This is a genomic window from Pseudomonas sp. DWRC2-2, assembly GCF_049897885.1.
Classification (GTDB): Bacteria; Pseudomonadota; Gammaproteobacteria; order Pseudomonadales; family Pseudomonadaceae; genus Aquipseudomonas; species Aquipseudomonas azotoformans_A.
Map to the genome: position 1 here is coordinate 223,850 of NZ_JAFCXD010000007.1, position 57,671 is coordinate 281,520.

The window sequence follows — 57,671 nt, forward strand, 5'->3', positions numbered from 1 at the left end:
CACTCCAAGTAATACTGATGTCAACTCACGTAGCTCAACTACGAGCAGAATTTCGAGATATCCGCCCTATTCTTAAAGCGTCTAGCTCTAGGATGCGGATCATGGGCAAGCCCATGAGTGATGATGATTTGATCCACTGGAAGACTGCACTATATCAGCTAGCATCCGATAGACCATTCATCTCCGCAGTCGAAAATTTTGTTAGCGAAACCTCTAAGGGGTTAGAGCTTGCAGCCCTAGACCAAGCGAAAAAACTATGGGAACTAGACTTGCAAGCAATGGACATACTCCACGAAACAGCAACTTTGGATAACGACGATTTTTGTCGATATGTGGAGGAGTGTCTTAGTCGGCACTTACTCACCGCACTAGAATCGTATACCGGAATTCGTAACTCACTTCGCACGCTTGGCGATTCTTTGATGGAGCACCGTAACACTAATGTCATTGCGCCGGTGGCCGAAATAGGAGATTCACGAGCAGCTATTCGAGGATTAATGAGAAGTATGGAGTGGCGCGGTGGACCAAGCCTGGATCATTCGACGTACCCCGTCCAATCCTCCGTCCTCAACAAGGCACAATGGCTTAAGAACAATCTTCGCTTTGGTATGGTATTGCGTTCAAACGACGGTAGAGAGTGGCTAAATCTCACTCAGGCATGTGATCTCGCTCAGGCCAAGGATGATTCATTCGACAAGGTGTCGTTACTCCTTGTCAGCGGAGTTCGCTCGCGACCTTTAAATCAAGAAAAGAACCAAGCGATGGTCTATCTCAGCTCGACAGCGACCGATACGGAAACTGACACATTGGGCTGGAACCTAAGAAGTATCCGGACACCATCTATACAGGAGTTTGCTGTAGACTTTGTAAACGGCTGGACGTCAGTAGGCGAACTGCGCCTCGATCAGGCTCAAAGCATCGCAGCCACATATAGCTCGCGAGCTTCTAGGGTTGGCCTTCAGCGCACTTTAAGTAGTTGGCACTTACAAGGCACTGCTTTACTAGCAAGCACACTATCGGAAGCTGATCCAGCGACTCTGCTTGCAGGCACACCTTTATCAGGGCACGCCATGAGTCGAGGAAATTCGGATGAACTTCATATTGACCAGGAAAGCCTAAGCTCGATAATCGCAGCCTTCCCGGACTCTATTAACGATGAGCTTCTCCGTGCTTATATGGGCGTACAGCTCAAGGCAGGCTGCAAGCTCACTAGCGAAACCTTGCTAATTTACTGCAAGGAAAAACCAGCTACCACGGGAGATCTAAAGAGCTCAATCAATCACGAAAAATGGCTAGCTCACGGGGCAAATAAAGCGAAGATCATATTGGCAGTTTGGCACGCTTAAACCTTCGGCCAACGTGAGGGGCGGCATTAGGCAGCCATAAGCCGCAAATAATCCGCCCATCATTGTGTAATTGGCTTAACTAGGCTTTTTGGTGAGTTGAGGTGCACGCTATTACGAAACTCGCAATTGTGCAGTGGCTGGCCGAGATCATTTATGGCAGATCGCGCAACCTCCATCTGCCTCATCGACTCCGTACACGTCATCGATATCTAAGTTTTCTTCCCATGGGCGAAGCGGATTACGCGGTCTACGAGCTTTATTTCTTAAGAGACGAGCCTCATATTCCTTTCGAATCGCTCCCACGCGCTCAGGCTTCTCCAGCTCAGTCAGCGGCTCTCCCTTCGTCCAGGTAAAAGGAGAACCCTGCTCCAAAGCCGTCTTTTCAAGTGCCTTTGCCTCTTCAAATGCGTCGGGATGTCGCTCCCGCAGACGAACCCATTCAATTTTCTGCTGAAAAAAACAGAATGTGCATCCACTTCTGCTGCGCCATTCATAATATCGGGGTAGTCCCACACCAGAAGACTCGAGCATCTCGAGGACTCCCGCTTTGTCTATACCGTCCAGTCGAAAGGGCAGCACGACCTTGAGGTTTTCGTGCTTGGAAGAGTAGCCCTCACGGTAATCTTCATCCGAGCGGATTGCGACGTATGAAAAGACCTTCTCACCTTTGGCCAGCATTGGACGTATCCATTCCTCGAAAGGGGCCAACTTCAACTGGCGGGTGCACCAACGTGTCTGTGGAGAGGGTAGAAAGTTATTGTACTCTTTGAGCCAGAATTCGAAGTCACGTCTAGGATTGAGCCGCAGTATAGGTTGGCCCAAAAAACCTTCCAAACGTCCAAGAAACTCCTGAACTTCAGGAAGCTCCTCCCCTGTATCTGTAAAAAAGTATTCAATATCAAGTTCGGGCCGTGTTTGACGGACGTAGAGTGCGAGGGCGGCGCTATCGCGTCCGCCAGACAGCCCCAAGAGATGCCGCTCACGCATGCTCCGTCTCCTCTTCGTTCACGAGTACAGTGCTTGCCTGAGCCAACGCTGCGAGCAACAAATTCCCCTCCAGCCCCGAAGCTTTCAGGAGTTCGATAACCCTGTCCGCTGCGCCGCGAACAGCCTGTCGATCTCGGCCAGCGACCTCAAAGTCTTTAGCTACTACCGATGAAGATCCACCGGCACCAATGACAATGGCAAAAGACTCGCGCCCGGGCTGTCTCCCCTTCACGGAAACTAGAGCTTCCGCTTTGCGGAATGCGAGTGATAGATCGGCAACAGCCACGAGGGCGGCATCGACATCAAGATCGGTCCAATCCCTAGGTGGCTTATTTACCGCAAGACTCAAAATGCCCTCTATAGACTTGGTAGAACCATCGCGTTTGCGGAGCCTTGCGGCGAATCCTTCTAAACGAAGATCCCCGGTGACCTTAGCAATGTACTCGGCACGATCCCTCAGCTCAGGATCATCACCCGATTTGCCATCAACAGCATCGGCAAGTCGACTATCAACTTTCCTCAACATTTCGGGATATGCCGCTAGCATCTCCTTCAAGGGAGCCTCAAGCCGATCGCAAATATCTGTAGGGACAGCGGCTAATGCTTCGGGTAAATCTATGAAAAGCAACCTGTGCGGGTCAGATGCTTTCAGCAGTATGTCGCGAACGGCTCGAGCTTCTGGAGATATGCGTTGGGTGCGTCTAGCCCACATAGGAAGAGAAAAGGCCAGTGCAACAAGGGCCCTGGCTACTTCAAGAGGCGTATCACTTGCGGTACTGAAGCCACAGCCCCCTAACATTACTGACAGCGACCCGAGGGCAAGCCTTCTATCGGCATCTTCGTCAACCCAACGTAGCGAAAAGCGACCAGCATCCTGCAACATTTCGTCGACGTCTACATCCGTGAGCCTTGGCTCAAACACGCCATCGCGGTAGACCGCTACCTTATCGGCATGGGCGAGCATAAAAGCCACTGTTAGAACCGGCATCAGTCCATTTTTTACACCATAGGGAGGCGAGGCCCAGAGAGCGTGCAACTCCTTTATCGCTACCGTACCCGCGATCCGTGCGGAAACCATCTTTAGCGCAGCACTCCACAACGGGTGAAGGCTCCTCTCATCGGACTTCTTGGGCGGACAGAAGCGCCAATTACCATCCGGGTCTCGATGGTGTAACCCAGTGGACGATAGAAGCGTCTCGTACAATCCTCGTTCGGCAGGGAAGCCTTCAATCCCGAGATTCTCCTCGAACCCGCTGCCAACCATCCTGTGAAGCAAGTCGCGGCGAGCTTTTACGCTGTTGGCGGATAATGCATCCCGGTTAACGAGCTCGCTCCATACCTTGGGCGCCTCCCCAAATATCTCAGCAGCCATCTCAGAAGCCAGTGAGGACAGCGTATCGGAGCTTTTTTGTGTCCCTTTCAATCTCCAATCTGCGCTGCTAATAGCATCCCTTAGTGCCTCCTCGAGTGCCCCCTTGACCGAGGAAAGTCGAGCACTGACCTCGCGTCGTGCCACCGAGTCTCCCTCTAACTCAGGGCGGCCTTCGAAAACGATTCGAAGAGACAGCAGCTCAGAACCAAGATCGGCGATCAACTCATGATTAGGTGGTATACCAAAAAAAATTGGACATTTAGGGTCAATCGGTAACCCAGATAACGCCTTGGCGGCGTCCTCTGTAGTGGAATGGCGCTCAGGCAAAACTAGGGCGAGACGACCGAACTCTCCTCCCTCGGGGTGATACGTTTTTGCGAGACGCTCCGCCTCTTGGACGGTATGCATAGAAACGCCGAGCCATCGGAACGTTCCCGTCTGGTTGTAGTGACGCTTAGCGATAACCGGATGAAGATTCGTTACCGCAGTTAACATTTTCATGTCAGCTGATACGAACGTCGCCCTTGCTTTAGAAACTGCCTCATCAATATCAAAGTCGCTGCCCTCGAAAATTGTCCAGGCACCAACGTGCTTTCTATAGAGCGCAACACGCCAAGTAGAAAGCTGCTCAAGCATTGCAGCAACTTCAAGGGGAGAATGTTGAGGCAGCACTGTGCGGAGCACGCTATCGTCTGCAGCAAGACCCGAAACGCTTCGAAACATATCAATAAGTGCGAGAGATTTCGCCAAAGCCACCTCGGCGTCGGCACCTCCTTTGGATACGGTTCTTTCTACCGCCTCGACAGCCTGAGCCCACCTGTGTCCGTCAGGCGATGCCAAAATAGCCTGTTCCAGGTTCGCTCTCAGGTAATCCCAAAATCTTTCAGGGCCGTAAGCTATCTGTCCATCCCATTGAGCAAGAAAGTCCTGAAAGCCGTAAGGCTCAAGCGACGTCAAAAATCCAAATACACTGCGCTCGTTTTGCCCAAACTGACGGCGCGAGGCAGGTCCTAGAAGCGCTGCTGTCACTGGGTGAAGGGGCCAGCAGTGATCCAAAAGCTCACCCATGCCAGAGCCAACAGCTGGCCGACGCCCGGAGATAGCCAAACCAACGGTGTTACTTGCCTCCAAAGTGCTCGGGTGAGGCGTCTCGCATTCAATAGCCCTACCGATAAGTTCAACGACCTCATCGCCGGTCGCGACGAATGAAACGTCAGAGAAACGCCCTTGGACTTTTGCCCACTCTTCTCGAGCCTCGATACCCAAACGAGACGCGTATTGCCGAAATGCTTGATGAAGTATACCCACCACGACTAATTTGCCTTGGCAGCGGGCAGCAGTCTCGGCTAAGTCCTGGAAGAAGTGGACATCGTCACCGCCGGTAGCCGAGGCTTCGAGGAACTTGCCCATTTCATCGACAATTAACAAGACACCCGCACATCCTTCACGTCCTGCTTCGGCAGCCAAGTCCGTGACAAGGCTCTCAGGTGCTGAGTTGCTCTCATCTTTTCCAAGAGCCTTTTCAAAGGCTTTAGCGATTTCAGTAGTCACGCTGCCGCGCTTTCCCACCACCGGTATGACGAGCCATCCGGCATCGTCTACCGCAAATGCCTCTTGGAAATGCGGGATCTCACCCACAACAGCGGCTACTTCCTGCCGAAGCATCTTGTCATTAGAGACCGCTGCTGCAAGTACGAGGGCGAGCGACGACTTGCCTCCGCCATAGGGGCCCGTCCATGTAAAGGCGCGTTGATTGGTACCTGCGATCTGCCTTGTCATCACGGAAAGCGCTTCCCGTGCGGTATCGGTTAGGAGATAACCTTCTAAGGCATCGGGTCGTCCAAGGTCTGCGTCGATCCGGACAGAGCGTCGATAGTGTCTTGTGATTCTCACGCGAGATTGATCAGGAGCAGCCATTAGCTCATTGGTCATAGGATTTTCTCAAAAGCTTAGACATCAGCAACTCATGATCGAAATCGCCACGATGAATTTGGCGGAGTCCTGAGGTGTCGGACCACCGGAGTTTCCCTTCCGTAAGGTCGGCAAGGGCAAACAAGCGTTCAGCAACCGACTCTTCGTCAAGCTTGAAGACCCGTCCCGGAGAACCTTGCGCGTAAGCAGCCGCTTCAATAGTCAAAGAGGACTCGGCTCTGCGCTGATTGTTCCAATAGTCGAGAAGCGCCCATGCAAAGAAAGCATCTGGCAACGTCGACTTGGGACCTCTACGAAACGAGAAAACCCCCTTGCGCTCCTCTTGAAGCAAGCCTAGCTCTGCGAGCATGGACTCAGCGGCTTCCTCGACGGAGGCCGATGCAGCTCTGGGAGCATAGCCACGCAAGCATGTATCCAAATCCCTGCTCAGCGTAGCTTGGGACAACTTTTTCCCTTTAGCCGCTGAAAGCGCATATTTAGTGAGAGTGGGGAGGGCTTCTTCTCGACTAAACGACTGCGCTGAAAACACGTTAAATAGCCAGTACCATGTTGTGGCTCGTGTACCACGACCGGCAAGGCACCAATGCGCGTGCCATGCCGTGACCGGACTCTCAGAATAAGGATCGAAACCGTCATCTCCAAAAATTGCCCGTCCAACAGACGTGAGAAAAAAATGGCGACGCGAATCATCCTCAGCTATCACATCGCATGCGAGAGCCCAATGCTTAATAGAGGCAACCATATTTCTACCGACACCAAAGTCGGCGATAGCCTTCTCGTCGGAAAAGGTGCTCTTGGTCAAGAGGCCATCAGCATCAGCCTTATCCACGGCCTTTTTTAGCCACATCTGGCGGAGCGGAAAGGTTTCATGCCCGGAGAAATGGGCATCTGTTTTGCCAATCGGAATAGACGTCATTGATCCTTTTTCCACGCTGGTGACCCTCTCCAGCTGAAAAGTACCACGCTGGTGGACTCATCCAGTCGTCCCGGGTCGAATGAGGCGCATTGTATCCCTGAGAGATCTCAATGTCTGCCAAGGAGCGTTTCAAAAAAGTAATATGGATGCTCAGATGCCGAGGTAATCGCCGCCCATGCTTGGTAGATACTACTCACGGACGATGCGTTGAATCGATCTTGGTTTCGTAGAGATACCCGAAGGTCAGATACCACCAAAAATCACTGCCGCATACCGGTAGGCTTCATGCACTTAGGAAGTCAGTCGCAAAAAGCAGCAATAGACCGATTCTGTTGACAAGGTAGTTTCCGCATCGCAGTACTTCAACTGCGAAAAAACGGACTTCCTAGAATCAATTAACTGCGCAGGAAGTTGCGCACTCCTCTGTGGATAACCCTACGGGTAAATCGCTACAGGCCACGTAACTCGTGCCCTACAGCCAAGTGCGCAAGAAATTGCGCAGTACTGCGCAACTTCTTGCGCACTTTTTTCGGTTTCTCACCATGAAAGTCGAAAAAGTCACCACTGAGGCCACCTAACCCCTTGATGTGTAATAGCTAGATGATGGCTGGCACGACTTTTGACCTCTCCGCTGACACCTGGGCAGGTAATCACGCCGTCCGGTCCCGTCTTTTGAGCAAAGAGAGCATCCCATGGCAATGAGTTCGGCCCGATGATTGAGGACAGCGTTCGTTGTGCGCAGGCGTGGCTTGACGGCTCATCACTACCGCTATGGTGGGCACTGGCGCAAAACCGAAAGCGTCTTCGCCCAGGTGATTCCCGGGAAGCGTTCGAGGCCGGTTTTCTGCTGCGCTTGCAGCAGACGCTCATCATGCGGCGTGAAGCCGCCACTTCCCAATCAACCAGCTTTGATGCTTGAGGCTGTACTTGACGTCTGAGATTTGCTTTTCCCGCCAAACCCTCCGATCCAGCGATCTTTGATCGCGCCGGTCGGAGGGTTCACTCGCTCTTTCTCGGAGCCACCTCGTTCCTCCCTCCCATTTCAAATTTGATTAGTGCCACGTCTTCTTTTTTCCGAGTAATTGCCCACGATCTCTATCGAGCGCAACGCAGTTTCAGCGTCAGAGCCGAGCTTGTCGTAGGTCTATGGCTAGAGATGTGGCGACATCGGCGACAGCGGCGACAACCCAAGCAGCACGGGGCCTGGAGCGTGGCGACAGAAGTGGCGACAGTCGCCACTTCTTGCCCGCGTTGCCCGGAATGCTTGACCGTATTTTCGAGCGGGTATAAAAATTGGCGCACGGACCGCTGTCGTTGACAGCACCTGCCCAGGTAGCCAGAACCTTTAAGGCTACGCCACTTGCGTGGTGGTTCTCCCAAAGTGCGATACAGCGTCCGGCGGCTCGCACGGTCACTCCCCAAGAGTGATGGATGCCTACTCGACTGATCTGCCCACTGTGGCAGACGATGGAACTTCCTCCCTGCGTTGCAGCAACTTAACCTCTCAGCACACTTCGCTACGCCAGACTGCGCCCGTCTCTTTCTTGCGGAAAGAGACGGGCGCTCGTAGCACTGCTGCAAGCCACGCCGTACAGGGCATTGCCGCAATTCTCCTTGTGACAATCGGCCTGACAACTCCGATTCGTCGCCATCCGCAACGACACAGGCACCGGTGCCGCAGCCCATGGAAGGGCTGCACCTGACTGACAGTCAGGCATGCCCCAGGTGTCCAGGTCGTTGCCTTCTCCCACCCTGGATTTCTAGGTGCCGAACTCGTCAGTCGGCACAGCCTCCGCCCGCCCGCATCTTCGGATGCGCCAAGGAGGCCAGGTTCATGGGTTTATGCCCTCGCTCCCGGTTCGTAAGGAGCCGTTCGTTCCGCGTCAGTGAACACCTCACAGGCCGCAGGGGCCTTGATCCCTGATAACACTCAACAGCCGTGGCGGGACTACGTGAGGACAACCAGCAATGAAGGAGGAGAGGGCCCATGCAGCAGTTAGATCCGAAGCTTGAACTACCACGACCGCCTCGACCGCTGATTGAGTCGAATCCCGTGGCCCAGCCTTATCCGGTGCAGGCACTGGGTGGGGTTCTTGGGCCTGCGGTTGAGCGCATGGCCGAGGTCATCGGCGTGCCCCAGGCACTGGCCGCGCAATCGGTGTTGGCCGCCTCGGCGCTGGCGACCCAAGGTCATGCGGGCTTACAGCTCGACGGGAGAAATTATCCCCTGTCGCTGTACTTGATCACTGTGGCCGCGTCAGGAGATCGCAAGACGGCGGCAGATCGATTTGCATTGCTGCCCGCGCGGCAATGGGAGCGTGAGCAGTGGCAGCGCTACCGCGAACAGCTCGCCCGATAAAGTGTCGCGCAGCGACAGGCACTGCGTATCAACCCTGTCGAACCCGACTCCACAGTAAGCATGGCGCTTGAAGCGGAGCCCTCTGCACCCCGGCTGATCACCACAGATCCAACCATTGAAGCCCTGATCAAGGGGCTCTGTCATGACTTGCCCAGCATGGGGCTGTTCTGTGATGAGGGCGGACAATTTCTCGGCAGCAGCACCATGAGTCGGGATAACCGTTTGAAAGCGGTTACGGTCTTGTCGTCACTCTGGGACGGTAGCCCTATTGATCGTGCTCGCTCGATGGCAGGCGAAAGCCTGCGAGCCTATGACCGGCGTGTGAGCCTGCACTTGATGCTGCAACCATACCTGGCCATGCAGTTACTCAGTGACCCGTTGCTGCAGGGGCAAGGCATCCTCGGTCGCTGCCTGATGACCTGGCCTACCAGTCTGGCCGGACAGCGCAGTTACCAGGCCGTCGACTTGTCCAAAGACGCCGCACTAAAGCGCTATCACCGCCGCCTTTCGGGCCTCTTTCATCAACCTTGGTCACTTTCCGCTGACGGTGCTCTGCAACTATCAACGCTGAGTCTCAGTCCGTTGGGCCGTCGTCGCTGGATTGATCTGCATGATGCTATCGAAGCCCAGTTGGGTGAGTTTGGGGAACTGGCCAGCGTACGGCCTAGCGGATCGAAGGCCGCCGATAACCTGCTCCGAATCGCCGCCATCCTGGCAGTTGTGGAGGAGAGCAGCACGGTGGAGGCCGACCATATCCAACGGGCCTCCGCTTTAGTCGGCTACTACCTCACCGAGATCCAGCGCCTGACCGAACAGGAACCAGTATGCCGGGTAAAGGAGGAGGCGGACCGCCTGCTGCGCTGGCTGCAGATCAAGGATTGGAAGCGCTTCAGTATTCGAGACCTGAACCGCAACGGTCCCCGTTTTGCCCGTAAGAGCAGTCGTCATGCCGCCAAGCTGTTGGTCGAGTTGATTGATCATCAGTGGCTCATCACCGACGGCCACACCTTCGAGGTGCGCCATGTTCAATCTTGATGAAGCGCTGCGCAACCATCTGGCTCAGCTCCAAAAGGAGCCGAAAGCGCGATTTGTCGCCGCTACTGTCGCCACTTTGTCGCCACGCTCAAAGCCAGGCAGGACAAGGGGTGTCGCCGCTGTCGCCGGTGTCGCCACCACCCGTAAAACTATCACCTCGACGACAGCCATCATTCAGTGGTTGAAAGAGGAGGGCGCGCATCTCTATGTCACCGACAACACGCTGTGTTTTCGCCCGACTGATTGGTCCCAGTTCGCCATCGTGAGTGCGAACTGGAGAGCCCTTTTGCATGATCTCGCTGCAGTCGATCAGGGGCAGAAAAATGGTCCGGATCGGTAAGCGATCTGGGCGCAATTTTGGCTTCGGTCGCCAACTCAGCTATGCCGGACCGCAAGCCCTGAAAGATCTGTTCGGCGATGGCCATTTTGCTACCGTCAAAGCCCATGGCGATCGCTGGCAGGCCTTCGTGCGTTGGTGTCGGTCCGAGGAAGGGCCGAAGCTCAATGACGCGCGACAGATCGACCGTGAGATCCTCATGCGGTACGCCGCCCACATGCGGGAGCAGGTTGATCAGGGCAACGTTGGCATCGCTACCGCGCAGAACCGCCTGTCCAGCGTCAACCGAACGATGGCCGCGCTGCGCGGTGATCAGTACGTCAAAATCCCCAGTCCGAGCAAGGCGCTCGGCTTGCAGCGATCGAGTGTGCGCAGTGAGGAACCGCAAGGCCAAGACCGTGTGCAGATCAGGTTGATTGCGCAAGCGCTGTCAGAGCGACAGCAATCGAGGGTGAGTGCCATTGTGCTTTTAGCCCGGGAGACTGGCATGCGCTTGCGTGAAGCAATCTTGGCGGACCTGCCTCGGCTGCAACGAGAGGCCCAACGCCTGGGCAAGATCAACATCCAGGAAGGCACCAAAGGTGGTCGGTCAGGGGCATCGGCGCCGCGTTGGATTACGGTCACGGATCAAGTCCGTGGTGCCCTGGATAGAGCCAGCGAGGCATCACCCTGTGGCAGTCGGAATTTGTTGGCGCCGGACGAAAGCTATAAAGACTTCATACAGACAGTCGTGCGGCCGGCGCGGGACCTCCTGCATGAGCAGGGTTTGAAAGGCTTTCATGAACTGCGGGCGGCTTACGCCTGCGAGCGCTATGAGCAACTGACCGGCCTCTCTGCGCCGGTAAATGGCGGGTTAGGTCACCGAGAAGATCGAGAGCTTGATCAGCGTGCACGACAGCAGATCAGCCACGAATTGGGACATAACCGCGTTGATGTGGTGAGTGCCTACATCGGAGGCCGGCGATGAAGTCTGAGTTCGACATGGCGTTGTTCCTGAGCCCTGTGCTCAAAGGTGCGCATGCCACGCGACAGCGGCACATCAGGCAAGCAGAAAGGATGCACGAAGTAATTCGTGAGCGCTGGGGGTGCGCGACTCCTTGGTCTTGGAGCGAAAAACATGTGAGATGGTTTGTGGAGCACTACCTGCGTTGCTCTGCTCCAGCGACCGTCTACTACTACGAATTAACAGCAGGGTTGATCCGTCGCAGAAAGGCGCAACTCGTAGTTGTTTGATAGGCCTTTTGAGCGTGAGCCCCTGAGTATGGGAATGCGGAGCCTTCCCATACTCAGGGGCTTGGCCGAAGAAGCGCAGACATGCGAAAAGTTTGGCGACAGTCGTCATTTCTGTCGCCATGCTCCACTACACGGATGGCATGGATTGTCGCCGGTGATGCTCAGCGTATCGGCACCACGTTGCGGTCCCTGGTTTGATTGATGGCCGATGCCGACAGGCTGCCGGTGGCCGCTTTCTGGATATGTTCACTCCACCAGGCCATCATCGGACGCCGGCGTTCGATGTAATCCGCACGGTTATAGGCGCTCCGAACCTCATCTTTATCGACATGCGCCAGCGCGACTTCGATTAGCTCGGGATCCCACCCATGCTCGTTCAGGATTGTGCTGGCCATGGAGCGCATGCCGTGGCTGACCAAGCGGTCCTGAAAGCCCATGCGTTTCAACGCCATGTTGGCTGTCTGGCTATTCGCGTGGGTGCGCGGGTTTCTATCTGACGGGAACACATATTCCCTGTGGCCGCTATGGGGCTTAAGCGTCTCCAATAACGAGAGTGCATGTTCGGTCAGCGGGATTGTGTGCGGACGACGCTTTTTCATTCGCTCCGGAGGGATGGTCCAGATGCGCTTGTCGAAGTCGATGTCTGCCCATCGGGTAGTCGCCGCTTCGACAGGGCGGGTCATCGTGTGTAGCTGCCATTCGATCAGGCAGCGGGTCGTCCGCTTGATGCTGGCATTCGCGATTTCCATCATGAGCTCCGGAAGCTCATCAGGTGGTAGCGCTGCCATGTTCTCTTTCTTAGGTTTCTTGAACACCGCTCGAATGCCGCTGAGAGGGTTGGCAAAGATCATTCTGGAATTGACCCCGTAGGTCATGATCTCGTTAAGGCGCTGGCTCACTCGCTTAACTGTCTCGAGGCTGCCTTTGGCCTCAATCGGACGAAGGAGCTTGATGACCATTGGGGCGCTGACTTCCGAGAGAGGCGTTGATTTCATGCTTGGAAAAACATGCAGTGTGAGGGAGCGCCAAATGTCTTCGGCATACGCTGGCGTGACGGAATCCTTCTTCAACTCGAACCAGGCGGTGGCCACGTTCTCGAAGGTGTGTTCCGTTTCTGCTCGTTTGGCTTCCTGCAGCTCATTGCGCTGAGCTTTTGGGTCGATGCCCTGTGCAAGCAGCTCTCTAGCCTCAACGGTTTTCTTCCTCGCTTGCGCAAGAGAAACCTCGGGATAAGAGCCGAGTGCCATGTTGATTCGATTCTTGGTGACGGGATGCCGGTAGTTGAAATTCCACTGCATCGAGCGATTGACCCTGACTCGCAGCTGGAGCCCGTCGCCATCCGTGAGGACGTAATCCTTGTCTTTCGGTTTGATCGCCTTGAGCTGGCGGTCGGAGAGGCGGGTGGTTTGAGCGCACATGAGAAGTACTCCATGACACCTTTTGGTATTCCCAAGATTAGCGCCGGGGAGTCGGGAATACCATTGGGAATACCAAACCGCCTGGAACTCAAAAAATCTGGAAAGCCCCCACTAGCCCTGGAGCCCCCGTATTTACTGGATTTCAGACACAAAAAAAGACGTCCGTGGACGTCTTTAGATGTTGAAGTGGTGGAGCCGGGGGGATTTGAACCCCCGTCCGCCAGTACTCCGCTGTCGGTACTACATGCGTAGCCGTTTCTATTAAGTTAACCCTCAGCGACCCGAAGGGCAGGGTGCTTTGGGCGAGTTGTGTAAGTTTTAGCCGCTTCGTCCACAACGTACTGCACGGCGATTCTGTTCTATATGACAATCACTTTGGGTTTACAGACATCCCCTGGTGATTGCTGGACCCGAAGGTACCAGAAGCTCAGGGCTAAGGCTGCTTACGCAGCGAGAGCGAATTCCTGGCCGTAGTTTTCGTCATTGGCAACTATAAGAAGTTGCAACAGTGGATTTACGAGTTCTGTTACCAACTCGGCATGCACCTAAAGTTTCGCGACCGGCGTCGAATCCTAAACGGCCCCGTGCTTGTAACTCGTTGTTTCATAGTGAGTGACAAGCCTTTGCAGTGTACGCCAAACCGTCGCGGAAGGCCAACCCGAAGGTTTGCCTTCCGCGACTGATCGGGCTACTGGCCGCCTTTTTCGCTGTTCTGCAGGTCTTGCAGTGCCTTTGAGGTGATCTCGATGCACTTCTTGTCATCCCCAGCGGCGTGGGCAGCCTTGGCCGAGGACACGGCAGTGTCTATCTCGCCGCTTTTGCCGCTGGTGTCAGTGGCAAGCAGCGCTTTACCGTTGTTGATTTTGTCCAGATTGATCTGGCACAGGTCTTTATCGCCCGCCGCAAAAGCAGGGGAGGCCAGCATCGCAGCGGTAATGAACAAGCCAGCAAGAGCGGAACGCTTCATAGGGTATCTCCTTGCGCAAAAGGGCTCGACGCTGCTGGCGTTCAACGGCTGCCAGCGACATCACTGATGAGCCTCGTTTGTCGAGGCCTATGCAGATGACTACGCCGGTGCGCAGGGGTTCTGTTTTTTTACAGCTTTAATGAGCGCGGGCTTGGGTGACGCGGTCAACCAGGTAGACCAACCCGTGATAATCAATACCGCCGTGCTGGCTCAGGCCGATCTCGCAAGTGCGGCTGGTGGAGATGCCTTCGCTGCAATATTGCACCGCGTCCTTGAGGGTGCGCAGTGAGTGGGCGTTGAGTTCCGGCGTGGTGAAGCCCTTGTCACCGGCAAACCCGCAGCAATGAATGCCTTCCGGGATGACCACGGTGTTGGAGCAACGTCGTGCCAGCTCGATCAGGGCCTGGCTTTCGCCCAGGTGTTGGGTGCTGCAGGTGACGTGTACGGCGATGGGCGCTTCTTGAGGCGTGAAGTCGAGGCGGTCCATCAGGTGCGTTCGGATAAACCGTACGGGGTCGTAAAGGTCCAGGCGCGTTTCGCCCAGGTCCTGCACCAGGCGCAGGGTGCAGGGGCTGGTGTCGCAGTAGATCGGGTCAAGCCCGCCACGGCTGGCGTGGAGCAGGGCGCCGATCAGTTCCTGGCGCTTGTGTTCGGCCTGTTCGGCGTAGCCTTTGGAGGCGAAGGGCTGGCCGCAGCACAGGCTGTCCTGATTGTCGGGGAACACGACTTGGTAACCGGCTTTTTCCAGCAGGCCACGGGTTTTGTCGTACAGCGATATCTGTTCTTTATCCCCCGCTGACGGACCCATGGCACGTGAAACGCAGGCGGCCAGGTAGACCACCCGTGGCCGTTCGTCCGTCACTGCCGGGCTGAAACGGATGGCTTTTTCCGGCTGCGGCATGGCGTTGGTCCACTGCGGGATTTGCCCCTTGGACAGCTTGGTCACGCGGGCCGATAGCTTCGCCAGACGCGGTGCGCCGAGCAGCATCCGAGCGCCATTGGCCACATGGAGGGTAAAGCGCGCGCCTTGCAGGGCAGTGGAGAAGTGGGTGGCGAGCCACTCGGCGGTTTTCGTACGGTCGGCGTCACGGCTGCGCAGTTTTTTCACCAGGTCGCCGGTATTGATTCCTACAGGGCAGCGCTGGGCGCAAAGGCCGGTCGCCGCGCAGGTGTCGATGCCTTGGTAGTGATACGCAGCTTCCAACTCAGTGCTGTCGACACCGGCGCGTTTCTTCGCTTGGATGTCGCGCCAGATCACGATGCGTTGGCGCGGGCTCAAGGTCAGGCCTTTCGACGGGCACACCGGTTCGCAGAAGCCGCATTCGATGCACTTATCCACAAGCTCATCAGCGGCAGGTAGCGGCTTGAGGTGCTTGAGGTGGATTTGCGGGTCTTCGCTGAGCACCACGTCCGGGTTGAGGATGCCGTTGGGGTCGAGCAGGCGTTTGAGTTGCCACATCAATTGATAGGCGTCGCTGCCCCATTCCAGTTCCACGAACGGCGCCATGTTGCGCCCGGTGCCGTGTTCGGCTTTAAGCGAACCTCCGAACTCCACCGCCACCAGTTGCGCTACGTCGTCCATGAACGCTTGGTAGCGTGTGACTTCTTCCGCGCTGTTGAAGCCTTGGGTGAACACAAAGTGCAGATTGCCTTCCAGCGCGTGTCCGAAAAGGATTGCTTCGTCGTAGTGATGTTTGTCGAAGAGCGCGATCAAGCGATTGACGCCGATTGCCAGTTGCTCAACTGGGAAGGTCACGTCTTCGATGATTACGGTGGTGCCGGTTTTGCGCACGGCGCCGACGGCAGGGAAGGTGTCTTTGCGGATTGCCCACAGTCGGGCGTTCTCGGTGGGGTCTTCGGTGAAGTCGACCTGTTTTTCTACCGGGAATGGGGCAAGGGAGGCCATGATCAGCGCCAGTTGCTCATGCAACAAAGTCGATGATGCTGCGCGGGACTCGATCAACAGGGCGCAGGCATTTTCCGAAAGTTGCTGTACGAAAGCCGGCATGCCTGGCTTGTTTTGTACCGAGCGCATGCTGCGTCGGTCCAGCAGCTCGACGGCCGAGACTGGCTGGGTTTTGAGGACGGTGACCGCGTTGCAGCAGGTCTCGACATCTGGAAACACAATCAACGCAGAGGCTTTGTTCGGGTGGTCTATGACGGTGTCGTAGGTGACTGCGCTGATAAACCCAAGGGTGCCCTCGGAGCCCACCAGTAGATGGCTGAGGATATCCAACGGCTCATCGAAATCCACCAGGGCATTGAGCGACAGCCCGGTGGTGTTTTTCAAACGGTATTTGTGGCGAATCCTGGCTGCTAATTCGGCATTGGCCCGCGTCTCGCGACCTAATGTCGCCAGGCGCTCAAGCAGCGCGCCGTGTTGTTCACGAAATACCTCAACGCTGGTGGCGTCTTCGGTATCCAAGCGGCTGCCGTCAGCCAGTACCAGGCGTATGCCGGCCAGGGTGTGGTAGGTGTTCTGCGCGGTGCCGCAGCACATGCCGCTGGCATTGTTGGCGACGATACCGCCGATCTTGCAGGCGTTGATCGACGCCGGGTCTGGCCCGATCTTGCGCCCGAACGGCGCCAGCCACGCATTGGCCTGGGCACCGATCACTCCCGGTTGCAGACGGATTTGCGTGCCTTGCCCGCGAATCTCGCGGCCATTCCAATTGTCGCCCAGCACGATCAGCACCGAATCGCTGATGGCTTGCCCGGACAGGCTGGTGCCAGCGGCGCGGAAGGTCACCGGTACGTGGTCGCGCTGAGCCAGTTGCAGCAAGGCAACGACTTCGTCTTCTGACTCCACGCGGATCACCAGTTGTGGGATCAGTCGGTAAAAGCTGGCGTCGGTGCCGAAAGCGAGGGTGGAAAGGGGGTCGTCGAAACGTCGATCTTTCGGGATCAGTTGTGCGACGTCGCTCAGGAAAGCAGCAGGCAGGCTCATCGGTCCTCCAGAAATAGCTGACGCCGGAATCGTATCCGGCGGCATTACGTGCAGGTCTTAGTGCACCAGCATACCGGTGAACCAGTAGGCCTGGGCCAAGGTGATCAACCCGACGATGGTGGCAAAGAACAAGCTGTGCTTGAGGGTGAAGCGGAACAGGTCGGACTCCTTGCCCACCAGGCCGGTAGCGGCGCACGCCACGGCGATGGATTGAGGCGAGATCATCTTGCCGGTGACGCCGCCGCTGGTGTTGGAAGCGACCAGCAGAGTGTCATTGACGCTGATCTGGTGCGCGGTGGTGGCCTGCAACGAGCTGAACAGGGCGTTGGACGAAGTGTCGGAGCCCGTCAGGAAAACCCCAAGCCAACCCAGGAACGGCGAGAAGAACGGGAAGGCGGCGCCAGTGCCGGCCAATACCAGTGCCATGGTCGAAGACATGCCGGAGTAGTTGGTGACGAAGGCGAAGGCCAGCACCATCCCGATCGACAGGATCGGCCAGCGCAGTTCGTAGAAGGTCTCTTTTAAAGTGGTAAGACCAGTCTTGATGTCGATTTTCAGTACCAGCATCGAGACCAGCGCAGAGAAGAAAATCGCAGTGCCGGTCGCCGAAATCGGGTCGAGTTTGAACACGGCCGGAATCGCGGTGGGGTTGGTCACAATCGGCGCGACCTTGATCACCAGTTGGTCCAGGTGCGGGATCGCGAAGTTGAACACCCAGCTGTACATCGAACCCCCGGCGGCGAACATCGCCTTGAACGGCTTGAGGGTCCAAATGGTGACCAGCACGGTGAGAATCAGGAACGGCGACCAAGCCTTGAAAATCTGCCCGAGGCTGTAGGGCGAGACGATAGTGTTGCGTGGCAGGCCGAAACCACCGGCGCTGGCAGTGACTGCGGCGCTGGAAGTGGCGCCTGCAATCTGGGCACCTGCGGTGCGTTTGGGCTGCCAGACTTTCAGGAACAGCGTCAGGGAAATCAGGCTGGCCAGGGCTGAGGTGATGTCCGGCAGTTCCGGGCCGATAAAGTTGGACGTGAAGTACTGGGTGATGGCAAAGCTCAAGCCTGCGACCAGCGCAGCGGGCCAGGTTTCACGTACGCCACGCACGCCGTCCATCATGAACACCAGCCAGAACGGCACGAACAGCGACAGCAGCGGCAGTTGGCGACCGGTCATGGCGCCGATCTTGAAGGCGTCGATGCCGGTCACCTGGCCCGCAACGATAATCGGGATGCCCAGCGCACCAAAGGCTACGGGAGCGGTGTTGGCAATCAGGCACAGGCCGGCGGCGTATAGCGGGTTGAAGCCCAGGCCGACCAGTAGTGCCGCGGTGATCGCTACGGGCGCACCGAAACCGGCCGCACCCTCAAGGAAGGCGCCGAAGCAGAAGCCGATCAGCAGCACTTGCAGACGTTGGTCGTCAGTGATCGACAGGACCGAGCTGCGGATGATCTCGAACTGGCCGCTTTTGACCGTGAGTTTGTAGAGGAACACCGCCGCGACGATGATCCACGCGATAGGCCACAGGCCGTAGGCAAACCCGTAACCGGCGGCGGCCAGTGCCATGTCCACGGGCATCTGGAAGGCGAAGATCGCTACCAATATCGACAGCGCCAGGGTGATGCTGCCGGCCACATGGCCTTTGAGGCGAAACACGGCCAGGGCAAGGAAGAAGAATACGATCGGAATAACGGCCGCCAATGCGGACAGGCCGAGACTGCCGAGTGGGCTGTAGAGCTGTTGCCAGGTTTGCATAGTGGGGTGGCCCCTGATTGTTGTTGTTTGGTCAGCTTGGATAATTGGTAATACCAATTTACAATCGCTGTGGGCTAGAGTAAAAGCCTTGGCAGGGGTGTGTCAATTTGCCGCCCGCGAAACTTTGGTCGTAAGCGGGTGGGTAGGGCGCGCTGATCGGCTGAAACGAGGGCGTTCTGATAGGTGCTGCAAGCGCTGCGATAGGCGAGAATAGAGGCCCGGCGCGTGGTCGGGATGGTGGAGAATAAGTGATGGGGTTTGATCAGGTGCGTCAGCGCCGTTTGTCCGATGACATCGTCGAGCAGCTTGAGGGGATGATCCTTGAGGGCACGCTGAAGTCGGGTGAGCGCTTGCCGGCCGAACGCGCGTTGGCTGAACAATTCGGGGTGTCGCGCCCTTCTTTGCGGGAGGCGATCCAGAAACTGTCAGCCAAAGGCTTGCTCGTCAGCCGCCAGGGCGGTGGTAACTACGTGGCCGAATCCTTGGGTTCCACGTTCAGTGATCCGCTGTTGCACCTGCTGGAGAACAACCCCGAGGCTCAGCGTGATCTGTTGGAGTTTCGACAAACCCTTGAGGCCTCTTGCGCCTACTACGCTGCGTTGCGCGCGACGGAGGTTGATCGCGAGCGACTTACGGCGGCCTTCGAAGCGCTACAGGATTGCTACACCCGGTCCGATGAGGTGAGTCGGGCCGAGGAGGGCGCGGCGGATGCGCGGTTTCACTTGGCTATTGCCGAGGCCAGCCATAACGCCGTGTTGCTGCACACCATTCGCGGTCTGTTCGACCTGCTCAAGCGCAACGTGGTGACCAACATCGGTGGTATGTACCAGCAGCGTACGGAAACCCGCGACATGCTGATCAGTCAGCACCGGGATCTGTACCTGGCGATTATCGAGGGGCGGGCCGAGCAGGCACGGGAAGTCTCAACACGCCATCTGCTGTATGTGCAGGAAGTGTTGGAAGAAGTGCGTCAGGAAGTTCAGCGCGTGGCGCGTGCGGAGCGGCGCAAGGGGATGTAGCCAAGGGCGGCTCCCAAGGCTACATCACAGCAAGGATCAGTCTTCCTTGCCCTTATTGCGCACGGCGCGATGCAGTTCGCGATTGGAGTCGCGCTCGCGCTCGGTATCGCGCTTGTCGTATTCCTTCTTGCCCTTGCCCAAGGCGATCTCGCATTTGACCAGGTGCTTGCTCCAGTACCAGGACAGGCAGACGCAGGCATAGCCCTTCTGCTGTACGGCGGCAGCGAGCTTTTCCAGTTCGCGGGCATTGAGCAGCAGCTTGCGCGTGCGCACCGGATCGGCAATCACGTGGGTGCTCGCGGTGGTCAGCGGGGTGATATGACTGCCAAGCAGCCATGCCTCGCCGTCCTTGAGCAGCACATAACTGTCGACCAGTTGCAGCTTGCTGGCACGCAGACTCTTTACTTCCCAGCCGGCCAGGACCAGACCAGCCTCGAACCGATGTTCGATGAAGTAATCGTGTCGCGCCTTTTTATTTTGCGCGATGGTCCCTGTAGGGTGTTTCTTTTGTTTAGCCATAGGGGCGGCATTATAGGGAGTTGCGAGGCTGTCGGCTACGGTCAACCTGCGTGCTTGAGCGTGTTGGACGAATCCCGGACAATGCGGGCAGTTCTCTGGTTTTTTTCTTTCGCGGATCGGGCTCTTCTTCCGCGATGTTTTGCCTCAGCAGTGGAAATAACGCACACATGACGACGCATATTCAACGTTCGGCGCTGCTGCCCTATCCGGCACAGGCGCTCTATGACCTGGTCAACGACGTGGCGCGTTACCCGGAATTCCTGCCGTGGTGCTCAACGGCCGAGGTGCTGGAAAGCAGTGATGAGCACATGGTCGCCAGTGTCGGGGTAGCCAAGGGCGGCCTGAGCCAGCATTTTGTGACGCGCAATGTGCTGGTGCCTGGGAAATCCATTGAAATGAATTTGCAGGAGGGGCCGTTCACTCAGTTGCATGGAGTGTGGGTTTTCAAGGCGCTGACGGACAAGGCCTGCAAAATCAGCTTGGACCTTTCATTTGATTATGCCGGGCCTATCGTGCGCGCGACGTTGGGGCCTTTGTTCAATCAGGCGGCCAATACGCTGGTGGATGCATTCTGCCAGCGAGCCAAGCAACTGCATGGTTGAGATTGAGGTTGTGTACGCCGCAGTAGATCGCCAAGTGCTGCTGGCGGTGGCGGTACCGGCTGGCACCAGTCTGCGTTCTGCGGTGCAAGTGTCAGGCATTGCAGCGCAATTCCCCGAGTTGGATCTGGCTGACTGCGTTTTGGGTATATTCGGTAAAGTGGTCGCGGACGCTGAAGTGCGTTGTGTGCAGGCGGGTGATCGCATTGAGATTTACCGTCCCTTGCTGGCAGACCCTAAAGAAATACGCAGGTTGCGCGCCGCCAAGGCGGCGCTGGCCAAGCAACAGAATTCATAGGTAGGCCACCAACTGGCAGGCAACAAAAAGCCCGGCGTGCCGGGCTTTTTGTTGAGCGCCGCACACTTACTGCGGGCTGGTGTCCAGAGGTTGTGGCGTTGGGACGGGAACCGTTTCCACGCCATCGACGTCTTTCTGGATCTTGTCGAGCAGAGAGCCTGGCTTGGCCGGTACTTCGGATTTCGGCTTCTCGCCTTCCTGCGCAGGCGCAGTGACGTTGGTGCCGTTGTCCTTACCGAGCAAGGCTTCATCACGGCTTACGCCGGGCATGAAGTCACCGGACAGGCTGACAAGCTGGTCATTGCCATTGAAAATGACACTGACGCGCTCCTGTTGGCGTTCACCGCCACCAGGTTGGAGGCTGTAGAGATAATCCCAGCGATCGGCATGGAAAGTGTCGGTCAGCAGGGGGTTACCCATGATAAACCGTACTTGCCGTCGGGTCATTCCGGGGCGTAACTGGTCTATCATGTCCTGCGTGACGACATTGCCCTGCTGGATGTCGATTTTGTAAACCCCGGGGAATGAACAACCGGCGAGTGCGAGCAGTCCCACAAAGGTGAAACTGGTTAGCAAGAGCTTGGTGTTTTGCATCGGTGGGCGACTTCCACTATCTTGGCTGGGACAACGTAAACGCCGATCATACCCGTATTAAGAGAAGCTGCGAAGCAGCATCCGCGAGAAAGCTAACCATGGTTGAAAATAGCGAACTACGCAAAGCCGGTCTCAAAGTGACTCTGCCACGAGTCAAGATTCTACAAATGCTCGATTCTGCTGAGCAGCGTCACATGAGTGCCGAGGATGTCTACAAGGCGCTGATGGAGTCTAACGAGGACGTCGGCCTGGCCACGGTTTACCGTGTACTGACCCAGTTTGAAGCCGCAGGGCTGGTGGTTCGTCATAATTTCGACGGCGGTCATGCAGTATTTGAACTGGCTGACGGTGGTCATCACGATCACATGGTGGACCTGGATACCAATGAGGTTATCGAGTTCACCAGCCCGGAAATCGAAGCGCTGCAGCACAAGATTGCTGAGGAACATGGCTTCGATCTGGTTGACCATAATCTGGTCCTGTACATCCGTAAGAAAAAGTAACAAGCGCTGCAGATGCTCTCTGCAAAACGATCGAAGGCGACCCTAGGGTCGCCTTCGTGCTTTCTATAAAGAGGGAAAATTGTCCGATCAGGCTTTTGCCGCCACGACCATTTTCTTCGCGTGCGCCAACGACTCTTTGGTCAAATCGATCCCGCCGAGCATGCGCGCCACTTCTTCAACGCGTTCCGACTTATTCAGCTTGGACACGGCTGTGTGTGTTGCATCGCTGCCGCGTACCTTGTGTACAAACAGGTGCTGATGCCCCTGGGCCGCCACTTGCGGCAAGTGGGTGACTGTCAGCACCTGGCCTCTATCCCCCAGGCGTCGCAACAACTGGCCAACAATTTCTGCCGTCGGTCCACCAATCCCCACATCAACTTCATCGAATACCAGCGTTGGCACCCGAGAGGTTTGCGCAGTGATCACCTGGATGGCCAGGCTGATTCGCGACAGCTCACCGCCGGAGGCTACTTTCGCCAGCGCCTTGAGCGGTTGGCCCGGGTTGGCGCTGACCAGCAGCTCGACCTGCTCCAGCCCGTGGGGCTGCAGTTCGTTACTCGCGTTGGTGCGCAATTCAATGGTAAAGCGCCCGCCAGGCATGCCCAGGCGTTGGATTTCCAACTCCACTGCGCTGGCCAGGCCCGTCGCTGCTTGCTGGCGCAAGTCGCTGAGTTCGCGCGCCCTCTCCTGATAATGGCGAGCGAAAGAGGCAAGCTCTTCGCCCAAACGCTCGATGGATTCATCGTTGGCGTTCAGGGTCTCGATTTCATCCAGCAGCTTTTGCTGCATCGTCGCAACTTCGGTGGGCTGGATGCGATGTTTGCGCGCCAGGGTATAGATGGTGTCGAGGCGTTCTTCAATCTCCTGCAGACGCGCCGGGTCGGCATCGAAGTGATCCAGAAAGCGATTCAACTCACCGACTGCTTCCTCTACTTGAATCTGTGCGCTGGTCAGCAAGGTGGTGGCCTCGCTCAGTGAGCCGGAGGCGCTGTTCACGCTGGACAGGCGATTGAGGCTGGCGGTTAGTGCGTTGAGTACATTGCCCGAATCACTCTCGCTGCATTGCTCCACCACCTGGCGGCAAATGCCCAGCAGGGTTTCCGCGTTGGTGAGGTTCTTGTGTTCCTGCTCAAGCTGCTCCAGTTCGGTCTCGCCCAGGCCCAGGCTTTCCAGCTCTTCGAGCTGATAGCTGAGCAGTTGATGGCGGGCGCGTTGCTCGTCGCCGGAGTTGGAGAGTCGCTCCAGCTCCTGGCGAGTCTGGCGCCAGCGCTGGGCGGCGAGTTGCACCTGGCGGGCGAGGTCTGTGGCGCCGGCGTACTCATCGAGCAGGCGGCGATGGGTATCGGTTTTCAGCAGGGACTGATGTTCATGCTGGCTGTGGATATCGATCAACAGTTCGCCCAGGGCTTTCAGGTCGCCAAGCGGGCAAGGGGTGCCATTGATATACCCGCGTGAGCGGCCTTCCGCCGTGATGACCCGCCGAAGGATGCACGGCCCTTCATTATTAAGGTCACGCTCTGCCAGCCAGGCCTCCGCCTCGGGAATATCCGCCAGGTCGAAGGTGGCCAGGATATCGGCCTTGTCCGCACCCGGGCGCACCACACCACTGTCGGCGCGGTCACCCAGGGTCAAGCCCAGCGCGTCGAGCATGATCGACTTGCCGGCGCCGGTTTCGCCTGTGATTACGCTCATCCCGCGATCCAGTTCGAGATCCAGGTGTTCAACGATGGCGTAGTTATGTACGGACAGGTGCACGAGCATGACGGCCGCTCCCAGGCTTTAGATCTGGTTATTTATACAGTGTTTTGTTCGGCGCTGACAATCCTGACGCTTAGCTCGATTTGCTTGAATCTGGATATTTTTAAGCGCAACCAGGAATGACCATGCAGGAATTGATGACGGTCAGTCGAAAGACTTTTGGTAACGCCTGCGCCCTTGAACCTGGAAATTGTGGCCCCATATACCGGAACAGAAGCGCGAGTTGAGTTCGCGCATGATTTTGAAAGGAGAAAACTATGGCTGACGAACAGACGCAGGATACGCAAACTCCAGACGCCAATTCGGCTGTCGGCGATGAGCTGGCGACTCGTGTGCAAGTGCTCGAAGAGCAATTGGCCGCTGCGCAGGACCAGTCTTTGCGTGTTGCCGCTGATCTGCAGAACGTCCGCCGCCGTGCCGAGCAGGATGTAGAAAAGGCTCACAAATTCGCGTTGGAAAAATTCGCCAATGACTTGCTGCCGATCATCGACAGCCTGGAGCGTGGCCTTGAATTGTCCAACCCGGACGACGAAAACATCCGCCCGATGCGCGAAGGGATCGAACTGACCCTGAAAATGTTCCAGGACACCCTGAAGCGTTATCAGCTGGAAGCGATCGATCCACAAGGCGGCGAGCCGTTCAACGCTGAGCATCACCAAGCCATGGCCATGCAGGAAAGCCATGACCTGGAGCCGAACAGCGTGCTCAAAACGTTCCAGAAGGGTTATCTGCTCAATGGTCGCCTGTTGCGTCCGGCGATGGTCGTCGTGAGCAAGGCGCCTGCACCGGTTTCGCCTTCTATTGATGAGCAGGCTTGAAATACGCTGCAAAGCCCCCATCTATAAGTCAAGCGTTTAAGTGCTACCGCAGTTAGCCACCACTGCTGCGGCAACCAAATTCAAGTTTCGGGAGAGTAAATCATGGGCAAAATTATCGGTATCGACCTGGGGACCACCAACTCCTGTGTCTCCGTCATGGAAAACGGCAAAGCCAAAGTAATCGAAAACGCCGAAGGCGCGCGTACCACGCCGTCGATCATTGCTTACGCAAATGATGGCGAGATCCTCGTTGGTCAGTCGGCCAAGCGCCAGGCTGTGACCAACCCGCACAACACCCTGTATGCGGTAAAGCGTCTGATCGGTCGTAAGTTCGACGAAGAAGTCGTACAGAAAGACATCAAGATGGTGCCTTACAAAATCGCCAAGGCTGACAACGGTGACGCCTGGGTTGAAGTAAATGGCAACAAGATGTCGGCACCGCAGATCTCGGCTGAAGTCTTGAAAAAGATGAAGAAGACCGCCGAAGACTACCTGGGTGAAACCGTGACCGAAGCGGTCATTACCGTTCCGGCCTACTTCAACGACAGCCAGCGCCAGGCGACCAAAGACGCCGGCCGCATCGCGGGCCTGGACGTAAAACGTATCATCAACGAACCTACCGCAGCGGCCCTGGCTTACGGTATGGACAAGGCCAAAGGCGACCACACTGTGATCGTTTATGACCTGGGTGGTGGTACGTTCGACGTGTCGGTCATCGAGATCGCTGAAGTTGACGGCGAGCACCAGTTCGAAGTGTTGGCCACCAACGGTGATACTTTCCTGGGTGGTGAAGACTTTGACATTCGTCTGATCGATTACCTCGTTGACGAATTCAAGAAAGAAAGCGGCATGAACCTCAAGGGTGATCCGCTGGCGATGCAGCGCTTGAAAGAAGCTGCCGAGAAAGCCAAGATCGAGCTGTCCTCGAGCATGTCGACCGACGTGAACCTGCCGTACATCACTGCAGATGCCACCGGTCCTAAGCACTTGAACGTGAAGATTTCTCGCGCCAAGTTGGAAGCCCTGGTTGAAGACCTGGTTCAGCGCACCATCGAACCTTGCCGCATCGCGCTGAAAGACGCCGGTATCGACGTTGGTTCCATCAACGACGTGATCCTGGTGGGCGGTCAGACCCGTATGCCACTGGTTCAGCAGAAAGTGACCGAGTTCTTCGGTAAAGAAGCACGTAAAGACGTGAACCCGGACGAAGCGGTTGCCATGGGTGCTGCCATCCAGGGTGCGGTATTGGCCGGCGACGTGAAAGACGTGCTGCTGCTGGACGTCAGCCCGCTGACCTTGGGTATCGAAACCATGGGCGGCGTGATGACCGCGCTGATCGAGAAAAACACCACGATTCCTACCAAGAAATCGCAAGTGTTCTCGACTGCCGATGACAACCAAGGCGCTGTGACCATTCACGTGCTGCAAGGTGAGCGTAAGCAGGCTGCTCAGAACAAGTCCCTGGGCAAGTTCGACCTGGCCGAGATTCCACCAGCACCACGTGGCGTGCCACAAATTGAAGTGACCTTCGACATCGACGCCAACGGCATTCTGCATGTCGGCGCGAAAGACAAGGCAACTGGCAAAGAACAGAAGATCACCATCAAGGCCAACTCCGGCCTGTCTGATGAAGAAATTCAACAGATGATCCGTGATGCTGAAGCCAACGCTGATGCGGATGCCAAGTTTGCTGAACTGGCTGGCGCCCGTAACCAGGGTGATGCACTGGTTCACTCGACACGCAAAATGGTCGCTGATGCCGGCGATAAAGTGACTGCTGAAGAGAAGACTGCAATCGAAGCTGCTGTGGTTGCCCTGGAAGCCGCTGTCAAAGGCGACGACAAGGCCGCTATCGAAGCCAAGATCGAAGAACTGTCGAAAGTCTCCGCTCCAGTGGCGCAGAAAATGTACGCCGAACAAGGTCAGCCAGCTGACGGTGCTGCGCAACAGGCAGAGCCTGAAGCCAAGCACGACGACGTTGTCGATGCCGAGTTCGAAGAAGTCAAAGACCAGAAGTAAGTTGGTCGCCCGGTTGACCGCTATCAAGCGGTGACTGGTAGGATGTCGCCGCGCGGGAGCTTGCTCCCGCGTTGGCGTGTCTGGGGTATGCGAATTTTTACAGCATGCGACAGTGTTCGGATGTTGGCGGTGTGATCGGGAATGCTCCTGCTTTCCGAGCAGTAAATACCGCATTTTTGGCCGGGTACTTGGCTAAAAGTAGTAATGACCAGGATCGTTGAATTGACGTGAGTTGGGTCCGGGCCTGTATTGGGGCTCAACGAGTTTGGCAAGGCTCAGGAGGGTCTGGCTGAACGTCCTATAAGAGTGCAAAGACTTATGGCAAAGCGTGACTATTACGAAGTGTTGGGTGTGGAGCGCGGCTCCAGCGAGGCGGACCTGAAGAAGGCCTACCGTCGCCTGGCGATGAAGCACCACCCGGACCGTAATCCGGATAGCAAAGAATCCGAAGAAATGTTCAAAGAGGCCAATGAGGCCTACGAATGTCTGTCTGATCCCAACAAGCGTGCGGCCTACGACCAGTATGGTCATGCCGGTGTCGACCCGAGCATGGGTGGCGGTGGTGCGGGGTTTGGTGGTCAGAACTTCTCCGATATTTTCGGGGACGTGTTCAGCGACTTCTTCGGCGGTGGCCGCGGTGGTCAGCGTGGCGGTGCCCAGCGTGGCAGCGATTTGCGCTACACCCTGGAATTGAACCTGGAAGAAGCCGTGCGCGGCACCAGCGTCAATATCCGTGTGCCGACGCTGGTGAACTGCAAGCCGTGTGATGGTTCGGGTGCCAAGAAGGGCTCCTCGCCCATCACGTGCCCGACGTGCGGCGGTATTGGCCAGGTCCGCATGCAGCAGGGCTTTTTCTCGGTGCAGCAGACCTGCCCGCGCTGTCATGGCCAGGGCAAGATCATTTCCGATCCGTGCGACTCGTGCCACGGCGAAGGCCGTGTCGAAGAGTACAAAACCCTTTCGGTGAAAGTGCCGGCGGGCGTGGATACCGGTGATCGCATTCGTCTGTCGGGTGAAGGCGAGGCCGGTACTCAAGGCGGTCCGACGGGCGACCTGTACGTGGTGATCAACGTGCGCGAGCACTCGATCTTCCAGCGTGACGGCAAGCACCTGTTCTGTGAAGTGCCGATCAGTTTTGTCGACGCAGCCTTGGGCGGCGAGCTGGAAATTCCGACCCTTGATGGTCGCGTCAAATTGAAGATCCCAGAGGGGACTCAGACCGGCAAGCAGTTCCGTATCCGTGGCAAAGGCGTTGCGCCGGTGCGCGGCGGCGGTGCTGGCGACCTGATGTGCCGTGTGGCGGTGGAAACGCCGGTCAACCTGAACCGTCGTCAGCGCGAATTGCTTGAAGAGTTCCGCAGCTCGATGGAGGGTGACGACTCTCACTCGCCGAAGACTGCGGGCTTTTTCGATGGCGTGAAGCGCTTCTTCGGCGACCTGTAAGGAATTGAGTATGCGACGTATAGCCGTAATGGGCGCTGCCGGGCGCATGGGCAAGACGCTGGTCGAGGCGGTGCAGCAGCGCTCGCCGGCTTCCGGGCTGACCGCTGCGATCGTTCGTCCGGGCAGCACGTTGATTGGTGCGGATGCCGGTGAGTTGGCCTCGCTGGGGCGCATCGGTGTTTCGTTGTCCGGCAACCTGGAGCAGGTGGCGGACGAGTTCGATGTGTTGATCGATTTCACCCTGCCGGACGTGATGCTGAAAAACCTGGCCTTCTGCCGCAAGGCGGGCAAGGCCATGGTAATCGGCACCACGGGTTTGACGGCTGAGCAGAAGCAGTTGTTGGTGGAGGCGGGCAAAGATATTCCTGTCGTCTTCGCTGCTAACTTCAGCGTCGGTGTGAACCTGTCGCTCAAGCTGCTGGATCTGGCTGCTCGTGTGCTGGGGGATGAGGCGGATATCGAGATCATCGAGACCCATCATCGCCACAAGATCGATGCGCCGTCGGGCACTGCGTTGCGCATGGGCGAAGCGATTGCCGATGCGCTGGGCCGAGACCTGTCGAAAGTGGCGGTGTACGGTCGCGAAGGCCATACCGGTGCGCGGGCGCGTGACACCATTGGTTTTGCGACCGTTCGTGGCGGCGATGTAGTGGGTGATCACACCGTGTTGTTCGCCACTGAAGGTGAGCGCCTGGAAATCACGCATAAAGCCTCCAGCCGCATGACGTTTGCCAAGGGTGCGGTACGTGCGGCGCTCTGGTTAGAAGGTCGTACGCCTGGTCTGTATGACATGCGCGATGTGCTGGATCTGCACTGATCAGTAGCTTAAATGGGGCCTCAAGCTTATGCTTAGGCCCCGTTTTTACCCGCTAAGCGACGTCCTGTCGCATTCCCCTGCCTTTAAGGCTCATTAGCGGTGGACCAAAAAAGCCTTTTTCTGTAAGCTACAGCTTTAGTGTGTTCACTAAAAGCGCGCAGAATAATTCAGTGAATAAGCGGAGTGACGTGTCCATACGTCACTCCGCTTTTTTACACCTGCGATCGCCCTTTCAGGCTTTATTTACGGGAGGTCTTCTTGACTAAGCCAGCCATACTCGCCCTTGCTGATGGCAGCATTTTTCGCGGCGAAGCCATTGGAGCCGACGGTCAGACCGTTGGAGAGGTAGTGTTTAACACTGCCATGACCGGCTATCAGGAAATCCTTACCGATCCTTCCTACGCCCAACAGATCGTTACCCTGACCTATCCGCACATCGGCAATACCGGTACTACACCGGAAGACGTCGAGTCTGATTGCGTCTGGTCGGCCGGTCTGGTGATTCGTGACCTGCCACTGGTTGCGAGCAACTGGCGTAACACGATGTCGCTGTCCGATTACCTGAAAGCCAACAACGTTGTGGCGATTGCGGGTATCGATACCCGCCGCCTCACGCGCATCCTGCGTGAAAAAGGCTCGCAGAACGGCTGCATCATGGTCGGTGACAATATCTCCGAAGAGGCGGCGATTGCCGCAGCGCAAGGTTTCCCAGGCCTGAAGGGCATGGACCTGGCGAAAGTCGTCAGCGTCAAAGAGAAGTACGAATGGCGCTCGACTGTCTGGGACTTGAAGACCGACAGCCATGCGACCATCGAAGCTGCTGACCTGCCTTATCACGTTGTGGCCTACGACTACGGCGTCAAGTACAACATCCTGCGCATGCTGGTCGAGCGCGGCTGCCGCGTGACTGTGGTGCCGGCGCAAACGCCTGCCAGCGACGTGCTCGCCTTGCAACCGGATGGCGTATTCCTGTCCAACGGCCCAGGTGACCCTGAGCCATGCGACTATGCCATCCAGGCGATCAAGGACGTGCTGGAAACCGAGATTCCGGTATTCGGTATCTGCCTCGGTCACCAACTGCTGGCCCTGGCCTCCGGCGCCAAGACCCTGAAAATGGGTCACGGCCACCACGGTGCCAACCACCCGGTACAAGACCTGGATACTGGCGTCGTGATGATCACCAGCCAGAACCACGGTTTTGCGGTGGATGAAGCCACCCTGCCGAGCAACGTGCGCGCCATTCACAAGTCGCTGTTCGATGGCTCCCTGCAGGGCATCGAGCGCACCGACAAGAGCGCGTTCAGCTTCCAGGGCCACCCTGAAGCGAGCCCGGGCCCGAACGACGTAGCGCCGCTGTTCGACCGTTTCATCAATGAGATGGCCAAGCGACGCTGACTGAGCGGCTTGCGGGCGGCCCCGAATGTCGGCGGCCCCCGCAGGCTCTTCAAAGATTGTTCAAGACGGCTTGCCGACTGACCTGCGGATTTGAGTGACAAACCCATGCCAAAACGTACAGACATAAAAAGCATCCTGATTCTCGGCGCTGGCCCGATCGTGATCGGCCAGGCCTGCGAATTCGACTACTCCGGCGCCCAGGCCTGTAAAGCCCTGCGCGAAGAGGGTTACCGCGTCATCCTGGTGAACTCCAACCCGGCCACCATCATGACCGACCCGGACATGGCTGACGCCACCTACATCGAACCGATCAAGTGGCAGACCGTTGCCAAGATCATCGAGAAAGAGCGTCCGGACGCGCTGCTGCCAACCATGGGTGGTCAAACCGCTCTGAACTGCGCCCTGGACCTGGAGCGCGAAGGCGTCCTGGAAAAATTCGGCGTAGAAATGATCGGCGCCAATGCGGACACCATCGACAAGGCCGAAGACCGTTCGCGCTTTGACAAGGCGATGAAGTCCATCGGCCTGGACTGCCCGCGCTCGGGCATCGCCCACAGCATGGAAGAAGCCAACGCAGTGCTCGAGAAGCTGGGCTTCCCGTGCATCATCCGTCCGTCCTTCACCATGGGTGGTACCGGTGGCGGTATCGCTTACAACCGTGAAGAGTTCGAAGAAATCTGCTCTCGTGGCCTGGACCTTTCGCCGACCAAAGAGCTGCTGATTGACGAATCCCTGATCGGCTGGAAAGAGTATGAGATGGAGGTTGTCCGCGATAAAAAGGACAACTGCATCATCGTCTGCTCCATCGAAAACTTCGACCCGATGGGCGTGCACACCGGTGACTCGATCACCGTTGCTCCGGCGCAGACCCTGACGGACAAGGAATACCAGATCATGCGTAACGCCTCGCTGGCGGTACTGCGTGAAATCGGCGTTGAAACCGGCGGTTCCAACGTTCAGTTCGGTATCTGCCCGGACACTGGCCGTATGGTCGTGATCGAGATGAACCCGCGTGTATCGCGTTCTTCGGCGCTGGCATCGAAAGCTACTGGCTTCCCGATTGCGCGTATCGCTGCCAAGTTGGCGATCGGCTATACCCTGGACGAGCTGCAGAACGAAATCACCGGCGGCGCTACTCCGGCGTCCTTCGAGCCGTCAATCGACTACGTCGTCACTAAGCTGCCACGTTTCGCTTTCGAGAAATTCCCGAAAGCCGATGCACGCCTGACCACTCAAATGAAGTCGGTCGGTGAAGTCATGGCCATCGGCCGGACCTTCCAGGAATCCCTGCAGAAAGCCCTGCGCGGTCTGGAATTGGGCGTTTGTGGCCTGGACGAGAAGCTCGACCTGAGCAACCCGGAAAGCATGAGCATCCTCAAGCGCGAACTGACCGTGCCGGGCGCCGAGCGCATCTGGTACGTGGCTGATGCTTTCCGCGCCGGTCTCTCGGTCGAAGACATCTTCGGTATGAACATGATCGACCCGTGGTTCCTGGTGCAGATCGAAGACCTGATCAAGGAGGAAGAGAAGGTCAAGACTCTGGGTCTTGCCAGTATCGACCGCGACTTGATGTTCAAGCTCAAGCGCAAAGGTTTCTCTGACATGCGTCTGGCCAAGTTGCTGGGTGTGACCGAGAAAGCGTTGCGTCGCCACCGCCACAAGCTGGAGATCTTCCCGGTCTACAAGCGCGTTGACACCTGCGCGGCCGAGTTCGCCACCGACACCGCCTACATGTACTCAACCTACGAGGAAGAGTGCGAAGCCGCGCCGTCGGGCCGCGACAAGATCATGATCCTTGGTGGCGGTCCAAACCGTATCGGCCAGGGTATCGAGTTCGACTACTGCTGCGTACACGCGGCATTGGCCCTGCGCGAAGACGGTTACGAGACCATCATGGTCAACTGCAACCCGGAAACCGTTTCCACCGACTACGACACCTCCGATCGCCTGTATTTCGAGCCAGTGACCCTGGAAGACGTGCTGGAAATCTGCCGGGTCGAGAAGCCGAAGGGCGTGATCGTCCAGTACGGCGGCCAGACTCCGCTGAAACTGGCGCGTGCCCTGGAAGAAGCCGGCGTGCCGATTATCGGCACCAGCCCAGACGCTATCGACCGTGCAGAAGACCGTGAACGCTTCCAGCAAATGGTTGAACGCCTGAACCTGCGCCAGCCGCCAAACGCCACCGTGCGCAGCGAAGACGAAGCTATCCGTGCAGCCAGCAAGATTGGCTACCCGCTGGTGGTGCGTCCGTCCTACGTACTGGGCGGCCGTGCGATGGAAATCGTCTACGAAGAAGAAGAACTCAAGCGCTACCTGCGTGATGCGGTGAAAGTGTCCAACGACAGCCCAGTGCTGCTCGACCACTTCCTCAACTGCGCCATCGAAATGGACGTGGACGCCGTGTGCGACGGCACCGACGTGGTGATCGGCGCGATCATGCAACACATCGAACAGGCGGGCGTTCACTCCGGTGACTCCGCTTGCTCGCTGCCGCCGTACTCGCTGCCGGCGCACATCCAGGACGAGATGCGTGAACAGGTCAAGAAAATGGCCTTGGAGTTGGGCGTGGTCGGCCTGATGAACGTACAGTTGGCGCTGCAAGGCGAAGACATTTACGTCATCGAGGTCAACCCGCGCGCTTCGCGTACCGTGCCATTCGTTTCCAAGTGCATCGGTGTGTCCCTGGCCATGATCGCTGCTCGCGTGATGGCCGGTAAGACCCTGAAGGAAATTGGCTTCACCAAGGAAATTATTCCTAACTTCTACAGCGTGAAAGAGGCCGTGTTCCCATTCGCCAAATTCCCTGGTGTGGACCCGATCCTGGGCCCAGAGATGAAGTCCACCGGTGAAGTCATGGGCGTGGGTGATACCTTCGGTGAAGCTTTCGCCAAGGCCCAGATGGGTGCCAGCGAAGTGCTGCCGACCGGCGGTACTGCGTTCATCAGCGTGCGTGATGATGACAAGCCACTGGTTGCAGGCGTGGCCCGGGATCTGATCAACTTGGGCTTCGAAGTCGTGGCCACCGCCGGGACCGCCAAGCTGATCGAAGCTGCGGGCCTGAAGGTGCGTCGCGTGAACAAGGTGACGGAAGGCCGTCCGCACGTGGTCGACATGATCAAGAATGACGAAGTCACCTTGATCATCAACACCACCGAAGGTCGCCAGTCGATCGCGGACTCCTACTCCATTCGTCGTAACGCCTTGCAGCACAAGATCTACTGCACCACCACCATTGCTGCTGGCGAAGCCATCTGCGAAGCGCTCAAGTTCGGTCCGGAAAAGACCGTGCGTCGCTTGCAGGATCTACACGCAGGATTGAAGGCATGACCAAATACCCAATGACCGTCCAGGGCTTCAAGGCCCTGGAAGAGGAGCACGCCCACCTGACCAAGGTCGTACGTCCAAAGCTGAGCCAGGACATCGGTACGGCCCGCGAGCTGGGTGACTTGAAGGAAAACGCCGAATACCACGCTGCTCGCGAGCAGCAAGGTATGGTCGAGGCGCGGATCCGTGATATCGAAGGCCGCCTGCAGAACTCGGTGGTCATCGACGTGACGACCATTCCGAAGACCGGCAAGGTGATTTTCGGCACGACCGTGGAAATCGCCAACGTCGAGACGGACGAAAGCGTGGTCTACCACATCGTTGGTGAGGACGAAGCTGACTTCAAACTCGGCAAGATCTCTGTCGGTTCTCCGCTGGCCCGCGCCTTGATTGCCAAGGAAGAGGGTGATGTGGTGTCTGTCAAAACGCCAGGCGGCGTGACCGAGTACGAGATTGTTGAAGTTCGTCACATCTGAAAGACGGCGCCCGCTTCGTGCGGGCGCCATGCTTTGGCAACTCTCCCAGATGCTTTGGGTGGGTGGCCTGTGGCTGTTGCACATTGGCGTGTTACCGGCGCTGGGCTTGATTGGCCTGGCACCGTTGCTGATCGATGAGATCGATGGATTACTCAGTGCGTTGCTGGTGGCTTTTGCCGCGGCGTGCGTGACGCTCCAGGCGTTGGTGCTGGTCAAGGCTGAAGGCTTGGGAAGTTTGTGGCGGGATATTCGCGGGCAACTGCTGTTGATGGCGCTGTATGCGTGTGCAATGTATTGCATGGTGCATGTCTGGCTGCCGGAAGCGTTGCGCTGGCAGCTATTCAGCTATCTTGTGCTAGGGTTTTCCGGTCTGGTGCTGGTGATGCAGCCGGCGCCAGGTTGGAGTGGCAGGGCGCGCGAAGCACGCCCGTGACCCTTTTTATTACTTGAAGCGATGTACGTTCGACAGTTGCTTGTTGACGCTGAAGTTCTTGCGATACAGCAGCGCCATCTTGCCGATGACCTGGACCAGGTCCGCTTTGCCTACCTTGCACAGTTCTGCAATGGCAGCCAGGCGCGCTTCGCGGTCAAGGATGTTGACCTTGATCTTGATCAGTTCATGATCGTTCAGCGCACGTTCGAATTCGGCTAACACACCTTCAGTCAAACCGTTATCTGCCACAATCAGAACTGGTTTCAGATGGTGGCCAATGGATTTGTACTGTTTCTTCTGCTCTTGAGTGAGCGGCATAATCTGACCCCTGCGTCTGATCTTGTAAAAAGCGGCGGCCAGTTTACCCGAGCGAGTCCGGGACCGCCCAGTTAATCACGACCCGTTTTATTTTTCGAGGTGGCCCGTGGCCCGTTCCAAAACCAGCCTTAAGTGGCTACAAGAACATTTCAACGATCCTTACGTCAAAAAGGCGCAGAAGGACGGCTACCGTTCCCGGGCCAGCTACAAGCTGCTGGAGATTCAGGACAAGGATAAGTTGATCCGCCCAGGCATGAGCGTTATCGATCTCGGTGCAGCCCCAGGTGGTTGGTCCCAGGTGACCAGTCGTCTGATTGGTGGGCAGGGCCGCTTGATCGCTTCCGACATCCTGGAAATGGACAGTATCCCGGACGTGACCTTTGTTCATGGTGATTTCACTGAGGATGCCGTACTCGCCCAGATCCTCGAGGCTGTGGGAAATTCGCAGGTAGACCTTGTGATTTCCGACATGGCCCCCAATATGAGTGGATTACCGGCCGTCGATATGCCGCGCGCAATGTTCCTCTGTGAGCTGGCGTTGGATTTGGCGGGTCGGGTTTTGCGTCCTGGTGGTGATTTTCTGGTGAAGGTCTTCCAGGGTGAAGGCTTTGACGAGTACCACAAGAACATCCGCAAGCTGTTCGACAAGGTGCAAACGCGTAAGCCTGACTCTTCCCGGGACAGGTCTCGGGAGCAGTACCTGCTGTGCCGCGGCTTCCGCGGGGTGGAAGGCGCTGCGAGTGAAGAGCGTTTTTGAGGAATTCGAGGAGGGCGATAGGTTTTTTTATATCGCTTTCGTCACGAAGCTTTACGAATATTGTGTAGTCAAAGTTTCACAAAGGGTTACAGACGGCGCCTGCCAGAGTTGTAGGTAATGTAGTAAGTTAGGCCGGTGAATATCATGCGAAGCGCGCGCCAGTAGCGGAGCTTGCTTCAGAGGGTAGTTAATTGAACGATATGGCAAAGAATCTGATCCTGTGGTTGATCATCGCGGCTGTCCTGGTGACGGTGATGAACAACTTCTCCAGCCCTAACGAGCCGCAGACCCTCAACTATTCCGACTTCATCCAGCAAGTTAAGGATGGCAAGGTCGAGCGCGTAGCGGTTGATGGCTACGTGATCACCGGCAAACGCAACGATGGCGACAGCTTCAAGACCATTCGTCCGGCGATCCAGGACAACGGTCTGATCGGCGACCTGGTGGATAACCACGTGGTGGTCGAAGGCAAGCAGCCTGAGCAGCAAAGCATCTGGACCCAATTGTTGGTAGCCAGCTTCCCGATCCTGGTGATCATCGCCGTGTTCATGTTCTTCATGCGCCAGATGCAAGGCGGTGCAGGGGGCAAGGGCGGGCCTATGAGCTTCGGCAAGAGCAAGGCACGCCTGCTCTCCGAAGATCAGGTGAAAACCACCCTGGCTGACGTTGCCGGTTGCGACGAAGCCAAGGAAGAAGTGGGCGAGTTGGTCGAGTTCCTGCGTGATCCAGGCAAGTTCCAGCGCCTGGGTGGCCGCATTCCTCGCGGTGTACTGATGGTCGGTCCTCCGGGTACCGGTAAAACCTTGCTGGCCAAGGCGATTGCCGGCGAAGCCAAGGTGCCTTTCTTCACCATTTCCGGTTCTGACTTCGTCGAGATGTTTGTCGGTGTCGGCGCCAGCCGTGTTCGCGATATGTTCGAGCAGGCTAAAAAGCATGCGCCATGCATCATCTTCATCGACGAAATCGACGCCGTTGGTCGCCATCGTGGCGCCGGCATGGGCGGTGGTCATGATGAGCGTGAGCAGACTCTTAACCAGTTGCTGGTTGAGATGGACGGCTTCGAAATGAATGACGGCATCATCGTGATTGCTGCAACCAACCGTCCGGACGTACTGGATCCTGCGTTGCTGCGTCCGGGCCGTTTCGACCGTCAGGTTGTGGTCGGCTTGCCGGATATCCGTGGTCGCGAACAGATCCTGAAAGTACACATGCGCAAAGTGCCAATGGGCGACGACGTGGCTCCGGCCGTGATTGCCCGTGGTACGCCTGGCTTCTCCGGTGCGGACCTGGCCAACCTGGTCAACGAGGCTTCGCTGTTTGCGGCTCGTACCGGCAAGCGCATCGTTGAAATGAAAGAGTTCGAACTGGCAAAAGACAAGATCATGATGGGCGCCGAGCGCAAATCCATGGTCATGTCCGAGAAAGAAAAACAGAACACCGCTTATCACGAAGCCGGTCACGCTATCGTTGGTCGCGTCGTGCCTGAGCATGACCCGGTCTACAAAGTGTCGATCATCCCTCGTGGTCGGGCACTGGGTGTGACCATGTTCCTGCCGGAAGAGGACCGTTACAGCCTCTCCAAGCGCGCACTGATCAGCCAGATCTGCTCGCTGTACGGCGGTCGTATTGCTGAAGAAATGACCCTGGGCTTCGACGGTGTCACCACCGGCGCTTCCAACGACATCATGCGTGCCAGCCAGATTGCACGGAACATGGTGACCAAGTGGGGCTTGTCGGAAAAGCTCGGCCCGCTGATGTATGCCGAGGAAGAAGGTGAAGTGTTCCTGGGTCGTGGCGGTGGCGGTCAAAGCGCCAGCTTCTCCGGTGAGACCGCCAAGCTGATCGACTCCGAAGTGCGCAGCATCATTGACCAGTGCTACGGCACGGCCAAGCAGATCCTCACGGACAACCGCGACAAGCTGGATGCCATGGCGGATGCGCTGATGAAGTACGAGACCATTGATGCCGACCAGATCGACGACATCATGGCCGGTCGCGCTCCACGTGAGCCTCGTGATTGGGAAGGTGGTTCGGGCACCTCTGGCACGCCGCCAGTGGTTCAGAACGAACGCCCTGAGACCCCGATCGGCGGCCCGGCAGCTGACGTCTAAGGTTTGAAATGACTTCTGTGTTGTCCTCCACCCGGTTGCCTTGCGGCAACCGGGTTCTTGATTTGGCCCATACGCATGTAATGGGTATCCTCAATGTCACTCCCGATTCCTTTTCCGATGGCGGTCGTTTCAGTCAGCTCGATGCAGCCTTGCGTCATGCTGAAGCCATGGTTGCGGCGGGAGCGACCCTGATTGATGTCGGTGGCGAATCGACTCGACCTGGCGCTCGCGTTGTCTCTCCTTTGGAAGAGTTGGAGCGGGTGGCGCCGATCGTCGAGCGTATCGCGCGTGAGCTGGATGTGATCATCTCGGTTGATACGTCGACACCGGCCGTGATGCGCGAAACTGCGCGCCTTGGGGCGGGGCTGATCAACGATGTGCGCTCGCTTCAGCGCGACGGAGCGCTTGATGCGGCTGCGGCGACCGGTCTGCCGGTGTGCTTGATGCATATGCTGGGTGAGCCCGGCAACATGCAGGACAGCCCTCACTATGATGATCTCGTCGGCGAAGTCAGCGGTTTTCTCGCTGAGCGCGTCTCTCAGTGTGTTGTCGCGGGGATTGCTGAGGAAAAAATCATCCTCGATCCCGGCTTCGGTTTCGCCAAGACCCTGCAGCACAACCTAAGCCTGTTCAAGCATATGGAATCCCTGCATGCCCTTGGTCGTCCCCTATTGGTGGGCGTTTCGCGCAAGAGCATGATAGGGCAGGCCTTGAATCGTCCAGTAGGTGAGCGTCTGTATGGCGGCCTTGCACTGGCTGCGCTGGCGGTGACCAAAGGTGCGCGTATCTTGAGGGTGCATGATGTCGCCGAGACCGTGGATGTAGTGCGTATGATTGCCGCTGTAGAATCAGCCGAATAAGAATGATGGAGCACTTATGACTAAAAAATACTTTGGCACCGACGGTATCCGTGGTCGGGTCGGCGAATTTCCGATTACTCCTGATTTCATGCTCAAGCTGGGGTGGGCGGCGGGTATGGCGTTCCGCAGCATGGGCGCTTGCCGCATCCTGGTGGGCAAGGACACCCGTATTTCCGGGTACATGTTTGAGTCGGCGCTGGAGGCGGGCCTGTCTGCCGCAGGCGCGGATGTCATGTTGCTGGGGCCGATGCCGACGCCGGCGATCGCTTACCTGACGCGTACCTTTCACGCTGAAGCCGGTATTGTGATCAGCGCCTCGCACAATCCCCATGATGACAACGGCATTAAATTCTTCTCAGGGCAGGGCACCAAGCTGCCTGATGAGATTGAGTTGATGATCGAAGAGTTGCTGGATGCACCGATGACGGTGGTTGAATCCAGTAAGTTAGGCAAGGTGTCGCGTATCAACGACGCCTCCGGTCGCTATATCGAGTTCTGCAAGAGCAGTGTGCCGAGCAGCACCAATTTTGCCGGTCTGAAGATTGTGGTTGATTGCGCCCACGGTGCGACCTACAAAGTCGCGCCGAGCGTGTTCAAGGAGTTGGGCGCAGACGTGACGGTGCTGTCGGCCCAGCCGAACGGGCTTAACATCAACGAAAACTGCGGTTCCACCCATATGGAGCAACTGCAGGCCGCCGTCCTGGCCGAGCATGCCGACTTGGGTATTGCCTTCGACGGCGACGGTGACCGTGTGCTGATGGTGGATCACACGGGCGCGATTGTTGATGGTGATGACCTGTTGTTCATCATTGCGCGTGATATGCACGAGCGTAACAAGCTGCAGGGTGGTGTTGTCGGTACGCTGATGAGCAACCTTGGCCTGGAACTGGCCTTGGCGGACCTGGGTATTCCCTTCGTGCGCGCCAATGTCGGTGATCGCTATGTGATCGCCGAGCTACTTGAGCGTAACTGGCAGGTGGGGGGTGAGAACTCCGGGCACGTAGTCTGCTTCCAGCACACCACTACAGGTGACGCGATCATCGCTGCGCTGCAGGTTCTGCTGTCCTTGCGTCGTCGCGAAGAGAGTCTGGCCCAAGCGCGCCAGGCGCTGCGAAAATGTCCGCAAGTGCTGCTCAATGTGCGTTTTGGCGGCGGCGAAAACCCGATCGAGCACCCGGCTGTCAAAGAGGCGTGCGAGCGCGTAACCCTTGCTATGGCGGGGCGTGGTCGCGTGTTGTTGCGCAAGTCCGGCACAGAGCCTCTGGTGCGCGTCATGGTCGAAGGCGATGACGAAACACAGGTTCGCGGCCATGCCGAAGACCTGGCAAAACTGGTAACTGAAGTTTGCGCCTGAATTCGGCTTGCCAGTGATGATGTGGTTGGGTAACATCTGCGCCCACTTTGACCGACGAGGTACAGCATGCGTCGCACTATGGTAGCTGGTAACTGGAAGATGCACGGTACCCGCGCCAGTGTCGCTGAGCTGATCAATGGCCTTCGTCACTTGGCCTTGCCGAGCGGTGTTGATGTTGCGGTGTTCCCGCCTTGCTTGCATATCAACCAAGTGGTTGATGGCCTGAAAGGCAAGTCGATCCAGGTCGGCGCGCAGAACTCTGCGGTGGAGCCGATGCAAGGTGCATTGACCGGTGAGATTTCGCCGAGTCAGTTGGTTGATGCGGGTTGTTCCTATGTGCTTGTCGGGCACTCCGAGCGCCGTCAGATGATGGGCGAGCGTGATGGGACACTCAATCGCAAGTTCGCAGCGGCACAGGCTTGTGGCTTGATTCCGGTGTTGTGCATAGGGGAGACCCTGGAGCAGCGCGAATCAGGCAAGACTCTTGAAGTTGTCTCGCGTCAGCTGGGCAGCATCATTGAGGAGCTGGGTGTTGGTGCGTTTGCAAAGGCAGTAATTGCTTACGAGCCGGTCTGGGCCATTGGCACCGGGCTGACTGCTACACCGCAACAAGCGCAGGATGTGCACGCAGCCATCCGCGCGCAGTTGGCGGCAGAGAATTCTGAAGTCGCACAAGGTGTGCGTCTTCTATACGGCGGCAGCGTGAAGGCGGCCAATGCGGTCGAACTGTTCGGCATGCCGGATATCGATGGGGGGCTCATTGGTGGAGCTTCCCTGAATGCAGATGAGTTCGGTGCGATCTGTCGCGCCGCGGGAAACTGAAAAAATGCTGGAAACAGTCGTAGTCGTTTTTCATCTGTTGGCTGCCCTGGGCGTAGTTGCCCTGGTTTTGTTGCAACAGGGTAAAGGTGCGGATGCTGGTGCGTCTTTCGGTGCAGGTGCTTCAAATACTGTGTTCGGAAGCCAAGGTTCCTCTACCTTTCTTAGTAAGTTTACTGCTATACTTGCCGCCGGTTTCTTCATAACCAGCTTGGGGTTAGGTTACTTTGCTAAAGAGAAAGCTCATGTGCTGACTCAAGTAGGTCTCCCAAACCCAGCAGTGTTGGAAGTACCAAAAGCAAAACCGGCTTCTGATGATGTCCCGGTGCTTCAAGAGCAAAAGTCGGCTACTCCAGCGACTGACGTACCTCCAGCTCAAGAGCAGAAGTAAGAAGGGTTGTAAACGCTGTATTGCCGAGGTGGTGGAATTGGTAGACACGCAACCTTGAGGTGGTTGTGCCCATAGGGTGTAGGGGTTCGAGTCCCCTTCTCGGTACCAATTATCAGGAGAGCCCGCTGTTGCGGGCTTTCTTGTAGGTGGAAGGTTACATTGACCCTGTAAGGGATCGGTCGTATACTTCCGCCCCAGCTTTGTCGCGGGGTGGAGCAGTCTGGTAGCTCGTCGGGCTCATAACCCGAAGGTCGTCGGTTCAAATCCGGCCCCCGCAACCAGTTTTAGCGGAGCCCCTTTTAAGGGGCTTTTTGTTAGCTGGACACTTTCAACGCCGCTGTTCGACGGCGTTTCAAGGATGGGCGTTTCGCCCATTTTTTTATTTTGCACAGCATGCACATACATGCACGAGGGGGTTCAGGTGTCGAGCAAGCTAGAAGAGTTGCAGGCCTTGCTGGCCCCGGTGGTCGTGGCCCTAGGCTATGAATGCTGGGGTATTGAGTTTTCGGCTCAAGGTCGCCACTCAATGTTGCGCGTTTATATCGATAAAGAGGGCGGCGTGCTGGTGGACGATTGTGCCATTGTCAGCCGTCAGATCAGCGGTGTGCTGGATGTTGAAGATCCGATCTCCGTTGAATACACCCTCGAAGTTTCCTCGCCAGGCATGGAACGCCCACTGTTCACTATTGAGCAGTTTGCAAAATTTGCCGGTGAACAAGTGAAGATCAAGCTGCGATCTCCCTTTGAAGGGCGACGCAACTTTCAGGGCCTTCTGCGCGGTGTAGAAGAACAGGATGTCGTGGTGCAGGTAGAAGACCATGAGTTCCTGTTGCCGATCGATATGATCGACAAGGCCAACATTATTCCCAGTTTTGACTGAGACGCGGATCCCGCGGATCCAATGGCTTGCGAAAGGCGAGGCGTACGATGAGCAAAGAAGTACTGCTGGTTGTTGAGTCGGTATCCAATGAAAAGGGCGTACCGGCAAACGTGATTTTTGAAGCGCTGGAGCTGGCCCTGGCCACTGCTACCAAAAAGCGTTTTGAAGACGAAGTTGATCTGCGTGTGGAAATCAACCGCCACACCGGTGCCTATGAGACTTTCCGTCGCTGGACGGTCGTCGAAGAAGCCGATCTTGATGATCCGGCCATCGAAACCTGGCCAAGCAAGGTTGCGCAAACGCATCCTGGTGCCAAGGTCGGTGATGTCGTCGAAGAAAAGATCGAATCGATCGAATTCGGCCGTATTGCTGCACAGACCGCCAAACAGGTCATCGTGCAGAAGGTTCGCGAAGCCGAGCGCGCTCAAGTCGTTGACGCTTATCGCGAGCGCCTGGGTGAAATCATCTCCGGCACCGTGAAAAAAGTCACCCGCGACAACGTGATCGTCGACCTGGGCAACAACGCCGAAGCGTTACTGGCCCGCGAAGACATCATTTCTCGCGAAACCTTCCGTGTCGGCGTGCGCCTGCGTGCGCTGCTCAAGGAAATCCGCACCGAGAACCGCGGCCCTCAGTTGATCCTGTCGCGTACCGCGCCGGAAATGCTGATCGAGCTGTTCCGTATCGAAGTGCCGGAAATCGCCGAAGGCCTTATCGAAGTCATGGCTGCGTCCCGCGACCCGGGTTCGCGCGCCAAGATCGCGGTCCGCTCCAAGGACAAACGCATCGACCCGCAAGGCGCTTGCATCGGTATGCGCGGTTCGCGCGTCCAGGCAGTGTCGGGCGAATTGGGCGGTGAGCGTGTGGACATCGTCCTGTGGGACGATAACCCGGCGCAGTTCGTGATCAACGCCATGTCGCCGGCTGAAGTGGCGGCAATTATCGTTGACGAAGATGCCCATGCAATGGACATCGCCGTTGGCGCAGACAATCTGGCTCAGGCCATTGGTCGTGGTGGTCAGAACGTGCGTCTGGCCAGCCAACTGACCGGTTGGACCCTGAACGTGATGACCGAATCGGACATCCAGGCTAAGCAGCAAGCTGAAACCGGTGACATCCTGCGCAACTTCATCGAAGAGCTCGAAGTCGATGAAGACCTGGCACAGGTGCTGGTAGATGAAGGCTTCACCAGCCTGGAAGAGATTGCCTACGTACCGTTGGAAGAAATGCTCAACATCGACGGCTTTGACGAAGACACCGTCAACGAGCTTCGCGCTCGGGCCAAGGATCGTTTGTTGACTAAAGCCATCGCTACTGAGGAAAAGCTGGCAGACGCCCATCCGGCCGAAGACCTGCTCTCGCTTGAGGGTATGGACAAGGATTTGGCGATGGAACTGGCGGTGCGCGGCGTAATTACCCGCGAAGACCTGGCCGAGCAGTCTATTGACGATCTGCTCGACATCGACGGCATTGACGATGATCGTGCCGGCAAGTTGATCATGGCCGCCCGAGCCCATTGGTTCGAGTAACTAGGCGCGGCCTGAGGAGAGAAGTGCATGACGCAAGTCACGGTGAAACAACTGGCCGATGAGGTCAAAACACCGGTAGAGCGCCTGTTGCAGCAGATGCGTGAGGCAGGTCTGCCGCACACCGCCGCCGACGAAGGTGTGAGCGACAGTGAGAAGCAGTCTTTGCTGACTCACTTGAAGAGCAGCCACAAGGCGAAAGTGGAAGAACCGCGCAAGATTACATTGCAGCGCAAAACCACCAGCACCCTGCGTGTTGCGGGTAGCAAGAGCATCAGCGTTGAAGTACGCAAGAAGAAAGTCTTCGTACAGCGCAGCCCGGAAGAAATCGAAGCCGAGCGCAAACGCGAACTGGAAGAACGTCGCGCAGTAGAAAATGCTGCACGTCAGAAGGCTGAAGAAGAAGCCAAGCGTCGCGCCGAAGAAGAAGCGCGTCGCCAGCCTGCTGCTGCGCAACCTGCTGCCACTGAAGCGGTCGCCGCGCCTAGCGCTCCTGTAGAAGCTGTGCGTGAGGCCGCTCCGGTTGCCGCTGCACCAGCACCTGCTGCTGACGCTCGCAAGCGCGACGAACCTCGTCGTCCGGACAAGCCGCGTGCTGACGATAACAATCGTCGCGGTGGTGGTGGCGATGGCGAGCGCAAAAACGCTCCGCATCGTGCTTCGGTCAAAGAGAAAGCGCCTGCTCCACGCGTTGCCCCACGTACTACCGACGAAGAAAGCGATGGCTTCCGTCGTGGTGGTCGCGGCAAGGCCAAGCTGAAGAAACGCAACGCCCACGGTTTCCAGAGCCCAACCGGCCCTGTCGTGCGTGAAGTGAAGATCGGCGAGACCATCACTGTGGGCGATCTGGCCCAGCAGATGTCGGTCAAGGCAGCTGAAATCATCAAGTTCATGTTCAAGCTGGGCACTCCGGCCACCATCAACCAGGTACTGGACCAGGAAACTGCCCAGTTGGTTGCTGAAGAGCTGGGCCACAAAGTGACCCTGGTCAGCGACACCGCCCTGGAAGATTCCCTGGCCGAGTCCCTGAAGTTTGAAGGTGAGGCGGTTTCCCGTGCACCGGTTGTGACCGTAATGGGCCACGTTGACCACGGTAAAACTTCCCTGCTCGACTACATCCGTCGTGCCAAGGTGGCTGCGGGCGAAGCCGGCGGTATCACCCAGCACATCGGTGCGTACCACGTTGAAACCGACCGTGGCATGGTGACGTTCCTCGACACCCCTGGTCACGCCGCGTTTACCGCGATGCGTGCCCGTGGTGCCAAGGCGACCGACATCGTGATCCTGGTGGTTGCAGCGGACGACGGCGTGATGCCACAAACCATCGAAGCCGTTCAGCATGCCAAGGCAGCTGGCGTTCCGTTGGTAGTAGCCGTGAACAAAATCGACAAGCCGGGCGCCGATCTTGATCGCATCCGTAGCGAACTGTCGGTTCACGGCGTGACCTCCGAAGAGTGGGGTGGTGACACTCCATTCGTACCGGTCTCCGCGAAGATGGGTACCGGCGTTGACGAACTGCTCGAAGCCGTTCTGTTGCAAGCCGAGGTTCTGGAACTGACCGCTACTCCATCGGCTCCTGGCCGTGGCGTTGTGGTTGAGTCCCGTCTCGACAAGGGCCGTGGCCCGGTTGCGACCGTCCTGGTTCAAGACGGTACCCTGCGCCAAGGCGACATGGTGCTGGTCGGTTCGAACTACGGCCGTGTACGTGCCATGCTCGACGAGAACGGCAAGCCAATCAAGGAAGCAGGTCCTGCTATTCCGGTCGAGATCCTCGGCCTGGACGGTACCCCGGACGCTGGCGACGAGATGAGCGTGGTTGCCGACGAGAAGAAAGCCCGTGAAGTGGCTCTGTTCCGTCAAGGCAAGTTCCGTGAAGTCAAGCTGGCCCGTGCTCACGCCGGCAAGCTGGAAAACATCTTCGAGAACATGGGCCAGGAAGAGAAGAAGACGCTTAACATCGTCCTCAAATCTGACGTACGGGGTTCCCTCGAAGCGTTGAACGGCGCCTTGAATGGCCTGGGTAACGACGAAGTGCAAGTGCGCGTTGTCGGTGGCGGTGTCGGTGGTATCACCGAATCCGACGCCAACCTGGCACTGGCCTCCAACGCTGTACTGTTCGGCTTCAACGTGCGTGCCGATGCTGGCGCTCGCAAGATCGTCGAGCAGGAAGGCCTGGACATGCGTTACTACAACGTCATCTACGACATCATCGAAGACGTCAAGAAAGCCCTCACCGGTATGCTTGGCAGCGACGTCCGGGAGAACATCCTGGGTGTGGCCGAGGTGCGTGACGTATTCCGCTCGCCGAAATTCGGCGCGATCGCCGGTTGCATGGTTATCGAAGGTGTTGTGCACCGTAACCGTCCAATCCGTGTACTGCGTGAAGACATCGTTATCTTCGAAGGCGAGCTGGAATCCCTGCGCCGCTTCAAGGATGACGCTTCCGAAGTACGTGCCGGCATGGAATGCGGTATCGGCGTCAAGAGCTACAACGACGTCAAGGTGGGCGACAAGATCGAAGTCTTCGAGAAGGTTCAGGTTGCTCGCAGCCTCTAACTCGCGCACTTCCGGAGCCACGCCGCGTGTGGGCATGCAAATGCCCCGCGCAGCGTACGGACTCTAAACGCAACGCCCGGTCTGGCTTTTGTCAGGCCGGGCGTTTGCCGCTTTCAGACCCCACGGGTTTCACCGTGTGGCAGTAACAGGTAACAAGACATGGCAAAAGAATACAGCCGTACCCAGCGTATCGGCGATCAGATGCAGCGCGAGCTGGCCCAACTGATCCGTCGCGAAGTCAAAGACCCCCGCGTTGGCCTGGTCACCATCACCGCCGTTGAAGTGAGCCGTGACGTGGGTCACGCCAAGATCTTCATCACCGTGATGGGGCAGGACAGCAGCGAAGAAATCGCACAAAGCATCAAGGTGCTCAACTCGGCTGCGGGTTTCCTGCGCATGCAGTTGGCCCGTGAAATGAAGCTGCGCAGTGTTCCTCAGTTGCACTTCCACTACGACGAAAGCGTCGTGCGTGGCGCGCACCTGTCGGCACTGATCGAGCGCGCCGTGGCTGAAGACAGCCAGCACCCGTCCACACCTGAAGACGCCAAGGAGTAAGCGGTGGCTCAGGTCAAACGTATCCGTCGCAACGTCAGCGGCATCATTCTGCTCGACAAGCCCATTGGCTTTACCTCCAATGCTGCGTTGCAGAAGGTCCGCTGGCTGCTCAACGCCGAAAAGGCCGGGCACACCGGCAGCCTCGATCCTTTGGCCACCGGTGTGCTGCCGTTGTGCTTTGGCGAGGCCACCAAATTCTCGCAATACCTGCTCGATTCCGACAAGGGTTACGAAACCCTGATGCAATTGGGCAAGACCACCACCACGGCCGACGCCGAAGGTGATGTTCTGCAGGTTCGCGATGTGACCGTTGGTCGTGCTGATATTGAAGCGGCTTTGCCCGGTTTTCGTGGGCAAATCAGTCAGATACCGCCGATGTACTCGGCGCTCAAGCGTGATGGCCAGCCTCTTTACAAGCTGGCACGTGCGGGCGAAGTAGTGGAGCGCGAACCGCGTTCTGTTACTATTGCGCGCTTGGAGTTACTCGCCTGTGAAGGCGACACTGCCCGCCTGGCCGTGGACTGCAGCAAAGGCACCTATATCCGTACCCTCGTGGAAGATATCGGTGAACAGCTCGGTTGCGGTGCGTACGTTGCAGAACTGCGACGCACCCAGGCCGGCCCTTTCAGCCTGGCCCAGACGGTCACGCTGGAAGAGCTGGAAGCCGTACACGCCGAAGGCGGCAACGAAGCGGTTGATCGCTTCCTGATGCCATCGGACAGCGGTTTGCTGGATTGGCCATTGCTGCACTTCTCGGAGCACAGCGCGTTCTACTGGCTCAACGGCCAGCCGGTACGTGCCCCGGATGCCCCGAAGTTTGGCATGGTGCGGGTACAGGATCATAACGGTCGCTTCATCGGTATCGGTGAAGTGAGCGAAGACGGGCGCATCGCGCCGCGTCGACTGATTCGGTCAGAATGACCGGACGAGGGTGGCTGTTAACAGGCACGGTCACTACTCATTTTTAGATACAGGGATTTGTCCCTGGCCTGTTGAAACTGCCCTTTGGGTGGTTTCCTGAAAAAAGGATTGCCTCATGGCTCTCGACGTTCAAGAAAAAGCACAAATCGTTGCTGACTATCAGCAAGCTGTTGGTGACACTGGTTCGCCAGAAGTGCAAGTTGCACTGCTGACCCACAACATCAACAAGCTGCAAGGTCACTTCAAGGCCAACGGTAAAGATCACCACTCCCGTCGTGGTCTGATCCGCATGGTAAACCAGCGCCGTAAGCTGCTGGACTACCTGAAAGGCAAGGATCTGGGTCGTTATCAGACTCTGATCGGTCGCCTGGGTCTGCGTCGCTAATAAGCGATTGCGCTAGAGGTTGGTTGTCTGCCGTGTGTCAGTGGGATTCCCGCTGGCGCATGGTAGGCTCCCAGCCTCAAGTTTTATCTGGATACACGTTTTACCCCTGGACCAGGCTCGGGCCGATTCCCGACATTGCCCAAGAATTTCGCAAGAAGACAAGTTCCCCCAAGAGCCACAAAGAAGGTAGGACACCGTGAACCCGGTTATCAAAAAATTCCAGTTCGGTCAGTCGACCGTTACCCTCGAGACAGGCCGTATCGCCCGTCAAGCCTCCGGCGCAGTGCTGGTTACCGTTGACGACGACGTGACCGTTCTGGTGACCGTTGTTGGCGCCAAGACCGCTGACCCGAGCAAAGGCTTCTTCCCTCTGTCCGTTCACTACCAGGAAAAGACTTACGCTGCCGGTAAGATCCCTGGCGGTTTCTTCAAGCGCGAAGGCCGTCCTTCCGAGAAAGAAACCCTGACTTCCCGACTGATCGACCGTCCGATCCGTCCGCTGTTCCCAGAAGGCTTCATGAACGAAGTGCAGGTTGTCTGCACCGTCGTTTCCACCAGCAAAAAGACCGATCCGGACATCGCTGCGATGATCGGTACCTCGGCTGCCCTGGCCATCTCCGGCATTCCTTTCGATGGCCCGATCGGCGCAGCCCGCGTTGCTTTCCACGAAAGCACCGGCTACCTGCTGAACCCGACCTACGAGCAACAGAAAGCGTCGAGCCTGGACATGGTCGTTGCCGGTACCTCGGAAGCCGTGTTGATGGTTGAATCGGAAGCCAAAGAGCTGACCGAAGACCAGATGCTGGGCGCCGTGCTGTTCGCCCACGATGAGTTCCAGGCTGTCATCAAGGCTGTCACCGAGCTGGCTGCCGAAGCCGCCAAGCCAACCTGGACCTGGGCTCCACAAGCCGAAGCCACCGAGCTGCTGGGCGCTATCCGCTCCGAGTTCGGCGCTGCCATCTCTGACGCCTACACCATCACTGTCAAGGCCGACCGTTACGCTCGCCTGGGCGAGTTGAAGGATCAGGTTGTGGCCAAGCTGTCCGGTGAAGAAGGCCAGCCTTCCTCCAGCGACGTCAAAGCGGCTTTCGGTGAAATCGAATACCGCACCGTTCGCGAAAACATCGTTAACGGCAAGCCACGTATCGACGGTCGCGACACCCGCACCGTACGTCCGCTGAACATCGAAGTCGGCGTTCTGCCGAAGACTCACGGTTCGGCGCTGTTCACCCGTGGTGAAACCCAGGCTCTGGTAGTTGCGACCCTGGGCACCGCCCGTGACGCGCAACTGCTGGACACCCTGGAAGGCGAGAAAAAAGACCCGTTCATGCTGCACTACAACTTCCCTCCGTTCTCGGTGGGCGAGTGTGGTCGCATGGGTGGCGCTGGTCGTCGCGAAATCGGTCACGGCCGTCTGGCCCGTCGTTCGATCGCCGCCATGCTGCCTGCTGCCGACGTATTCCCGTACACCATCCGTGTTGTGTCGGAAATCACCGAATCCAACGGTTCCAGCTCCATGGCTTCCGTTTGCGGTGCTTCCCTGGCACTGATGGACGCGGGCGTGCCGATGAAGGCGCCAGTTGCCGGTATCGCCATGGGCCTGGTTAAAGAAGGCGAGAAGTTCGCCATCCTGACCGACATCCTGGGCGACGAAGACCACCTGGGCGACATGGACTTCAAAGTAGCCGGTACCGCCAAAGGTGTGACCGCGCTGCAGATGGACATCAAGATCAAGGGCATCACCGAAGAAATCATGGAAATCGCCCTGGGCCAAGCCCTGGAAGCGCGCCTGAACATCCTCGGTCAGATGAACCAGATCATTGGTCAGTCCCGTACCGAACTGTCGGAAAATGCTCCGACCATGATCGCGATGAAAATCGACACCGACAAAATCCGTGATGTCATCGGTAAAGGCGGCGCGACTATCCGTGCGATCTGTGAAGAGACCAAGGCTTCGATCGACATCGAAGACGACGGCTCGATCAAGATCTTCGGCGAAACCAAGGAAGCGGCTGAAGCAGCCCGTCAGCGCGTCCTGGGCATCACCGCAGAAGCCGAGATCGGCAAGATCTACGTCGGTAAGGTTGAGCGCATCGTCGACTTTGGCGCATTCGTCAACATCCTGCCGGGCAAGGACGGTCTGGTTCACATCTCCATGCTGAGCGACGCTCGCGTTGAGAAAGTGACTGACATCCTGAAAGAAGGCCAGGAAGTGGAAGTGCTGGTACTGGACGTGGACAACCGCGGCCGTATCAAGCTGTCCATCAAGGACGTAGCAGCAGCCAAGGCTTCGGGCGTTTAATCACCCCCAAGCGTTGCGCTGAAAAAAGGACTCCTCGGAGTCCTTTTTTTATGGGCGCTGGAAAGTGACGGGAAATCAGCCGCTTAGCTGAAGCCAAAAGCCGCAACTTGCATGCAGGCACGATGACGTTCATGCAACTTGCACGATTCCGAAAAATGCCTATTTTTATAAGTTATTGTTTTATATGGATTTTATTGTCTTATAAGACTTGGCACACTGCCTGCAATATCCCTGTTAACGCTGCAGCATCAAGGTTTACGTACTGCAGACTTTTAATAAAACAGGAGTTACTCGTATGAAGAAGTTCGCTCTCGCTACTGCTACCGCTCTGACCCTGGCCATGGGTGCTAACGTAGCCTTTGCTCAGACTTCCCAAGCCCCTATGACTTTGGCGGCTGGTGAAGCGACCAAGGCTAAAGAAAGCGTTTCGGATACTTGGATCACCACCAAAGTTAAATCCGACCTGCTGACCGAAAAAGGCATTCCTGGTTCGGACATCAAGGTTGAAACCAACAAAGGCGTGGTTTCCCTGTCCTCGACAGTCGCTATCTCTGACGCACAGAAAGCCACTGCTGTAGCTATCACCAAGAAAATCAAAGGCGTGACCGCCGTTTCGGCTGACGGCCTGATGGCTGGCGGCGCTACCAAGGCTGACAACGTTGACAAAACCAAAAGCGCAGCAGCCGGTGCCAAAGAGTCCACTTCGGACACTTGGATCACCACCAAAGTAAAAGCTGACCTGGTTACCGAGAAAGGCATTCCGGGCACCGACATCAAAGTCGAAACCAACAAAGGCGTAGTGTCCCTGTCTTCGACCGCACCGGTCACTGAAGCTCAGAAAACTACCGCGGTGAACATCACCAAGAAAATCAAAGGCGTTAAAGCTGTGTCGGCCGACGGCCTGAAAGCAGAGTAACGCACCCGTTTCGTCTGAACGTAATGGCGGCGGCTTAGGGTGAGCTAGATATCCACCCGATGCACCTCTGGAGTTCATGCGACCGACCACACGGATGTGGTCATTACAGGCCCCGGCACTTGTGTCGGGGCCTGTTCTATTCTGGGCGGGTTATTCCGCGTCCAGATGCATCGGCGTCACGACCCGGCCATCCTTCTCGGCCTGCCCCAGGTTGGCATCAATGAAGTACACCCGATCATCTTCCAGCTGGCCTTTGTCCACCAGGTAGTCCTTGATGGTGCTTGCACGGTCCTGGCCCAGTTGGCGCAGCAGCACATCACTGCCGCTCCAGAACTTGATCACGCCGTCACGAAGCTTGGCGCTACGATCATCGCTGCTCAGGTCTTTCCATTCGGCTGGTGGTTGCTGTTTCAGGCGGGTGCGGTAGATGCCTTCAAGCAACGGCGCCTTTTCCTTTTCCGGTACAACAAGTAACGACGCCTGGGCTGGAACCTTGTCGCCACGACGCTGAAGGATCTTGTAGTAGTTGTACTGGTATTCACGTTCCAGTCGCTGAGCGGCAAGGAAAGGTCCATCGCTGCTGGCTGCCGCCGTGCCTTCGATCTCCAGGCGGAGGGTAGGGCGCTCTTTCAGTGCTTTAGCCAAGGTGTTCAGGGCGCCTTCGGCATCCTTGTTCAATTCGCTGGACCCAGCGGCGAACGATACATTGCCAAGGTCTTCTGAGCCGCCACCCGTCACTAGCCCACCGATAAACTTGAAGGGCGCCGTCGCTGCACGCACCACCAGGTTGCGCAGGGTCTGCCAGACAATCGGCATCACACTGAACTGCGGGTTGTTCAGGTCGCCTGTCACCGGCAGTTCGATGGAAATCTTGCCGTCGGAATCCTTGAGCAAGGCGATTGCCAGGCGAATCGGCAGGTCCACGGCATCGGCGCTGTCGACCTTCTCGCCCAGTTGCAGCTGCTCGACCACCACTTTGTTCTCGGCCTTCAGTTGGCCCTTGGTGATCACGTAATGCAGGTCGAGGTTCAGGCGACCCTTGCGGATACGGAAACCGGCGAACTTGCCGGAGTAGGGCGTCAGTGTGGTCAGCTCTACGCGTTTGAAGCTGGTTGCGATATCCAGCGCCGCCATCGGGTCGAATGGGTTAACGCTGCCCTTGATGGTCACCGGCGCATAACGGTCAACCTTACCCTTGATATCGACGCTGGCCGGTTTGGCCTGGCGGCTGTCGATGGTGCCGATCTGCCCGTTTAGCTGTTGAATCGCTGTGGCGAAGTTCGGCGTCAGGCTGAAGTCGGCAAAGTTGGCCGAACCGTCATTGATCGCAATCTGCCCGATGCGAATGCCCAAGGGTTTTTCCTTGCTGGCGGGCTTGGGTGTTTTGTCGGCGGGTTGCGGGATCAACAGGTCATCCACGTTGGTGGTGCGGTCATCGTTGATCATGAAACGTGCATACGGCTGCAGTAGGTTGACCTTGTCTATCGACAGACTGTCGCCGTGCTGATAGTTCACGCCTTCTAGCACCAGGCGCTGCCATTTGAGGAAGTCGCGGGTCTTGAGGGTATCCAGTGTGTGCAACTGGTCGACCTGCGCTCTGCCGGTGACCTGGAGCTTCAAAGGATCAGTGCTTTTCAGGTTCACATCGAGATTGCTGCCGAGCATGCCGCTGCGCAGTTCCAGGCGGATGAACGGGCTGATATAGGACTGGGCGACCCGCAGGTCGATGTCCTGGGTATTCACTTTCAGCTTGGCGCTGACCGGGTTGAGGTTGACCTCGCCAGTCGCCTGAACCTTGCCCTGCTTGCCCAGGCCCGTGTCGACTTTCAACGTGAAGGGGCTCTGGTTGAGGCTGTCGAAATTTTGCACATCGACGTTCAGCGGGCCCACTTCCAGCGCGACCGCCGGCTTGGCCTGCCGGTCAGCCAGGTGCACCTGATAGTTGCGCAGTTGCACGTCCTTGAGCAGTACTTGCCAAGGCTTGCTTGGCGCCGCAGGCTCGGCTTTTGGCGAGTCGGCGGTGGCGGGTGCATTTTTGGGCTCGGGGGGCTTGGCCGGTTTGCTCGGCTGGCTGGCGAACAGTTTTTGCCAGTCCAGTTGCCCGTCGGACTCAAGCGCCGCCCAGGTTTCCAGCTTGTTACTGCGGATCTTGCCGACGACGACCTGCTGTTTGGCCAGGTCCACGGTGGTTTCGCTGACGTCCAGGCGCTCCAAGCGCACTAGCGGGCGGCCATCCGGTGCCTTGATGGCAAATGGCGCGATGCTGGCGGCGGTGTTGGTCAGGTTCAGTTCTGTCTCTTTGGCCAGGCTGAATTTGTAGTCGGTGCTGAAGTTGAGCACACCGTCTTCCAGCACCAATGGCAGCGCGTCACGTACATACGGCCACCAGGCTTTCATCTTGCCATCGGTGATTTTCAAGGTACCTTCGGAGGTAATCGGCACCAGGCTGAAATTACCTTTCCAGTCGATCTGTCCGCCTGCAGGCCCGGCTGCCACCAACGTCATGTCGGCGTTGTCTTCAGGTAGGGTACTGAGGTTTTTCAGCTCGAAGTCGAGCTTGTCGTAAAGGAATTCGATGGGTTCGCTGGGGCGCAAGTCTTCAAAATGCACATAGCCGCCGGCCAGCTTGATGCTGTCGATGCGCAGCGGAAACGGCTTGGCATTCGGATCGGTCGGGGTGGGCTCGCTGGGCGGCAGCTTGAACAACTGCGCGAGGTTCAACTGGCCGGACTTGTCGAACAACAGCTCGGTCCTGGGTTTGTCCAGTTGCACATCGGCCAGGTGCAGGGCGCGAGTCCAGAGGCTGTCGATCTGCAGGTTGGCGTAGAGATGCTCAAAACCCACCTGTTCCTTGCCCGGCTCACCGATTTTCAACCCCCATGCCGTCACCTCCAGGCTGAACGGGTTGAGCTCGATCCGCTCGATCCGCGCTGGCACCGTGGCGTAATTGGCCAGTTGCTGGTTGGCAATGCGAAGGGCAACGCCAGGGAGAATCAAAAAGCCCAGCAAGCTGTACAGGGCAAGGGCGGTCAACAAGGCGCCAGCGGCGCGAATCAATCCTTTGGGCATGGGGCGGCGCCATCTATGTCAAACAGGAGTGCCTTGGAGTATGGCACGGGTTTTCGGTTCCGAAGAACGGGTCCTTTGGGAAACGTCTTACAGCTGCAGTATCAGGGTTTTCAGCGGGGGTTGTTGATCCTGCGAGGGAAAGTCCGCGCCTGGCGTCATGATTTTCCACTCTCGCACGGGGCGCCCGGCCTTTTCCGCGCAACGCAGCACCTGTTCGCGCCAGTCCTCCATGCTGACTTTCGCCAGGTTGTTGCAGCAAATCAGCACGCCATTGTCGGCGGTGGCCAGCAGTGCGGGCTTGAGCAGGCTCTGGTAATCGCGCAGCAGGTCGACGGTGCCGAAAGCACTCTTGGCCCAGGCTGGCGGGTCGAGCAGTACCAAGTCGTATTGACGTTGTTCCAGGCGCGGGTAACTCGGCAGCTTTTGCCCGCGTCGTTGGGTGATCGGCAGGCCGGCCAATTGGCGGATCGCCGGGAAGTAATCCGACTGCACGAACTGCATGGTCGGCAATTGCGGGTTGAGCAGCCCATTTTCACGCCCGACCGCCAGGTTGCCCTCGGCGAAGTCCAGGTTGCACACCTCACGCGCACCACCGGCCGCCGCGCTCAGGCCGACGCCGCAGGTGTAGGCGAATAGGTTCAGCACGCTTTTGCCGGCGCTGTGGGCCTTGACCCAGCCACGGGTGTTACGCAAATCCAGGAACAGCAGCGGGTCCTGCCCGGCATGGCGGCCGCGCACGCGGTAATTGAGGCCCCACTCATGGCCGATCAGGTCTTCCAGTGCAGCGGGCTCGGCACGATAAACCGTGTCTTCGCGGTCGATGCGCGAGTTGCCACGGGAACGGTCGTTGTACACCAGCAACAATTCCAGGCCCATGTACTGGTTGACCTGTTGATGCAGGTCCAGCAGCTCTGCAGTTTCCAGGGATTGGTGAAAACTCTGCACCAGCAATTGCGGGCCGTAGCGGTCGATGGTCAGGCCGCCGGCGCCTTCCTGGCTGCCATGGAACAGGCGATAGCAGTCGGTGCCTTGGGCGTGCAGCTCATGGATCAGGTCTTGGCGATGATCGAGGGCGGCGCGCAGCGCCTGATTCAGAGGAGACATGGAGCGCGCCTTGCTGGGGAAATGAGGGCGCGAAGTTTAACAGCTATGCGCCGTCGCCTACATCAACCCCATCCGCCGATGGGCGCGTTGCACCGAACCGTTGCGCATCGCCCATCGCAGCATCGGCGCACTGCGCTTGACCCCGGCACGGATCATCTGGCGTTGCAGCGGGCTTTGGTGTTGGTCGAGCATGGCGCTGGCCCAATCCGGCAGCAGGTCGATGCCGGCCTGCATCATCAGGCTGCCAAAAGGTTTGGCCAGCAGGCTGGGGGAGGGCGCATTCAAGAGCAAGCGCAGTACTTCGCGGCTGCGATCGTCGCACAGTAATTGCGGGCGGATGCGCGCCAGATAATCCGAAATTTCCTGCCGAGAACGCGGAACATGCCGCGCGCCCAGCTGTTCGGCGACCAAGGCAATTTCACTGTAGTAACGGTCCTGGTCTCGACCGGATAGATTCGGGTTGCGATAGCGCAAGTGGGCGGCGAGGAAGTTACTGACCTCTGCCACATGCACCCAGGTCAGCAATTCCGGGTCGCTGGCCGCGTAAGGTCGCCCGTCCGGGGCATGGCCGACCACCTGCAGGTGAATGGTGCGGACTTTTTCGATCAGCCATTCGGCGTCTTTGCGCGAGCCAAATGTCGTGCCCGAGATGAACTGCGAGGTGCGCCGCAAGCGCCCGAGCATGTCCTGGCGAAAGTTGGAATAGTCCCACACGCCCGCCAGGGCCAATGGGTGCAAGGCTTGCAGCATCAAGGCGCTGATGCCGCCGATGAGCATGCTGCTGAAGTCGCCATGGACCTGCCAACTCACCGAATCGGGCCCGAACAGACCAGGGTCACCCTTGGGGTTTTCCAGGTCCAGTTGGCCCAGTGACAAACCGGTCAGGCTCATCAACTGGTTTTCGATACGGCTGCGGATAAATTCCATGGCGACTCAGGGGTTCCTATCGGTTCAGGCGTTTGTCGATCAAGCCCTCTACGACACTCGGGTCGGCCAGGGTCGAGGTATCACCGAGGCTGTCGAGTTCGTTGCAGGCGATCTTGCGCAAAATCCTGCGCATGATCTTGCCGGAGCGGGTTTTCGGCAAGGCCGGCGCCCATTGGATCAGTTCCGGCTTGGCAAAGCTGCCGATTTCCTTGCTGACCAGCTCCAGCAGATGTTTTTTCAGCGCATCGTCGGGTTCCACTCCATTCATGGGCGTGACAAACGCATAGATGCCCTGGCCTTTGACGTCATGGGGGTAGCCCACCACGGCGGCCTCGGCCACCTGGTCGTGCAGCACCAGGGCGCTTTCCACCTCGGCGGTGCCGATGCGATGGCCCGACACGTTGATCACATCGTCGATGCGCCCGGTGATCCAGTAGTCGCCGTCGTCATCACGGCGTGCGCCGTCGCCGGTGAAATAGTAACCGGGGTAGGGTTTGAAATAGGTGTCGATCATGCGCTGCGGATCGCCGTACACGCTGCGGATCTGTCCGGGCCAGCTCGCTTTGATCGCCAGCACGCCGCTGCCGGCCCCACTGAATTCCTTACCCTGTTCGTCGAGCAGCACGGGCTGTACGCCAAACATCGGCTGGGTCGCGCAGCCGGGCTTGATGCGCTGCGCGCTGACCAAGGGGCTGAGCATGATGCCGCCGGTCTCGGTCTGCCACCAAGTGTCCACGATCGGGCAGCGCTGCTCGCCGACGGCATTGAAGTACCAGTCCCAGGCTTCCGGGTTGATCGGTTCACCGACACTCCCCAGCAGGCGCAGGCTGGCGCGAGAGGTGTGCTCCAGCGGGCCGTGCCCCTCGCGCATCAAAGCACGCAAGGCGGTGGGCGCGGTGTAGAAGATGTTGACCTTATGCTTGTCGATCACCTGCCAGAAGCGCGAGCTGTCCGGGTAGCTCGGTACGCCTTCGAACATCAGCGAAGTCGCGCCGTTGGCCAGTGGGCCGTACACGATGTAACTGTGGCCGGTGACCCAGCCCACATCGGCGGTGCACCAGAACACCTCGCCCTCGCGGTAGTCGAGCACGTATTTGAAGGTCATCGCCGCTTGCAGCAAGTAGCCGCCGGTGGTGTGCAGCACACCTTTGGGTTTGCCGGTGCTGCCGGAGGTGTAGAGGATGAACAGCGGGTCTTCGGCGTCCATGGGCTCGGGCGGGCAGTCGTCGCTGGCCGCATCCAGGGCCTGTTGATACTTGAGGTCGCGGCCTTCGCTCCAGTTGACGGTCGCTCCAGTGCGCTCT

At 57.7% G+C, this 57,671-nt stretch carries 46 protein-coding genes, 2 tRNA genes, 1 other RNA gene and 1 pseudogene (2 of these 50 running past the window's edge); 34 read left to right on the forward strand and 16 right to left on the reverse strand.

Features of this window, described 5'->3' with window-relative positions:
• Positions 1 to 1,346 carry the 3' portion of a hypothetical protein gene (locus ACP7EW_RS27120; RefSeq protein ID WP_426221115.1) on the forward strand. It extends 508 nt beyond the left edge of the window, so 1,346 of the gene's 1,854 nt are visible here — the last part of the coding sequence; its start codon lies beyond the left edge, outside the window; the stop codon is at positions 1,344 to 1,346.
• Positions 1,347 to 1,493: 147 nt separating this feature from the next.
• Here ACP7EW_RS27120 and ACP7EW_RS27125 read toward each other — a convergent pair whose 3' ends face one another.
• The 3 genes from ACP7EW_RS27125 to ACP7EW_RS27135 are packed head-to-tail and all read right to left on the reverse strand — an operon-like array spanning position 1,494 to position 6,553.
• Entirely contained in the window at positions 1,494 to 2,333 is an 840-nt protein-coding gene (locus tag ACP7EW_RS27125; protein ID WP_426221117.1) for a phosphoadenosine phosphosulfate reductase family protein, read from the reverse strand.
• The gene (locus ACP7EW_RS27130) at positions 2,326 to 5,637 is read right to left on the reverse strand and encodes an ATP-binding protein (protein ID WP_426221119.1); all 3,312 of its coding nucleotides are present in this window, start codon (positions 5,635 to 5,637) and stop codon (positions 2,326 to 2,328) included. Before ACP7EW_RS27130 ends, ACP7EW_RS27125 begins: the two co-directional genes overlap by 8 nt.
• The gene (locus ACP7EW_RS27135; protein ID WP_426221121.1) at positions 5,627 to 6,553 is read right to left on the reverse strand and encodes a DUF4007 family protein; all 927 of its coding nucleotides are present in this window, start codon (positions 6,551 to 6,553) and stop codon (positions 5,627 to 5,629) included. The genes ACP7EW_RS27130 and ACP7EW_RS27135 overlap by 11 nt, the downstream gene beginning before the upstream one ends.
• Before the next feature lie 712 nt (positions 6,554 to 7,265).
• Between ACP7EW_RS27135 and ACP7EW_RS27140 the strand changes: the two genes are divergently transcribed.
• The 5 genes and pseudogenes from ACP7EW_RS27140 (at position 7,266) to ACP7EW_RS27160 (ending at position 11,517) form a co-directional block, all read left to right on the forward strand.
• The gene (locus tag ACP7EW_RS27140) at positions 7,266 to 7,472 is read left to right on the forward strand and encodes a LasR-specific antiactivator QslA (protein ID WP_426221123.1); all 207 of its coding nucleotides are present in this window, start codon (positions 7,266 to 7,268) and stop codon (positions 7,470 to 7,472) included.
• Positions 7,473 to 8,540: 1,068 nt separating this feature from the next.
• Positions 8,541 to 9,947: pseudogene (locus ACP7EW_RS27145) on the forward strand (YfjI family protein).
• Complete coding sequence (locus ACP7EW_RS27150; RefSeq protein WP_426221125.1) at positions 9,934 to 10,287, forward strand: hypothetical protein; 354 nt, start codon at positions 9,934 to 9,936, stop codon at positions 10,285 to 10,287. The pseudogene ACP7EW_RS27145 and the gene ACP7EW_RS27150 overlap by 14 nt, the downstream one beginning before the upstream one ends.
• Positions 10,271 to 11,251, forward strand: a complete 981-nt coding sequence (locus ACP7EW_RS27155) for an integrase domain-containing protein (protein WP_426221183.1) — start codon at positions 10,271 to 10,273, stop codon at positions 11,249 to 11,251. Before ACP7EW_RS27150 ends, ACP7EW_RS27155 begins: the two co-directional genes overlap by 17 nt.
• A complete protein-coding gene (locus ACP7EW_RS27160) occupies positions 11,248 to 11,517 on the forward strand; it encodes a hypothetical protein (protein ID WP_426221127.1) in 270 nt (89 codons plus the stop codon). Before ACP7EW_RS27155 ends, ACP7EW_RS27160 begins: the two co-directional genes overlap by 4 nt.
• Positions 11,518 to 11,678: 161 nt before the next feature.
• Here the strand turns inward: ACP7EW_RS27160 and ACP7EW_RS27165 are convergent, their stop codons facing one another.
• The 5 genes from ACP7EW_RS27165 to ACP7EW_RS27185 form a co-directional block, all read right to left on the reverse strand.
• On the reverse strand, positions 11,679 to 12,935 hold the full coding sequence (locus ACP7EW_RS27165) for an integrase domain-containing protein (protein ID WP_426221129.1): 1,257 nt from the start codon (positions 12,933 to 12,935) through the stop codon (positions 11,679 to 11,681).
• A 187-nt stretch (positions 12,936 to 13,122) separates the two neighbouring features.
• Positions 13,123 to 13,519, reverse strand: a transfer-messenger RNA (tmRNA) gene (gene ssrA / locus ACP7EW_RS27170).
• A 104-nt stretch (positions 13,520 to 13,623) separates the two neighbouring features.
• On the reverse strand, positions 13,624 to 13,902 hold the full coding sequence (locus tag ACP7EW_RS27175) for a hypothetical protein (RefSeq protein WP_033898249.1): 279 nt from the start codon (positions 13,900 to 13,902) through the stop codon (positions 13,624 to 13,626).
• 136 nt (positions 13,903 to 14,038) lie between these two features.
• On the reverse strand, positions 14,039 to 16,849 hold the full coding sequence (locus ACP7EW_RS27180) for an FAD-binding and (Fe-S)-binding domain-containing protein (RefSeq protein WP_426221131.1): 2,811 nt from the start codon (positions 16,847 to 16,849) through the stop codon (positions 14,039 to 14,041).
• 57 nt (positions 16,850 to 16,906) lie between these two features.
• Positions 16,907 to 18,601 carry a lactate permease LctP family transporter gene (locus ACP7EW_RS27185; protein ID WP_426221133.1) on the reverse strand — a complete coding sequence of 565 codons (1,695 nt, stop codon included), beginning with the start codon at positions 18,599 to 18,601 and terminating at the stop codon, positions 16,907 to 16,909.
• 251 nt (positions 18,602 to 18,852) lie between these two features.
• Here ACP7EW_RS27185 and ACP7EW_RS27190 point away from each other — a divergent pair, with 251 nt between their 5' ends.
• On the forward strand, positions 18,853 to 19,620 hold the full coding sequence (locus tag ACP7EW_RS27190; protein ID WP_028617983.1) for an FCD domain-containing protein: 768 nt from the start codon (positions 18,853 to 18,855) through the stop codon (positions 19,618 to 19,620).
• Positions 19,621 to 19,656: 36 nt separating this feature from the next.
• Here the strand turns inward: ACP7EW_RS27190 and smpB are convergent, their stop codons facing one another.
• A complete protein-coding gene (smpB, locus tag ACP7EW_RS27195) occupies positions 19,657 to 20,139 on the reverse strand; it encodes an SsrA-binding protein SmpB (protein WP_005791513.1) in 483 nt (160 codons plus the stop codon).
• Positions 20,140 to 20,306: 167 nt separating this feature from the next.
• On the opposite strand from smpB, the gene ACP7EW_RS27200 reads away from it, so the two are divergent.
• Together ACP7EW_RS27200 and ACP7EW_RS27205 are read left to right on the forward strand one after the other, a co-directional pair.
• Positions 20,307 to 20,741, forward strand: a complete 435-nt coding sequence (locus ACP7EW_RS27200) for a type II toxin-antitoxin system RatA family toxin (RefSeq protein WP_005791512.1) — start codon at positions 20,307 to 20,309, stop codon at positions 20,739 to 20,741.
• Complete coding sequence (locus ACP7EW_RS27205) at positions 20,734 to 21,036, forward strand: RnfH family protein (RefSeq protein WP_426221135.1); 303 nt, start codon at positions 20,734 to 20,736, stop codon at positions 21,034 to 21,036. Before ACP7EW_RS27200 ends, ACP7EW_RS27205 begins: the two co-directional genes overlap by 8 nt.
• Positions 21,037 to 21,102: 66 nt before the next feature.
• On the opposite strand, the gene ACP7EW_RS27210 is transcribed toward ACP7EW_RS27205, so the two are convergent.
• Complete coding sequence (locus ACP7EW_RS27210; RefSeq protein WP_016976810.1) at positions 21,103 to 21,630, reverse strand: outer membrane protein assembly factor BamE; 528 nt, start codon at positions 21,628 to 21,630, stop codon at positions 21,103 to 21,105.
• A gap of 98 nt (positions 21,631 to 21,728) precedes the next feature.
• Here ACP7EW_RS27210 and fur point away from each other — a divergent pair, with 98 nt between their 5' ends.
• Positions 21,729 to 22,133, forward strand: coding sequence for a ferric iron uptake transcriptional regulator (gene fur / locus ACP7EW_RS27215; protein WP_003194220.1), 405 nt, complete (start codon positions 21,729 to 21,731; stop codon positions 22,131 to 22,133).
• Between the two features lie 87 nt (positions 22,134 to 22,220).
• On the opposite strand, the gene recN is transcribed toward fur, so the two are convergent.
• Positions 22,221 to 23,894, reverse strand: coding sequence for a DNA repair protein RecN (recN, locus tag ACP7EW_RS27220; RefSeq protein ID WP_426221137.1), 1,674 nt, complete (start codon positions 23,892 to 23,894; stop codon positions 22,221 to 22,223).
• Between the two features lie 254 nt (positions 23,895 to 24,148).
• Between recN and grpE the strand changes: the two genes are divergently transcribed.
• The 8 genes from grpE to ACP7EW_RS27260 all read left to right on the forward strand — a co-directional run bounded on the left by grpE (position 24,149) and on the right by ACP7EW_RS27260 (position 34,616).
• Entirely contained in the window at positions 24,149 to 24,709 is a 561-nt protein-coding gene (gene grpE, locus ACP7EW_RS27225) for a nucleotide exchange factor GrpE (RefSeq protein WP_016976812.1), read from the forward strand.
• A gap of 102 nt (positions 24,710 to 24,811) precedes the next feature.
• On the forward strand, positions 24,812 to 26,728 hold the full coding sequence (gene dnaK, locus ACP7EW_RS27230; protein WP_025857104.1) for a molecular chaperone DnaK: 1,917 nt from the start codon (positions 24,812 to 24,814) through the stop codon (positions 26,726 to 26,728).
• A gap of 318 nt (positions 26,729 to 27,046) precedes the next feature.
• On the forward strand, positions 27,047 to 28,171 hold the full coding sequence (gene dnaJ, locus ACP7EW_RS27235) for a molecular chaperone DnaJ (protein WP_016976814.1): 1,125 nt from the start codon (positions 27,047 to 27,049) through the stop codon (positions 28,169 to 28,171).
• Between the two features lie 10 nt (positions 28,172 to 28,181).
• Positions 28,182 to 28,988: a 4-hydroxy-tetrahydrodipicolinate reductase gene (gene dapB / locus ACP7EW_RS27240; protein WP_033898256.1), complete on the forward strand. Its 807-nt coding sequence runs from the start codon at positions 28,182 to 28,184 to the stop codon at positions 28,986 to 28,988.
• 258 nt (positions 28,989 to 29,246) lie between these two features.
• On the forward strand, positions 29,247 to 30,383 hold the full coding sequence (carA, locus tag ACP7EW_RS27245) for a glutamine-hydrolyzing carbamoyl-phosphate synthase small subunit (protein WP_033898257.1): 1,137 nt from the start codon (positions 29,247 to 29,249) through the stop codon (positions 30,381 to 30,383).
• A 105-nt stretch (positions 30,384 to 30,488) separates the two neighbouring features.
• A complete protein-coding gene (gene carB, locus ACP7EW_RS27250; RefSeq protein WP_426221140.1) occupies positions 30,489 to 33,710 on the forward strand; it encodes a carbamoyl-phosphate synthase large subunit in 3,222 nt (1,073 codons plus the stop codon).
• Positions 33,707 to 34,183 (forward strand): transcription elongation factor GreA, encoded by a 477-nt coding sequence (gene greA, locus ACP7EW_RS27255; RefSeq protein ID WP_033898259.1) that lies wholly within the window; start codon positions 33,707 to 33,709, stop codon positions 34,181 to 34,183. Before carB ends, greA begins: the two co-directional genes overlap by 4 nt.
• Positions 34,184 to 34,211: 28 nt before the next feature.
• Positions 34,212 to 34,616 (forward strand): MFS transporter, encoded by a 405-nt coding sequence (locus ACP7EW_RS27260; protein ID WP_177111716.1) that lies wholly within the window; start codon positions 34,212 to 34,214, stop codon positions 34,614 to 34,616.
• Positions 34,617 to 34,625: 9 nt separating this feature from the next.
• Here ACP7EW_RS27260 and ACP7EW_RS27265 read toward each other — a convergent pair whose 3' ends face one another.
• Positions 34,626 to 34,934, reverse strand: coding sequence for a YhbY family RNA-binding protein (locus tag ACP7EW_RS27265; protein ID WP_010206607.1), 309 nt, complete (start codon positions 34,932 to 34,934; stop codon positions 34,626 to 34,628).
• Positions 34,935 to 35,040: 106 nt separating this feature from the next.
• Here ACP7EW_RS27265 and rlmE point away from each other — a divergent pair, with 106 nt between their 5' ends.
• From rlmE to ACP7EW_RS27345, 16 genes are all read left to right on the forward strand, one after another.
• Positions 35,041 to 35,691, forward strand: a complete 651-nt coding sequence (gene rlmE, locus ACP7EW_RS27270; RefSeq protein WP_029298990.1) for a 23S rRNA (uridine(2552)-2'-O)-methyltransferase RlmE — start codon at positions 35,041 to 35,043, stop codon at positions 35,689 to 35,691.
• A 200-nt stretch (positions 35,692 to 35,891) separates the two neighbouring features.
• Positions 35,892 to 37,802, forward strand: a complete 1,911-nt coding sequence (gene ftsH, locus ACP7EW_RS27275) for an ATP-dependent zinc metalloprotease FtsH (protein ID WP_033898262.1) — start codon at positions 35,892 to 35,894, stop codon at positions 37,800 to 37,802.
• A gap of 8 nt (positions 37,803 to 37,810) precedes the next feature.
• On the forward strand, positions 37,811 to 38,662 hold the full coding sequence (gene folP / locus ACP7EW_RS27280) for a dihydropteroate synthase (RefSeq protein ID WP_426221143.1): 852 nt from the start codon (positions 37,811 to 37,813) through the stop codon (positions 38,660 to 38,662).
• A gap of 16 nt (positions 38,663 to 38,678) precedes the next feature.
• On the forward strand, positions 38,679 to 40,016 hold the full coding sequence (glmM, locus tag ACP7EW_RS27285) for a phosphoglucosamine mutase (protein ID WP_028617970.1): 1,338 nt from the start codon (positions 38,679 to 38,681) through the stop codon (positions 40,014 to 40,016).
• A gap of 66 nt (positions 40,017 to 40,082) precedes the next feature.
• Entirely contained in the window at positions 40,083 to 40,838 is a 756-nt protein-coding gene (tpiA, locus tag ACP7EW_RS27290; protein ID WP_003194193.1) for a triose-phosphate isomerase, read from the forward strand.
• Positions 40,839 to 40,842: 4 nt separating this feature from the next.
• Entirely contained in the window at positions 40,843 to 41,226 is a 384-nt protein-coding gene (secG, locus tag ACP7EW_RS27295; protein WP_010206600.1) for a preprotein translocase subunit SecG, read from the forward strand.
• Between the two features lie 22 nt (positions 41,227 to 41,248).
• Positions 41,249 to 41,334, forward strand: a tRNA-Leu gene (locus ACP7EW_RS27300).
• Positions 41,335 to 41,430: 96 nt separating this feature from the next.
• Positions 41,431 to 41,507, forward strand: a tRNA-Met gene (locus ACP7EW_RS27305).
• Positions 41,508 to 41,647: 140 nt separating this feature from the next.
• Positions 41,648 to 42,106: a ribosome maturation factor RimP gene (rimP, locus tag ACP7EW_RS27310; RefSeq protein WP_038843818.1), complete on the forward strand. Its 459-nt coding sequence runs from the start codon at positions 41,648 to 41,650 to the stop codon at positions 42,104 to 42,106.
• A 47-nt stretch (positions 42,107 to 42,153) separates the two neighbouring features.
• Positions 42,154 to 43,635: a transcription termination factor NusA gene (nusA, locus tag ACP7EW_RS27315; RefSeq protein ID WP_010206599.1), complete on the forward strand. Its 1,482-nt coding sequence runs from the start codon at positions 42,154 to 42,156 to the stop codon at positions 43,633 to 43,635.
• A gap of 27 nt (positions 43,636 to 43,662) precedes the next feature.
• On the forward strand, positions 43,663 to 46,188 hold the full coding sequence (infB, locus tag ACP7EW_RS27320; RefSeq protein WP_016976824.1) for a translation initiation factor IF-2: 2,526 nt from the start codon (positions 43,663 to 43,665) through the stop codon (positions 46,186 to 46,188).
• Positions 46,189 to 46,347: 159 nt separating this feature from the next.
• Positions 46,348 to 46,743, forward strand: coding sequence for a 30S ribosome-binding factor RbfA (gene rbfA, locus ACP7EW_RS27325; RefSeq protein ID WP_016973761.1), 396 nt, complete (start codon positions 46,348 to 46,350; stop codon positions 46,741 to 46,743).
• A 3-nt stretch (positions 46,744 to 46,746) separates the two neighbouring features.
• On the forward strand, positions 46,747 to 47,664 hold the full coding sequence (truB, locus tag ACP7EW_RS27330) for a tRNA pseudouridine(55) synthase TruB (RefSeq protein WP_003235022.1): 918 nt from the start codon (positions 46,747 to 46,749) through the stop codon (positions 47,662 to 47,664).
• A 115-nt stretch (positions 47,665 to 47,779) separates the two neighbouring features.
• Positions 47,780 to 48,049 (forward strand): 30S ribosomal protein S15, encoded by a 270-nt coding sequence (gene rpsO, locus ACP7EW_RS27335; RefSeq protein WP_003177875.1) that lies wholly within the window; start codon positions 47,780 to 47,782, stop codon positions 48,047 to 48,049.
• A gap of 196 nt (positions 48,050 to 48,245) precedes the next feature.
• Positions 48,246 to 50,351, forward strand: a complete 2,106-nt coding sequence (gene pnp / locus ACP7EW_RS27340) for a polyribonucleotide nucleotidyltransferase (protein WP_016976826.1) — start codon at positions 48,246 to 48,248, stop codon at positions 50,349 to 50,351.
• A gap of 295 nt (positions 50,352 to 50,646) precedes the next feature.
• Complete coding sequence (locus tag ACP7EW_RS27345) at positions 50,647 to 51,267, forward strand: BON domain-containing protein (protein ID WP_269132048.1); 621 nt, start codon at positions 50,647 to 50,649, stop codon at positions 51,265 to 51,267.
• A 150-nt stretch (positions 51,268 to 51,417) separates the two neighbouring features.
• Here ACP7EW_RS27345 and ACP7EW_RS27350 read toward each other — a convergent pair whose 3' ends face one another.
• From ACP7EW_RS27350 to acs, 4 genes are all read right to left on the reverse strand, one after another.
• Positions 51,418 to 54,336 carry a DUF748 domain-containing protein gene (locus ACP7EW_RS27350; protein ID WP_426221146.1) on the reverse strand — a complete coding sequence of 973 codons (2,919 nt, stop codon included), beginning with the start codon at positions 54,334 to 54,336 and terminating at the stop codon, positions 51,418 to 51,420.
• Between the two features lie 87 nt (positions 54,337 to 54,423).
• Entirely contained in the window at positions 54,424 to 55,440 is a 1,017-nt protein-coding gene (locus ACP7EW_RS27355) for a class I SAM-dependent rRNA methyltransferase (RefSeq protein WP_426221148.1), read from the reverse strand.
• A gap of 57 nt (positions 55,441 to 55,497) precedes the next feature.
• Positions 55,498 to 56,367 (reverse strand): oxygenase MpaB family protein, encoded by an 870-nt coding sequence (locus ACP7EW_RS27360; protein WP_426221150.1) that lies wholly within the window; start codon positions 56,365 to 56,367, stop codon positions 55,498 to 55,500.
• A gap of 16 nt (positions 56,368 to 56,383) precedes the next feature.
• Positions 56,384 to 57,671, reverse strand: the 3' portion of a protein-coding gene (gene acs / locus ACP7EW_RS27365) for an acetate--CoA ligase (RefSeq protein WP_426221152.1). The gene runs 650 nt beyond the window's last position; the window shows 1,288 of its 1,938 coding nt (coding positions 651-1,938); the start codon falls outside the window, past its right edge; the stop codon is at positions 56,384 to 56,386.

Bases quoted from the DNA above. Each gene is read 5' to 3' on its own strand.
- recN (WP_426221137.1), bottom strand. From the start codon at position 23,894: ATGCTCGTGCACCTGTCCGTACATAACTACGCCATCGTTGAACACCTG.
- greA (WP_033898259.1), top strand. From the start codon at position 33,707: ATGACCAAATACCCAATGACCGTCCAGGGCTTCAAGGCCCTGGAAGAG.
- ACP7EW_RS27360 (WP_426221150.1), bottom strand. From the start codon at position 56,367: ATGGAATTTATCCGCAGCCGTATCGAAAACCAGTTGATGAGCCTGACC.
- nusA (WP_010206599.1), top strand. From the start codon at position 42,154: ATGAGCAAAGAAGTACTGCTGGTTGTTGAGTCGGTATCCAATGAAAAG.
- ACP7EW_RS27175 (WP_033898249.1), bottom strand. From the start codon at position 13,902: ATGAAGCGTTCCGCTCTTGCTGGCTTGTTCATTACCGCTGCGATGCTG.
- ACP7EW_RS27355 (WP_426221148.1), bottom strand. From the start codon at position 55,440: ATGTCTCCTCTGAATCAGGCGCTGCGCGCCGCCCTCGATCATCGCCAA.
- fur (WP_003194220.1), top strand. From the start codon at position 21,729: ATGGTTGAAAATAGCGAACTACGCAAAGCCGGTCTCAAAGTGACTCTG.
- ACP7EW_RS27190 (WP_028617983.1), top strand. From the start codon at position 18,853: ATGGGGTTTGATCAGGTGCGTCAGCGCCGTTTGTCCGATGACATCGTC.
- secG (WP_010206600.1), top strand. From the start codon at position 40,843: ATGCTGGAAACAGTCGTAGTCGTTTTTCATCTGTTGGCTGCCCTGGGC.
- ACP7EW_RS27135 (WP_426221121.1), bottom strand. From the start codon at position 6,553: ATGACGTCTATTCCGATTGGCAAAACAGATGCCCATTTCTCCGGGCAT.
- dnaJ (WP_016976814.1), top strand. From the start codon at position 27,047: ATGGCAAAGCGTGACTATTACGAAGTGTTGGGTGTGGAGCGCGGCTCC.
- carB (WP_426221140.1), top strand. From the start codon at position 30,489: ATGCCAAAACGTACAGACATAAAAAGCATCCTGATTCTCGGCGCTGGC.
- ACP7EW_RS27160 (WP_426221127.1), top strand. From the start codon at position 11,248: ATGAAGTCTGAGTTCGACATGGCGTTGTTCCTGAGCCCTGTGCTCAAA.
- folP (WP_426221143.1), top strand. From the start codon at position 37,811: ATGACTTCTGTGTTGTCCTCCACCCGGTTGCCTTGCGGCAACCGGGTT.
- ACP7EW_RS27265 (WP_010206607.1), bottom strand. From the start codon at position 34,934: ATGCCGCTCACTCAAGAGCAGAAGAAACAGTACAAATCCATTGGCCAC.
- ACP7EW_RS27130 (WP_426221119.1), bottom strand. From the start codon at position 5,637: ATGACCAATGAGCTAATGGCTGCTCCTGATCAATCTCGCGTGAGAATC.
- ACP7EW_RS27350 (WP_426221146.1), bottom strand. From the start codon at position 54,336: ATGCCCAAAGGATTGATTCGCGCCGCTGGCGCCTTGTTGACCGCCCTT.
- ACP7EW_RS27345 (WP_269132048.1), top strand. From the start codon at position 50,647: ATGAAGAAGTTCGCTCTCGCTACTGCTACCGCTCTGACCCTGGCCATG.
- grpE (WP_016976812.1), top strand. From the start codon at position 24,149: ATGGCTGACGAACAGACGCAGGATACGCAAACTCCAGACGCCAATTCG.
- smpB (WP_005791513.1), bottom strand. From the start codon at position 20,139: ATGGCTAAACAAAAGAAACACCCTACAGGGACCATCGCGCAAAATAAA.
- glmM (WP_028617970.1), top strand. From the start codon at position 38,679: ATGACTAAAAAATACTTTGGCACCGACGGTATCCGTGGTCGGGTCGGC.
- ACP7EW_RS27180 (WP_426221131.1), bottom strand. From the start codon at position 16,849: ATGAGCCTGCCTGCTGCTTTCCTGAGCGACGTCGCACAACTGATCCCG.
- ACP7EW_RS27150 (WP_426221125.1), top strand. From the start codon at position 9,934: ATGTTCAATCTTGATGAAGCGCTGCGCAACCATCTGGCTCAGCTCCAA.
- ACP7EW_RS27200 (WP_005791512.1), top strand. From the start codon at position 20,307: ATGACGACGCATATTCAACGTTCGGCGCTGCTGCCCTATCCGGCACAG.
- ACP7EW_RS27205 (WP_426221135.1), top strand. From the start codon at position 20,734: ATGGTTGAGATTGAGGTTGTGTACGCCGCAGTAGATCGCCAAGTGCTG.
- ACP7EW_RS27155 (WP_426221183.1), top strand. From the start codon at position 10,271: ATGGTCCGGATCGGTAAGCGATCTGGGCGCAATTTTGGCTTCGGTCGC.
- ACP7EW_RS27260 (WP_177111716.1), top strand. From the start codon at position 34,212: ATGCTTTGGCAACTCTCCCAGATGCTTTGGGTGGGTGGCCTGTGGCTG.
- rbfA (WP_016973761.1), top strand. From the start codon at position 46,348: ATGGCAAAAGAATACAGCCGTACCCAGCGTATCGGCGATCAGATGCAG.
- ACP7EW_RS27165 (WP_426221129.1), bottom strand. From the start codon at position 12,935: ATGTGCGCTCAAACCACCCGCCTCTCCGACCGCCAGCTCAAGGCGATC.
- ACP7EW_RS27125 (WP_426221117.1), bottom strand. From the start codon at position 2,333: ATGCGTGAGCGGCATCTCTTGGGGCTGTCTGGCGGACGCGATAGCGCC.
- tpiA (WP_003194193.1), top strand. From the start codon at position 40,083: ATGCGTCGCACTATGGTAGCTGGTAACTGGAAGATGCACGGTACCCGC.
- ACP7EW_RS27140 (WP_426221123.1), top strand. From the start codon at position 7,266: ATGATTGAGGACAGCGTTCGTTGTGCGCAGGCGTGGCTTGACGGCTCA.
- dnaK (WP_025857104.1), top strand. From the start codon at position 24,812: ATGGGCAAAATTATCGGTATCGACCTGGGGACCACCAACTCCTGTGTC.
- ACP7EW_RS27210 (WP_016976810.1), bottom strand. From the start codon at position 21,630: ATGCAAAACACCAAGCTCTTGCTAACCAGTTTCACCTTTGTGGGACTG.
- infB (WP_016976824.1), top strand. From the start codon at position 43,663: ATGACGCAAGTCACGGTGAAACAACTGGCCGATGAGGTCAAAACACCG.
- dapB (WP_033898256.1), top strand. From the start codon at position 28,182: ATGCGACGTATAGCCGTAATGGGCGCTGCCGGGCGCATGGGCAAGACG.
- ACP7EW_RS27185 (WP_426221133.1), bottom strand. From the start codon at position 18,601: ATGCAAACCTGGCAACAGCTCTACAGCCCACTCGGCAGTCTCGGCCTG.
- rpsO (WP_003177875.1), top strand. From the start codon at position 47,780: ATGGCTCTCGACGTTCAAGAAAAAGCACAAATCGTTGCTGACTATCAG.
- ftsH (WP_033898262.1), top strand. From the start codon at position 35,892: ATGGCAAAGAATCTGATCCTGTGGTTGATCATCGCGGCTGTCCTGGTG.